The 44,118-nt window shown below is 44.3% G+C and carries 38 protein-coding genes and 4 pseudogenes; 38 read left to right on the top strand and 4 right to left on the bottom strand.

All coding sequences use genetic code 11. From position 1 onward, the window contains the following. The first annotated feature begins 133 nt into the window (after positions 1-133). The 3 genes from mobQ to AB5642_RS12635 all read left to right on the top strand — a co-directional run bounded on the left by mobQ (position 134) and on the right by AB5642_RS12635 (position 3,730). The gene (gene mobQ, locus AB5642_RS12645; protein ID WP_368371677.1) at positions 134-1,714 is read left to right on the top strand and encodes a MobQ family relaxase; all 1,581 of its coding nucleotides are present in this window, start codon (positions 134-136) and stop codon (positions 1,712-1,714) included. Between the two features lie 65 nt (positions 1,715-1,779). Further along, positions 1,780-2,424 (top strand): CHC2 zinc finger domain-containing protein, encoded by a 645-nt coding sequence (locus AB5642_RS12640; protein ID WP_368371676.1) that lies wholly within the window; start codon positions 1,780-1,782, stop codon positions 2,422-2,424. Next, the gene (locus tag AB5642_RS12635; RefSeq protein ID WP_368371679.1) at positions 2,393-3,730 is read left to right on the top strand and encodes a VapE domain-containing protein; all 1,338 of its coding nucleotides are present in this window, start codon (positions 2,393-2,395) and stop codon (positions 3,728-3,730) included. The genes AB5642_RS12640 and AB5642_RS12635 overlap by 32 nt, the downstream gene beginning before the upstream one ends. 28 nt (positions 3,731-3,758) lie before the next feature. On the opposite strand, the gene AB5642_RS12630 is transcribed toward AB5642_RS12635, so the two are convergent. Continuing rightward, a complete protein-coding gene (locus AB5642_RS12630) occupies positions 3,759-3,998 on the bottom strand; it encodes a hypothetical protein (RefSeq protein WP_021682886.1) in 240 nt (79 codons plus the stop codon). Between AB5642_RS12630 and AB5642_RS12625 the strand changes: the two genes are divergently transcribed. The 19 genes and pseudogenes from AB5642_RS12625 (at position 3,972) to AB5642_RS12535 (ending at position 27,742) form a co-directional block, all read left to right on the top strand. Continuing rightward, the gene (locus AB5642_RS12625) at positions 3,972-4,169 is read left to right on the top strand and encodes a hypothetical protein (protein ID WP_118683633.1); all 198 of its coding nucleotides are present in this window, start codon (positions 3,972-3,974) and stop codon (positions 4,167-4,169) included. The genes AB5642_RS12630 and AB5642_RS12625 overlap by 27 nt on opposite strands. Next, entirely contained in the window at positions 4,170-5,840 is a 1,671-nt protein-coding gene (locus AB5642_RS12620; protein WP_368371675.1) for a recombinase family protein, read from the top strand. 90 nt (positions 5,841-5,930) lie between these two features. After that, positions 5,931-6,011, top strand: a pseudogene (locus AB5642_RS12615) (Maff2 family mobile element protein); the annotation flags it as partial. 24 nt (positions 6,012-6,035) lie between these two features. Beyond that, on the top strand, positions 6,036-6,908 hold the full coding sequence (locus AB5642_RS12610; protein ID WP_158422717.1) for a VirB6/TrbL-like conjugal transfer protein, CD1112 family: 873 nt from the start codon (positions 6,036-6,038) through the stop codon (positions 6,906-6,908). 7 nt (positions 6,909-6,915) lie between these two features. After that, positions 6,916-7,533: an MT-A70 family methyltransferase gene (locus AB5642_RS12605; protein ID WP_158422716.1), complete on the top strand. Its 618-nt coding sequence runs from the start codon at positions 6,916-6,918 to the stop codon at positions 7,531-7,533. After that, positions 7,487-7,870 carry a PrgI family protein gene (locus AB5642_RS12600; protein WP_158422715.1) on the top strand — a complete coding sequence of 128 codons (384 nt, stop codon included), beginning with the start codon at positions 7,487-7,489 and terminating at the stop codon, positions 7,868-7,870. The genes AB5642_RS12605 and AB5642_RS12600 overlap by 47 nt, the downstream gene beginning before the upstream one ends. After that, the gene (locus AB5642_RS12595; protein WP_158422714.1) at positions 7,845-10,691 is read left to right on the top strand and encodes a VirB4-like conjugal transfer ATPase, CD1110 family; all 2,847 of its coding nucleotides are present in this window, start codon (positions 7,845-7,847) and stop codon (positions 10,689-10,691) included. Before AB5642_RS12600 ends, AB5642_RS12595 begins: the two co-directional genes overlap by 26 nt. After that, positions 10,685-11,592 (top strand): annotated as a pseudogene (locus AB5642_RS12590) (site-specific DNA-methyltransferase). Before AB5642_RS12595 ends, AB5642_RS12590 begins: the two are co-directional and overlap by 7 nt. Further along, positions 11,589-12,371 carry a class B sortase gene (gene srtB, locus AB5642_RS12585; RefSeq protein WP_158422713.1) on the top strand — a complete coding sequence of 261 codons (783 nt, stop codon included), beginning with the start codon at positions 11,589-11,591 and terminating at the stop codon, positions 12,369-12,371. The pseudogene AB5642_RS12590 and the gene srtB overlap by 4 nt, the downstream one beginning before the upstream one ends. After that, complete coding sequence (locus AB5642_RS12580; RefSeq protein WP_158422712.1) at positions 12,371-12,652, top strand: hypothetical protein; 282 nt, start codon at positions 12,371-12,373, stop codon at positions 12,650-12,652. Before srtB ends, AB5642_RS12580 begins: the two co-directional genes overlap by 1 nt. 14 nt (positions 12,653-12,666) lie before the next feature. Continuing rightward, complete coding sequence (locus AB5642_RS12575; protein ID WP_173770313.1) at positions 12,667-15,192, top strand: CD1108 family mobile element protein; 2,526 nt, start codon at positions 12,667-12,669, stop codon at positions 15,190-15,192. Between the two features lie 18 nt (positions 15,193-15,210). Continuing rightward, positions 15,211-15,546, top strand: a complete 336-nt coding sequence (locus tag AB5642_RS12570; RefSeq protein WP_180006317.1) for a DUF4315 family protein — start codon at positions 15,211-15,213, stop codon at positions 15,544-15,546. Continuing rightward, entirely contained in the window at positions 15,536-16,189 is a 654-nt protein-coding gene (locus tag AB5642_RS12565; protein ID WP_226855168.1) for a CD1107 family mobile element protein, read from the top strand. The genes AB5642_RS12570 and AB5642_RS12565 overlap by 11 nt, the downstream gene beginning before the upstream one ends. A 76-nt stretch (positions 16,190-16,265) precedes the next feature. Further along, a complete protein-coding gene (locus tag AB5642_RS12560; RefSeq protein WP_158422708.1) occupies positions 16,266-18,371 on the top strand; it encodes a type IA DNA topoisomerase in 2,106 nt (701 codons plus the stop codon). Positions 18,372-19,256: 885 nt separating this feature from the next. Beyond that, a complete protein-coding gene (locus AB5642_RS12555; protein ID WP_226855158.1) occupies positions 19,257-19,598 on the top strand; it encodes a TnpV protein in 342 nt (113 codons plus the stop codon). Then, the gene (locus AB5642_RS12550) at positions 19,526-24,469 is read left to right on the top strand and encodes a DEAD/DEAH box helicase family protein (protein ID WP_368371674.1); all 4,944 of its coding nucleotides are present in this window, start codon (positions 19,526-19,528) and stop codon (positions 24,467-24,469) included. Before AB5642_RS12555 ends, AB5642_RS12550 begins: the two co-directional genes overlap by 73 nt. A gap of 47 nt (positions 24,470-24,516) precedes the next feature. Further along, positions 24,517-26,637 (top strand): recombinase family protein, encoded by a 2,121-nt coding sequence (locus tag AB5642_RS12545; RefSeq protein WP_055173296.1) that lies wholly within the window; start codon positions 24,517-24,519, stop codon positions 26,635-26,637. After that, on the top strand, positions 26,562-26,933 hold the full coding sequence (locus AB5642_RS12540) for a TnpV protein (RefSeq protein ID WP_004612398.1): 372 nt from the start codon (positions 26,562-26,564) through the stop codon (positions 26,931-26,933). The genes AB5642_RS12545 and AB5642_RS12540 overlap by 76 nt, the downstream gene beginning before the upstream one ends. Before the next feature lie 176 nt (positions 26,934-27,109). Next, positions 27,110-27,742, top strand: a pseudogene (locus AB5642_RS12535) (GyrI-like domain-containing protein). A 139-nt stretch (positions 27,743-27,881) separates the two neighbouring features. On the opposite strand, the gene AB5642_RS12530 reads toward AB5642_RS12535, so the two are convergent. Together AB5642_RS12530 and AB5642_RS12525 are read right to left on the bottom strand one after the other, a co-directional pair. Next, positions 27,882-29,177 carry a tyrosine-type recombinase/integrase gene (locus tag AB5642_RS12530; RefSeq protein ID WP_368371673.1) on the bottom strand — a complete coding sequence of 432 codons (1,296 nt, stop codon included), beginning with the start codon at positions 29,175-29,177 and terminating at the stop codon, positions 27,882-27,884. A gap of 86 nt (positions 29,178-29,263) precedes the next feature. Next, complete coding sequence (locus AB5642_RS12525; protein WP_004841162.1) at positions 29,264-29,893, bottom strand: helix-turn-helix domain-containing protein; 630 nt, start codon at positions 29,891-29,893, stop codon at positions 29,264-29,266. A gap of 175 nt (positions 29,894-30,068) precedes the next feature. Between AB5642_RS12525 and AB5642_RS12520 the strand changes: the two genes are divergently transcribed. From AB5642_RS12520 to AB5642_RS12465, 12 genes and pseudogenes are all read left to right on the top strand, one after another. After that, positions 30,069-30,299: a helix-turn-helix domain-containing protein gene (locus AB5642_RS12520; protein WP_368371672.1), complete on the top strand. Its 231-nt coding sequence runs from the start codon at positions 30,069-30,071 to the stop codon at positions 30,297-30,299. 146 nt (positions 30,300-30,445) lie between these two features. Further along, complete coding sequence (locus tag AB5642_RS12515; protein WP_368371671.1) at positions 30,446-30,760, top strand: relaxasome subunit MobC; 315 nt, start codon at positions 30,446-30,448, stop codon at positions 30,758-30,760. A gap of 327 nt (positions 30,761-31,087) precedes the next feature. Beyond that, positions 31,088-32,809, top strand: a complete 1,722-nt coding sequence (locus AB5642_RS12510; protein WP_368371670.1) for a MobA/MobL family protein — start codon at positions 31,088-31,090, stop codon at positions 32,807-32,809. Continuing rightward, positions 32,793-33,497, top strand: a complete 705-nt coding sequence (locus AB5642_RS12505; RefSeq protein WP_368371669.1) for a DUF6040 family protein — start codon at positions 32,793-32,795, stop codon at positions 33,495-33,497. Before AB5642_RS12510 ends, AB5642_RS12505 begins: the two co-directional genes overlap by 17 nt. Positions 33,498-33,580: 83 nt before the next feature. Next, positions 33,581-34,174, top strand: coding sequence for an abortive phage infection protein (locus tag AB5642_RS12500; protein WP_368371668.1), 594 nt, complete (start codon positions 33,581-33,583; stop codon positions 34,172-34,174). After that, positions 34,175-35,011: pseudogene (locus tag AB5642_RS12495) on the top strand (nucleotidyl transferase AbiEii/AbiGii toxin family protein); the annotation flags it as partial. A 91-nt stretch (positions 35,012-35,102) separates the two neighbouring features. Further along, positions 35,103-35,795, top strand: a complete 693-nt coding sequence (locus AB5642_RS12490; RefSeq protein ID WP_368371667.1) for a response regulator transcription factor — start codon at positions 35,103-35,105, stop codon at positions 35,793-35,795. A gap of 5 nt (positions 35,796-35,800) precedes the next feature. After that, complete coding sequence (locus AB5642_RS12485; protein ID WP_368371666.1) at positions 35,801-36,718, top strand: sensor histidine kinase; 918 nt, start codon at positions 35,801-35,803, stop codon at positions 36,716-36,718. A gap of 224 nt (positions 36,719-36,942) precedes the next feature. Next, positions 36,943-37,869 carry an ABC transporter ATP-binding protein gene (locus AB5642_RS12480; protein ID WP_368371665.1) on the top strand — a complete coding sequence of 309 codons (927 nt, stop codon included), beginning with the start codon at positions 36,943-36,945 and terminating at the stop codon, positions 37,867-37,869. Then, the gene (locus tag AB5642_RS12475) at positions 37,862-38,647 is read left to right on the top strand and encodes an ABC transporter permease (protein ID WP_368371664.1); all 786 of its coding nucleotides are present in this window, start codon (positions 37,862-37,864) and stop codon (positions 38,645-38,647) included. Before AB5642_RS12480 ends, AB5642_RS12475 begins: the two co-directional genes overlap by 8 nt. Before the next feature lie 2 nt (positions 38,648-38,649). Then, the gene (locus AB5642_RS12470) at positions 38,650-39,429 is read left to right on the top strand and encodes an ABC transporter permease (protein ID WP_110102443.1); all 780 of its coding nucleotides are present in this window, start codon (positions 38,650-38,652) and stop codon (positions 39,427-39,429) included. A 7-nt stretch (positions 39,430-39,436) separates the two neighbouring features. Continuing rightward, on the top strand, positions 39,437-39,898 hold the full coding sequence (locus tag AB5642_RS12465; RefSeq protein ID WP_368371678.1) for a hypothetical protein: 462 nt from the start codon (positions 39,437-39,439) through the stop codon (positions 39,896-39,898). A gap of 176 nt (positions 39,899-40,074) precedes the next feature. Here AB5642_RS12465 and AB5642_RS12460 read toward each other — a convergent pair whose 3' ends face one another. Further along, positions 40,075-40,320, bottom strand: coding sequence for a DUF6061 family protein (locus AB5642_RS12460; protein ID WP_368371663.1), 246 nt, complete (start codon positions 40,318-40,320; stop codon positions 40,075-40,077). A 310-nt stretch (positions 40,321-40,630) separates the two neighbouring features. On the opposite strand from AB5642_RS12460, the gene AB5642_RS12455 reads away from it, so the two are divergent. The 4 genes from AB5642_RS12455 to AB5642_RS12440 all read left to right on the top strand — a co-directional run. After that, entirely contained in the window at positions 40,631-41,254 is a 624-nt protein-coding gene (locus AB5642_RS12455) for a DUF3267 domain-containing protein (RefSeq protein WP_055173302.1), read from the top strand. 498 nt (positions 41,255-41,752) lie between these two features. Continuing rightward, on the top strand, positions 41,753-42,067 hold the full coding sequence (locus AB5642_RS12450; protein WP_368371662.1) for an RNA-directed DNA polymerase: 315 nt from the start codon (positions 41,753-41,755) through the stop codon (positions 42,065-42,067). A 209-nt stretch (positions 42,068-42,276) separates the two neighbouring features. Further along, entirely contained in the window at positions 42,277-43,302 is a 1,026-nt protein-coding gene (locus AB5642_RS12445) for an AAA family ATPase (protein WP_055173304.1), read from the top strand. Positions 43,303-43,482: 180 nt separating this feature from the next. Further along, positions 43,483-44,118: plasmid recombination protein (locus tag AB5642_RS12440; protein ID WP_368371661.1), on the top strand; the 636-nt coding region annotated here is incomplete at its 3' end.

The following is a 44,118-nucleotide window of genomic DNA, read 5'->3' as shown; positions in this document are numbered from 1 at the left end:
GGAAAGCCGTGTGAGGGAGAACCTCATGCACGGTTTGATGAGGGGCGGATGAAAATTTCATCCGCCTACTCTACCCAAAATGAGGTGGCAAAACGCCACCCCATCCGCCAATCACAGAAAGGAGTGACACGAAATGCCCTGTCCGCACAACGAAATTTCTATTGTGCAGCGCAGCCAACAGCAGTCTGCGATTGCCGCCGCTGCTTACCAGAGTGGCGAAAAACTGTTCTGTGAATACGACCAGCAAGTGAAGCACTATCCGGAAAAGCGTGGTATCGTCCACAATGAAATCCTGCTCCCGGCAAATGCCCCACAGAAATATGCAGACCGCAATACCCTATGGAACGCCGCCGAAGCGGTGGAGAAGCAATGGAACTCCCAGCTTGCAAGGCGGTGGGTGCTTACCATCCCCAGAGAGATACCGCCTGACCAGTACGCTGTCCTTGTACGGGAGTTTTGTGAGCAGCAGTTTGTTTCCAAAGGCATGATTGCTGATTTTGCAATCCATGACCCCCATCCGCCGGGACACAATCCCCACGCCCATATCATGCTCACTATGAGGGCAATGGACGAACATGGAAAATGGCTTCCCAAGAGCCGCAAGGTTTATGACCTTGACGAAAACGGGGAACGGATAAAACTTCCGTCCGGCAGATGGAAAAGCCACAAGGAGGATACGGTGGATTGGAACGACCAGAAGTATTGCGAAATCTGGCGGCATGAATGGGAGGTCATCCAGAACCGCTATCTGGAAGCCAATGACCGTCCGGAGCGTGTGGACTTGCGTTCCTATGCCAGACAGGGGCTTGATATTGTCCCCACTGTCCATGAGGGGGCTGCTGTCCGGCAGATGGAAAAGCGTGGTATCCAGACGAATATCGGAAACCTGAACCGGGAAATCAGAGCCGCCAACAGTCTGATGAAGTCCATCCGGCAGCTTATCCAAAACCTCAAAGGCTGGATTACCGAGCTGGGAGAAAAACGGAAAGAGCTGCTTGCACAAAAAGCGGCGGAGGAAGCGACACTTCTTCCCAATCTGCTGATGAAGTACATGGAGATACGAAAGGAAGAACGGAAGGACTGGACGAGGGCTGGACAGAACCGGGGGACTTCACAGGACTTAAAGGCAGTCAGCGAAGCCCTGTCCTATCTCCGGCAAAAGGGGCTTTCCACTGTGGAGGACTTAGAAGCATTTCTGGAATCCTCCGGGAAATCAGCCGCCGATTACCGCAATCAGATGAAGCCAAAGGAAGCCCGCAGCAAAGTGATTGACGGGATTCTTGCCAGCCGGACAGACTGCAAGGAATGTAAGCCTGTCTATGAGAAGTACCAGAAGATATTTTTCAAGAAAACAAAGGAGAAATTCAAACAGGAACACCCGGAGGTTGCCCGGTATGAGAAAGCCGCCGCCTACCTTGCCAAGCACCCGGACGATAAGGACAGCACCCAAAAGGAGCTGCAACAGGAGCAGGAAAAACTTCTCAGCGAAATCGCAGAGCTGAAAGTACCGCTGACAGAGGTGCAGGAGGATTTGAAGAAGCTGCGGGACATCCGCTACTGGGTACGGAAAGCCACCCCCGGCACAGAGGAAAGCAAAGAGCCGCCCAAGAAACAGCCTATCAAAGAAGTCTTGCAGGATAAGACTGACGAGAAAAAAGCACAAAGAACCACCCCGGCACAGGAGAAACACAGACAACAGGATATGGAACTTTAACAGGCACTTGCCATTTTCAATCAGAGAATGTCAGGTGCTTTTCTTATTTTCAAGGAGGGATAGATTTGAATGTATTTGAAGCTGTGAAGCAGTCCGTCACAACCAGACAGGCTGCGGAGCATTATGGAATCCGTATAGGTCGGAACGGGATGGCTTGCTGCCCGTTCCATCATGATAAAACCCCAAGCATGAAGCTGGATCGGCGTTACCACTGCTTCGGCTGCGGTGCGGATGGGGATGTGATTGATTTTGCTGCCGCCCTGTATGGGCTGGGAAAGAAAGAAGCCGCCGTACAGCTGGCACAGGACTTCGGGCTTTCCTATGAGGAATGGAAACCGCCGGGAAAAGCAAAAAAGCCCAAGCCCCGGCAGAAATCCCCGGAGGAACAGTTTCAGGAAGCAAAGAACCGCTGCTTCCGTATCCTTGCCGATTATCTCCATCTGCTTCGGGCATGGAGAAAGGAATATGCCCCGCACTCCCCGGAGGAAGTCTTTCATCCCCGGTTTATAGAAGCCTTACAGAAGCAAGATCAAGTGGAATATCTGCTGGATGTGCTTCTGTTCGGGGAAACAGAGGAAAAAACGGCTTTGATTACGGACTACGGAAAGGATGTGATACAGCTTGAACAACGAATGGCAGAGCTTGCCGCCGCAAACGCAGCAAGAACTAAAAAACACCATGAACGCCATGCAGCCACCCCAGAACATTGAGGAAATCAAGGCGGGGCTGGAAACTACCGAGAAAGGCGGTGTCCGTCAGAGCATACGGAACTGCCTGACCGTATTCCAGCGTGACCCGCTGCTTTCCGGGGCTATCGCATACAACATCCTGACCGACCGCAAGGACATCATAAAGCCCATCGGCTTCCACAGGGAAAGCACCGCCCTGAACGATACGGACATGAAGTATCTGCTTCTCTATCTGGAAGAAACCTACGGGCTTACCAATGAGAAGAAGATTGATAACGCCATCGGGATTGTGGCGAATGAAAACAAGTACCATCCCATCCGGGACTATCTCAATACCCTTGTGTGGGACGGGACAGAGCGAATCCGTTTCTGCCTGCGGCACTTTCTGGGGGCTGACGCAGACGATTACACCTATGAAGCGTTGAAGCTGTTCCTGCTGGGTGCAATCTCACGAGCCTTTCAGCCGGGATGCAAATTTGAAATCATGCTCTGTCTGGTAGGCGGTCAGGGGGCTGGCAAGTCCACCTTCTTCCGTCTGCTGGCAGTCCGGGACGAGTGGTTCTCCGATGATTTGCGGAAGTTGGACGATGACAATGTGTACCGCAAGCTGCAAGGTCACTGGATTATCGAAATGTCGGAAATGATGGCAACCGCCAACGCCAAGAGCATTGAGGAAATCAAGTCATTTTTAAGCCGGCAGAAAGAGGTTTACAAGATACCCTATGAAACCCACCCGGCAGACCGCCCCCGTCAGTGCGTGTTTGGCGGCACTTCCAATGCCCTTGATTTTCTTCCCCTTGACCGTTCCGGCAACCGCCGCTTTATCCCCGTCATGGTGTACCCGGAGCAAGCCGAGGTTCACATTTTGGAGGACGAAGTTGCTTCCAGAGCCTATATCGAGCAGATGTGGGCGGAAGCGATGGAGATTTACCGAAGCGGCAGGTTCAAGCTGGCTTTCAGCCCCGACATGCAGCGGTATCTCAAAGAACACCAGCGGGATTTTATGCCGGAGGACACCAAAGCCGGAATGATACAGGCGTATCTTGATAGGTACACCGGGAGCATGGTCTGCTCCAAGCAGCTCTACAAGGAAGCCTTGAACCATGCCTTTGACGAGCCGAAGCAATGGGAAATCCGGGAAATCAACGAGATTATGAACCAGTGCATTACCGGCTGGCGGTACTTCCCGAACCCCAGAATGTTTTCCGAATATGGCAGACAAAAGGGCTGGGAGCGTGAAAACCCGGCAACGGACTCCGGCAACCCGTCTGAAAAAACGATGGACGGTTTTGTGGAGGTCACAGAACAGATGGAGCTTCCATTCTGAAAAGGACAGCCCGTTGCACCCCCTGTTGCTATCCCGTTGCCGAGCCGGTTGCCGGGGAAAATCCCTTATTTCCGGGCTTTTCTCCTTTATAACAACCAAAACAACAGAAAAATAAAAGAAAAGTATAAATAGTAACCATCGCCAGATTGAGATTGTTTGCAAGGTCTTTTGAAGCCCGTTGCCGGACTTCGTTGCCGACACCCTCTGTCTGGCTATTTTCATGTATGGAGGATAACTGCCTATGGCAAAAAACAAAACAGAGATTCATGTTACAACGGTGTTTGATGGGGAACTGGACGCAACCGATGTATTCGTCAGCCTGATTTCCCAGAAATATGGAAAGACAAATGCAAAAGAATATCTTGCTAAAAAGAAAGATATGAAGTATAATGAAGATGAGGTTCAAAAGAGCCAGATACCGTCTGGATTGTGTGGGTAAATGGCTATGATGAACGAAATGGAATACAGAACAATCGGTTCGGCACTTGCTGGGGGCTATCGTGCAGCGGTCTATTGCAGGCTGTCAAAGGACGATGACCTGCAAGGCGAAAGTGCCAGTATCGCAAACCAGCGTGATATGCTGGAAAAATACTGCGAAAAGCAGGGATGGGAGGTTGTGGAAGTCTATCAGGACGATGGCTTCACAGGTCTTAATATGGAGCGTCCTGATTTACAGAGAATGTTGAGAGCCATTGAGCGCAGGCAAATCAACCTTGTCATCACGAAAGACCTCAGCCGACTGGGGCGGAACTATCTGCAAACTGGGCATTTGATTGAGGACTTTTTCCCAAGAAACGGTGTCCGCTATATCGCCATGAATGACGGTATCGACACCCTGCGGGATAACAACGACATTGCCCCGTTCAAAAATATCCTGAACGAGATGTACAGCAAGGATATTTCCAAGAAAGTCCATTCCTCTTATCTTCTGAAAGCGCAGAAAGGACAGTTTACCGGGTGTCTTGCCCCGTTTGGGTATCGGAAAGACCCGGAGGACAAAAACCATCTGCTCATTGACGAGGAAACCGCCCCGATTGTGCGGCTGATTTTCGGATATGCCCTGAACGGTCATGGTCCGAACTATATCCGCAGACGGCTGGAGGAAGAAAAAATCCCCTGCCCTACATGGTGGAACCGGGAACGGGGGCTTCGCAATACTCGCACCAAATGGGAAAAGAAAGACCCGGAAAACGGACGGTATATGTGGGACTTCTCCGTTATCAAAGACCTTTTGATGAATCCCGTCTACACCGGGGCGATTGCTTCCCAGAAAAAAGACTACCGCTTCAAAATCGGCACGATTGGGGAAAAGAAGCCGGAGGACTGGATTGTGGTGGAGGGACAGCATGAACCGCTGATTGATCGCATGAGCTTTGACATTGTGCAGAACAAGCTGAAATCCCGCCATCGTCCGGGGCAGACCAATGAAATCAGCCTGTTTGCCGGATTGATAAAATGCGGCGAGTGTGGGAAGTCGCTGACGATACGCTACACAAACGCAAAACATCCCCAGCAGATTTATTCCTGCAAGACCTACAATGCCTTTGGAAAGAACCACTGCACCCAGCACCGGATTGACTATGACACCCTTTACAGCCATGTGCTGCGGAAAATCAGGGAATGTGCCAGAGCTGCCCTGATGAACGGGGAAGCGGTTGCCGACCGCCTAACCAATACCTGTGAAGCCGAGCAGCGGGAACAGCGGGAAGCAATGGAACGCTCTCTCACAAGGGACGAGGAACGGATTGAGGTTCTGGACAAAATGGTCATGCGGCTTTATGAGGATATGATTGCAGGGCGTATCAGTGAGCAGAACTTCAACACCATGCTGGAAAAGACACAGACCGAGCAGACTGAGCTTAAAGCAAAAGTGTCCGAGGGCAGAAAGCGGCTGTCCGATGAAGTTCAGCTTGCCAATGACGCAAAGCAGTGGGTGGAAGCCATTCAGGAATATGCCAACATCACAGAGCTGGACGCAGCCACCCTTAACCGCTTAATCAAAGAAATCGTTGTGCATGAACGCATTGACGAAGATAAACCAAGACACATTTCTATCGAAATTCATTTTAATCTCAAACCTATCCCAGAGGTGGAACAGGTCACTGCCTGACCTGTCCCGCCGGGACGGTTCTCTTAAAAACACCATATAGATTTTTTGTACGCCGCCGCCCGCCATCGAGCAGAGTTTTACACCTAATTGGGGATAAAACAGCTTATGGCCGGAGGAGGGGTTGTGTTAATCGGAACACAGCTTATCCCGCTTCTGGGAGGACTGTTTTAAGCATAGAGGAAAGGAGAACCACCCATGTTCGATGGCATTTTTGAAGCAATCGAGGAATGGATGAGGGAGCTTTTGACGGGGATGGTCACGTCCAACCTGACAACCATGTTTACCGATGTCAATGAAAAGACAGGAGAAATCGCTGCGCAGGTCGGACAAACCCCGCAAGGCTGGAATGGAAGTATTTTCAGTCTGATACAGAATCTTTCCAATTCGGTCATTGTGCCGATTGCAGGCGTGATTATTACATTTGTCCTGTGTTATGAACTGATTACCATGCTGACAGAGAAAAATAATATGCACGAGATAGATACTTGGATGTTTTTCAAGTATTTTTTCAAGATGTGGGTGGCAGTTTATCTTGTCAGCAATACCTTCACGATTGCGATGGCAGTCTTTGATGTGGGACAGCATGTAGTAAATGCCGCAGGCGGCTCTATCAATTCGCAAACAGCTATTAACGTAGATTCCATGATTGAAGCCATGAATACGGCAATGGAGTCTATGGAAATAGGGGAATTGGTCACACTGGCACTGGAGACGATGGTGGTCAGCCTGTGCATGAAGGTGATGTCTGTACTGATTACCGTCATCCTGTTTGGAAGGATGATAGAAATTTACCTCTATACTTCGATTGCACCGATTCCGTTTGCAACCATGTCCAACCGGGAATGGGGGCAGGTAGGAACAAATTATTTCCGGGGGCTTCTGGCACTCGGATTTCAGGGATTTTTTATGATGGTGTGTGTAGGCATTTATGCGGTGCTTGTATCCACTATCCAGATTTCAGACAATATGCATTCAGCATTGTTTGGAGTGGCGGCATATACGGTCATTCTCTGCTTTAGTCTGATGAAAACCGGAAACCTGTCACGCTCTATTTTCAATGCACACTAAGGAAACAATGGAGAAAAAATATAACATTATTTATGCTGATCCGCCCTGGAGATATGACATGAACCGGGGACAGGGGGCGGCAGAAAACCACTATCCAACTATGAGTATTCAGGAAATATGCAGACTTCCTGTTGCAGAACTTGCAGCAAAGGACTGTGCTTTGTTTTTATGGGTAACATTTCCGCAGCTTCAGGATGCAATGAAACTTTTTGAAGCATGGGGATTTACCTATAAGACACTTGGGTTTGCATGGGTAAAACAGAATAAATCCGGAAAAGGATTCTTTTTCGGGATGGGCTATTGGACACGTTCCAATGTGGAAATCTGTCTGCTTGGGATTAAGGGACATCCAAAGCGGATATCGAAAAGTATCTCTCAGCTTATCATAAGCCCATTGGAACAGCACAGTAAAAAGCCGGATGAAGTCCGGAAGAGGATTGTGGAATTATTTGGAGAACTGCCGAGAATTGAACTGTTTGCAAGGCAGAAAACATCCGGATGGGATGTGTGGGGAAATGAAGTTGAAGGTTCTGCATCGTCCCGGATTTTAGAAAATGCAGGGAAAGGAGATGGTAATCGTGGCATTTGTATCAGTACCCAAAGATTTGACAAAGGTAAAAAATAAGGTTGTTTTAAACCTCACGAAACGGCAGCTTATCTGTCTGGTGATTGCGGCGGCTGTGGGGCTTCCATTTTATTTTCTGACAAGGGAATGGATTGGAACAAGCAATGCGGCAACAGGTATGGTCATTCTTATGCTTCCGGCATTTATGTTTGCCATGTATGAAAAGGACGGCCTGCCTTTGGAAAAGATTCTCTTAAATGTCATTCATGTAAAACTGCGGTATCCTGCCATCCGCAGGTATGAGATTGAGAATCTGTACGAAATACAGGAAACAGTAACGACTGAGAAAAGAAAGAGAGGAGGAAGCGGACATGCAGAGAAAAAGAAAAGGAAATGATAGACAGGCGTACCAGTCTCATATCAAAAGGCAGGAAGCCTATGAAAGAGGCTGGCTGGATGATGCGGACGAGGAATATCCGGATTATGGAGAGGCAGAAGCCTATGATACAGAAAAAATGGCAGGCCTTGTAAGGGGACAGCCTGTGGTGTCCGGTTATGAAGCTCTGGAACGCAGAAGGGGCAGGAGAAAACCACCCAGAAAACTTACCAGGCGTGAAAAAAGGGCTATGAAAAAAGCAGAAAAAATGAATGAGAAGCTGCGCAGAGAGCAGGAAAAAGCAGAGAAAAAGGCAGCTAAAAAAGAAGCAAAGCTGGCAGCAAAAGAAGAAAGAGCCGCTTTAAAAAAGGAAAAAAAGAAAAAGCATAAAACGGTAAATTATTCTGCGGCATCCGAGAAACCGGGGAGAAAAAGAAAGGGACGAAATACAGTCGGATCACAGAAGATTGTGGAGAAGAAACCTTCAAAAGCAGAATTGAAAAAGGAAAAGGAGAAGCGTCTTTCGGCACAGAAATCCATACCATACCGGGAAATGGCAAAGGACGGTATCTGCCGGGTACAGGAGAAATATTATTCCAAAACCATCCGATTTTATGACATTAACTACCAGTTGGCACAGAACGAAGATAAGAATGCCATTTTTGAAAACTGGTGTGACTTCCTCAATTATTTTGACAGCAGTATCCATTTTCAGGTGTCCTTTATCAACCATCACAGCAGTATGAAAGAATTTGAATCCGCTATTCAGATCAGACCGCAGAATGACGCATTTGACGATGTGCGTATGGAGTATGCACAGATGTTAAAAAATCAGCTGGCAAAAGGAAATAATGGCCTGGTACGGACGAAATACATTACATTTGGAATTAAGGCGGAGAACATCCGGGAAGCAAAGCCGAAGCTGGAACGTATCGAAGCGGATATTTTAAATAACTTCAAGGTTCTCGGAGTGTCGGCTTATCCGCTGTCCGGGGAGGAACGGCTTCAGATTCTCTATGAAACCTTTAACCCGGAAGAAAAAGTGCCGTTCCAGTTCTCTTATGACAGGGTACTGCGAAGCGGAATGGGGACAAAAGACTTTATTGCACCTACCAGTTTTGTGTTCCGGGACGGAAAGACCTTTCAGATGGGAAATACCATCGGTGCAGCATCTTATTTACAGATACTTGCACCGGAGCTGACAGATAAGATGCTGGCAGAGTTTTTGGATATGGACAGAAATCTGATTGTAAATCTTCATATCCAGTCTCTGGATCAGATGAAAGCGATTAAGCTGGTAAAAAGTAAAGTGACGGATATTAACCGCATGAAGATAGAAGAACAGAAAAAAGCAGTACGTTCAGGGTACGATATGGACATCATTCCGTCAGATTTGAACACGTATGGCGGGGAAGCGAAGCGTCTTTTGGAAGATTTGCAGTCCAGAAATGAAAGGATGTTCCTTGTGACGGTATTGTTTTTAAATACGGCAAAGACAAAGCAGGAACTTGATAATGCGGTGTTCCAGACAGGAGGGATTGCACAGAAATATAATTGTTCATTAAGAAGATTGGACTATATGCAGGAGCAGGGATTGATGAGCAGTGTTCCGTTGGGATTGAATCTGATTCCGATTAAGAGAGCGCTGACAACTACATCCACTGCTATTTTTGTGCCATTTACCACACAGGAATTGTTCATGGCGGGAGAATCTTTGTATTACGGTTTGAACGCCCTTTCCAACAACATGATCATGGTGGACAGGAAGAAACTGAAAAATCCTAACGGACTGATTCTTGGTACGCCCGGTTCCGGAAAATCTTTTTCTGCCAAAAGGGAAATTACCAATGCTTTTTTTGTCACGCAGGATGACATTATTATCGGAGATCCGGAAGGAGAATACTATCCCCTTGTCAACGCACTTGGAGGGCAGGTTATCCATATCTCGCCTACCAGTCACGATTACATCAATCCAATGGACATCAACCTGGATTATTCTGATGATGATAACCCGCTGGGCTTTAAGAGTGATTTCATTCTGTCCTTGTGTGAGCTGATTATGGGTTCCAGAAATGGTATTGAAGCAGAAGAAAAGTCTGTCATTGACCGATGCTTGCCGATTGTATACCAGAAATATTTTGAAAACCCTGTGCCGGAGAATATGCCTGTATTGGGAGATTTGTACCAATGCCTGCGGGAACAGAAAGAGGTTCAGGCACAGAGGATTGCGACAGCATTGGAAATCTATGTCAACGGTTCCTTAAAGGTGTTCAACCACCGTACCAACGTGGAACTGAATAACCGGATTGTCTGTTTTGATATTAAGGATTTGGGAAAACAGCTTAAAAAGCTTGGGATGCTGATCGTGCAGGATCAGGTGTGGAACCGTGTGACGGTCAACCGGGCGCTGCATAAATCTACCAGATACTATATTGATGAGTTCCATCTGCTTCTGAAGGAGGAACAGACGGCGGCTTATTCCGTGGAGATTTGGAAGCGTTTCCGTAAATGGGGCGGTATCCCGACAGGAATCACGCAGAATATCAAGGATTTGCTTGCCAGCCGGGAAATCGAAAACATATTTGAAAACTCGGACTTCATCTATATGCTCAACCAGGCGGCAGGGGACAGGCAGATTTTGGCGAAGCAGTTGAACATTTCGCCCCACCAGCTTTCCTATGTGACCAACAGCGGCGAGGGAGAGGGATTGATTTTTTATGGCAGTACCATTATCCCGTTTAAGGATAAGTTTGATAAATCCCTGCGTCTGTATGCTTTGATGACAACCAAACCTTCGGATTTGGAAGGAACAGGAGAAAAGGCGGGAAAAGCAGAATGTTAAAAACGGATACGATTATCAATGGGGACTGTCTGGAGGTGCTAAAAGTCTGCCGGATGAAAGTATCCATTGTTGTGTGACTTCTCCGCCGTATTATGCTTTACGGGATTATGGAAAGGAAAACCAGATTGGCAGGGAAGGCGCACCGGAGGAATATATCGGACATTTGGTTTCTGTGTTTTGTGAATTAAAAAGAGTCCTGCGGTCAGATGGTACGTTCTGGCTTAATATAGCAGACTGCTACAGCCGGAAATCCTATCATGGGTTGTCCGGCTGCAAGCCAAAAGAATTGATGGGACTTCCGTGGCTGCTGGCACTTACCCTGAGAAAAGAGGGCTGGTTTCTTCGCAGTGATATTATCTGGCAGAAGGATAATCCCATGCCGGAGAGTGCAAAAGACCGACCGAGCCGATGTTATGAACATATCTTCCTGCTTACAAAGTCCGGGAAATATTTTTACGACAATCTTGCCGTTGCCGAGCCGATTGCTTTAAGTACCGCCATCCGTTACCGCTATGGGAGAAAGGAAAACACAAAATATGCGGACGGCATACCGGGGCAGATGTCCAGACAGCAGATCAACAATCCCTGCAGGTATGGAAAAACAGAAATCAACCCTTTAAGGAATAAGCGGGATGTGTGGAATATCAATACCGTTCCATATAAAGGGGCACATTTTGCAGCATTTCCGCCACGTTTGGCGGAAACCTGTATCCTTGCGGGATGCCCAAAACAGGGGATTGTCCTTGATCCGTTTATGGGAAGCGGGACAACCGGGGCTGTGGCAAAAGGGTTAAACCGACAGTATATCGGGATTGAATTGAACGAGGAATACTGCAGGCTGGCGGAAGAACGGATAAAAAAGGTGTCAGGAGACAAAAAAATCGGAGAAGGATGCGTATGAGAAAATGGGCAGCCTATCTGCTTTGTTTTCTGTCACTGGCATTATTGGGAATCAGCGGACACTTCCTCGCAGACTATGCAAAACAGGAAGAAAAAGCGGATATTTTACAGGAACAGTTAAAAGAAATTTATGAAAACCAAAAAGAAGAAACAAAAGAGAAGCCCCGACAGGATGAAGAAGAGCAGAACCTCATCCATGAGGGGCTTCTTGCCCTTCATGAAAAAAACAAGGATTGTATCGGCTGGCTGACGATACCGGATACGCTTATTGACTACCCCGTTATGTACCATCCGGAAGAAGTGAATTATTATCTGAAACGGGATTTTTTCAGAGAATACTCTGCAAATGGAAGCTTGTTTCTTTCAGAAAACTGTTCCCTGAAAGATTGCGACAATCTGATCATCTATGGACACCACATGAACAGCGGAAAGATGTTTGCCGCATTGGAAGGGTATCGTGAGAGGAAGTTCTTTAAAGAGCATCCTTTTATTTTTTTCAATACGCTGCAGGGGGAAGAAAAATATCAGGTGTTTGCAGTCTTTTCCACTCCGGTTTATACGGGAAGTGATTTTGCCTATTATACGTTCACGAAAGCGGAAAACAGAAAGTCATATGAAACATTTATAGAAGCTGTAAAGGAACGGTCATTTTATGATACCGGGATTACGGCAGATTATGGAGAGAAGCTGCTGACACTTTCCACTTGTGAATATTCGCAGGAAAACGGAAGGCTGGTTGTAGTGGCAAAGAAAATAGCAGAAAAGGAGATAACAAAATAATGGTTCACACCGTAAAAGTAAAAAGAGAAGATATACCAAAAGAATTGCAAATGCTTTTGGAGAATGGAAAAGACAGCAATGGAGAAGAGGTCTTTTCCCATATGCCGGAGGATTTGATTTATCTTGCGGCACTGGTGGACATGCAGAGTTCTATGCTGCATCTTCTGATGCTTCATGGAAATCCCCTGCCGCCGGAGGCATGGAAATTTGCTGCCTCCATTCCGAAAATGGCAGATGCGACACTGGAAAAATGGGAAGAGTATGCACAGCCATATATGTAAGGAGATGAGAAATCATGCAGGAGCATGAGTACAGGGCAAGAGACAAAACCGTAAAGAAAATGAGCCGGGATGGACTGAAGGAGGAAAATCTGCACAGCAGAAAATCCATCCGGGTAAGTAACCGGGAAACAGATGATTTTTTCTGCGCAACACAGGCAGAGGATATGGAAGATTTTTCAAAGCGGGGAGAAAGGGCGGAAGATACGAAGTCTGCGAAAAAGAAGCTGTATTCGGAAAAAGCAGGCAGAACAGAAGCTGCGGAAACAGTCGGGCAGGACATGGAGGAAAGTGGAAAAAAACGGGCGGCTTCCAGAAAAATGCGGATACCGGAATCGGAGAGTGCCAGATGGCAGGAAGAAATAGAGGAAGCAGACAGCAATACAGGGGAACGTTTGTCTGATTATTCTTCCCGTGTGGAAAGTATCAGGGGGCATCCGTCCGGGGCGAGGGAATATGCAGAAGCTGCTGCATGGACAAGCCATAGCCGAAAAAAACAGCAGGTGCAGTCCTATGTCCGAAGAGAAAGGGCAGAAAAAACGGCAGAAGAAAAACAGACGGCTCAGAAAGAAAAAGAATCTTCCCGTTTTCGTAAGAACCAGGAAACAGCGGAGCAGTCGATGGAAGGGTTCCGTGAGGAAATCAAGGGAAAGATAAAGCGGGAACAGCTCCATAAAGAACAGAAGAAACAGGCAGGAAGACTTTCTTTTGGGGATGAAAGCAGCGGGATGATACAGGGAGCCGGAATTGGGATGGCAAAGAAGGCTGTTTCAGCAGGTACTGTTGCTGCATCTGCTTATGTTCATGGGAAGAGTCACGAAGCAGAACAGGAAAATGCGGCAGTGGAAGGGGCACATAAAGCGGAACTGTTGGGAGAAAAGACTGTCCGATATGCCGTTTCCCGGTCAAGCCGCAGACTGCAGGAATCCCTGCACACGGAACGGCAGGCAGAAAAAACAGCGGAAGCGGGCCGCCTGCAGTTTGAGGCGATGAAAAAAAGCGGAAAAGAAGTGGGGAAACACGCTGCCGAGGTGGAACAGTCAAAGAAGAATGCTATTTTACGCTTCTGGCAGAAAAGGCGTTACAAACAGGCTTATGCTGCGGCGAAGGAAGGGAAAAAAGCAACGGAGGATACCATCCGGGTTACAGAAACCATTGCGGTCAAAGCAAAGAAGGTACTGCAGGAGATTCTTTGCAGGAACCGGGCAATTTTCGCAGGTATAGGTGTCTGCGTATTGTTGTTCGCAGTGATGGCAGCCTCACTCAGCAGCTGCAGCGCCAGCATTCAGGGCGGCAGTACCACAATTATTTCTACCACCTATGCCAGCGAGGATGAAGATATTTATGCGGCAGAAAATGCTTATGCACAGCTTGAAGCGGCATTGAATAATCAGATTAACAGCATGGAAGCCACACATCCAGAATATGAGGAATACCGCTATCAGGTAGACGAAATCAGCCATAATCCATACCACCTTATCTCCTACCTGACAGTTAAATACGGGGATTTTACATATGCACAGGTGGCTTCGGAGATTGAAGAAATCTTCCGGGAACAGTACAGCATACATACGGAGAGTGTGCGTGAAACAGTGACAGAAACACAGACGGTACGGGTTGGGGAATCACTGGGACAGGTAGTAACCAGTGGATATTGCAACTGTCCGATCTGCTGCGGCGTCTGGTCCGGCGGATCGACAGCCAGCGGAGCCATGCCGCAGGCAAACCACACGATTGCGGTAGACGCTTCCAATCCTTTTGTACCTCTGGGCACGAAGATTGTGATGAATGGTGTGGAGTATGTTGTAGAAGATACAGGCGCTTTTGACCAGTACGGGGTGCAGTTCGATGTTTATTATGGAGACCATGCAGCCGCTTCTGCACACGGACATCAGACATGGGAAGCATACATAGCAGATGACAATGGAAGTCAGGAAGTGGAAGTGACCAGTACCAGAGAGGTAAACAGGCTGGAAACAGTGCTGACAAACCATAATCTGGATACTGTGCTCAGAAACAGAATGAATGACGAGGAAGAACAGCGGTATGATTATTACAATCTGACATATGGGAACCGTGATTATCTGTTTGATGTAAATACGCTGCCCAGTGGCGGAGGTTCCGGTGGTTTTGGCTATGAAATTCCGGCAGAGGCATTGTCAGATGAAAAATTTGCAAACATGATCCATGAAGCAGAAAAATATCTGGGATACCCGTATGTGTGGGGCGGCGCTTCGCCCAGTACCAGTTTTGACTGTTCCGGATTTGTCAGTTGGGTAATCAATAACTGCGGAAACGGCTGGAATGTAGGAAGGCAGACGGCAGACGGGCTTCGTTCCTGCTGTGCATATGTATCGCCGTCCGAAGCAAAACCGGGAGATCTGATTTTCTTTCAGGGTACTTACAATACGCCGGGAGCCAGTCATGTGGGAATCTATGTAGGAGACAACATGATGATCCACTGCGGCAATCCCATCCAGTATGCGAATATCAGTTCTGCATATTGGCAGGAACATTTCATGGCGTTTGGAAGAATCCAGTAGGAGGTTAAGAAAGTGAATATGAAATTAAAAAAGGTTCTGGATGAAATCCAGAAAACAGAGGAAAGAATTACCGAGTGGCAGGAACATTTAAGGGAACTGAATATCCGAAAAAAGCAGTTGGAGGATGCGGAGATTATTAAAAGTATCCGTTCCATGAAATTAAACAGCCGGGAACTTCTGGTAGTATTGGACAAAATCCAGAATGGAACGGCTGTTTTTCCGTATCTGACGGAAGAAACTACTGTGCCGGATACAAAAAAAGAAGAGGATTGGAAGGATATTGCAGAAGAAAGAAAACTGCCGGGACATAGGGCAGAAGAAAAGGAGGATGAACATCGTGAGAATGAAAATTAAAAAGTGGCTGGCAGCGTTTACAGTGGCGGCAGGGATGGTCTTGCCTGCCACGACTGCCTTTGCCTTTACGGATGAAGCGGCTCAGCAGGCGGTGGAAGCACCTGCGCCAACAGAGACGCCAGTACAGGAGGAAGAACCGCCGAAGACAGAGGAAACACCTTTTTCTGTTCCGGGGAACGGAAGTCTGGCAGATGATAAATCAGGGGACAGCACAAAAGAGTTCCTTACGGTACAGACAAAGAACGGCAATACGTTTTTTCTTGTGTTGGACCGTTCCAGTAACAAAGAAAACGTATATATGCTTTCCATGATTGATGAGGATGATCTGGCAGAGTTTGTTACGGAAACAAAGAAACAGGAAACAGAACAGCCAACAGTCATTACACCACAGCCGGAGACAAAACCTGCAGTTGAGGAAACGGAAAAGGAGCCGGAAAAAGAAAGTAAAGAGACTAATACCGGGGCGTTGCTTGCCATTGCGCTGCTTGCCGTAGCAGGATGCGGTGGTGTTTATTATTTTAAGGTTGTAAAGCCTAAAAAAGAGGAAGAGGATGCCGGAGATGAGGATTTGGAATTTTATGAAGGAGATTACATCAACGAAGATTCTGAAAACCACATGGACGAGGATGACACAGAAGAATAAAAAACAAAGTTAAGGATGGATAGGAAAAGGGCAGCCGAAAAGAAAACGGCTGTCCTTTTTTGGAAAGGAGAATGGAATGTATTTAGTGATTGGAGAGAAACCCAGTGTATCTCAGACATTGGCGAAAGTATTGGGAGCAGGAAAAAGACAGGATGGTTATCTGTCAGGTGCAGACTGTATCGTTAGCTGGTGTCTCGGACATCTGGCGGAATACGTGTCCCCGGAGGTATATGACAGCCGCTATGAGAAATGGGAGTTTTCACAGCTTCCTATTTTACCGGAACATTGGCAGCTTGCGGTGGCAAGGGATAAGAAAAAACAATTTGAGGTATTGAAAAAACTGCTGAACCGTCCGGATTTAGAGTATGTGGTGAATGCCTGTGATGCCGGAAGGGAAGGGGAACTGATTTTTAAGCGTGTTTATGACTTGTCCGGAAGCAGGCTTCCCGTAAAAAGACTGTGGATCAGTTCGATGGAGGATGGTGCAGTTCGTGACGGATTTGCTCATTTAAAGGACGGCAGGGAGTATGGGAATCTCTGTGAAGCTGCTGTGTGCAGGGCAAAGGCGGACTGGCTTATCGGCATGAATGCAACCAGAGCCTTTACAACGAAATATTATAAACGTCTGGTGATCGGAAGAGTCCAGACGCCAACGCTTGCCATGCTGGTGGAACGGCAGGAAAAAATAGATACTTTTGTAAAAGAACCTTTTTACAAAGTTACGCTTACAGGAGATGGATTTACTGCGGTATCTGAAAATTTTAAGGAAGAGACAGAAGCAAGGAGACTGGCAGAGAGCTGTCAGGGAGAAAAGGCGGTAATTGTAAAGGTAGAAAAGAAGCAGAAGAAAACGATGCCGCCGAAACTCTATGACCTTACGACATTACAGAGGGAGGCAAACCGATTCTTTGGGTACACAGCACAGGAAACATTACAGGAGCTTCAGGAACTTTATGAGGACAAGCTGGTAACTTATCCCCGTACAGACAGCCAGTATATTACGGAAGATATGGAACAGTCAACGATGGAACTCTTGGAGGTGCTGCCGGAGATACTGCCCTTTTTAGAGGGGAATATGGGATACGATGTAGGCAGAATTATCAATAATGACAAGGTTTCTGACCACCATGCACTGCTTCCTACAAAGGAATCGGTCAAAAAAGGATTCTCACAGCTTACGGAAAAACAGAGGAACCTATATTGTATGATCGGACAGCGTCTTGCTCAGGCAGTTTCCAAAGAATGTACATATGAAGAAACACAGATTACGGTACAGTGTGCGGGACATGAATTTATGGCAAAAGGAAAGCGTATGACAGAACCTGGATTTTGGAAAATTGCCACCGGGTTTAGGGCATCCCTGAAAAAATCAGGAGAGGAAGAAACGGATACAAATAAAGAGGAATTATTGGAAGAGAATCTACAGGAGGGGATGGAGTTTTCCCGTATACAGGCGGAGGCAGACAGACATTTTACATCACCTCCGAAAGCATTTACGGAAGATACTCTGTTAATGGCAATGGAGACTGCAGGAAACAAAGAGTTTGATGCAGAAACAGAGAAAAAAGGGCTTGGCACACCTGCCACAAGAGCTGCTGTTATCGAAAAGCTGGTGTCTTCCGGTTATGCCCTCCGCAAAGGAAAACAGATACTTCCAACAGTGGATGGAAAAGCATTGACGGCAGTGATTCCAACGTATCTGAAATCTGCCGCCATGACAGCAGAATGGGAGAACCGCCTGCTTTTGATAGAAAGAGGGCAGCTTGATGGCAAAGAGTTTCTGGAAGGGGTTACAGAACTTGTAAAAACTGTCATGGAGGGATGTAAAGAAATACCGGAGGAAGAACTGCAGCGATTCCATCCGAGGGAACAGATTGGCATCTGCCCGCTTTGCGGCAGCCCGGTATATGAGGGAAAACAGAATTTTTACTGTTCCAGCCGGGAGTGTTCCTTTGCCTTGTGGAAAGAAAACCATTATCTTTCCGGTATGAGAAAACAGCTTGACAAAAAGATGGCAGTGGAGCTTTTGACAGGTGGGCGTACCCATGCAGATGATTTTTATTCCCGTAAAACAGGAAAATTATTTTCTGCGGATTTATTGTTGGATACCAGTGAGGGAAGGGTGGCTTTCCAGATGGAGTTTCCTAAAAAAAGAGGCAGAAAATACAAAGGAAAAGTGTAAGCATGGAAATGGAATAGAAAAGAAAGAGGTGGATTATCATGGCAAGATTGCAGGAGATAAGGGGACTGGCGGAATACACGGCAAAGGATGTGAGCAGTTCACCGAAGGATTGGATGAAGTATCTGGATACGGCGGCAAAGCTGTACCGCTATCCGTTCTCGGATACACTTCTGATCCATGCCCAGCGTCCGGATGCAACCGCCTGTGTGTCACTGGAAGCATGGAATCAGAGGATGGGTCGATGGGTAAATCGTGGGGCGAAAGGAATCGCCCTGATAGATGACACAGGACCGAGACGGCAGCTTCGTTATGTATTTGATGTTTCAGACACACACATGGTAAAAGGCGGAAGGACACCGAATTTGTGGCAGCTCCAGAAAGAACAGGAGGAGGCGGTGCTAGACCATCTGGCAGATGCCTATGGGCTTGAAGGGGGAGATACGGAAAGCCTTTCCAATGCACTGATGGCAGTAGCTTCTTATATGGCAGAGGAGAATCTGGAGGAAGCGATGGAGGGGCTGCAGTATGAGATTGAGGACAGTTTCCTGTATGGACTGGACGAGGACAGTATCCGTGTCATGTTCCGGGAACTGTATTCAAACAGTGCTTTTTATATTTTATCACGCCGATGTGGTATTGACCCAATGGAATATCTGGAGGAGGAACATTTTTTCGGGATTACGGATTTTAACCGACTTTCGGTTTTATCATTTCTTGGAAATGCAGTCAGTCAGCTTGTGGAGCCTATACTTATGGATATTGGGAAAACCATACGAAAAATCCAAATGGAAGAACAGGAAAAAACGGTTGCAGATCAAAACTACATCGGCTATAATGAATTTAACACGTTAATTCGCAAAAGTAAGAGCAAAGGAGAGATAGAACATGGAACTGACCTATCACAGAAAGGGAGATTATCTGTTTCCGAACCTGATAATCAAAGAGGAGACAGTGGCAATCGGGAAATACGGGATGCTTCGGAAGACATTTCTGAAGGAACATCGGAAGAACTGGTATCAGAGTATGATGCTGACCGGGAAACTGGAGAATCATCTGGCACAGACCGAGAAGGCAGCGCAGGAGAGAATGGAAGTACTGATGAAAGGGCTGCTGGAACGTTATCCGGCTCCGGAGAAGGAGAGCGATCCGATGGCATGGACAGCCCATATGAACAGCCTGACAGCGATGGCGGAGGAGAGCATCTTGACGGAATTGGTATACAGTTAAGTGAAGAAACAACAGAACAGGATTTGAGTGAAGCAGAGGAGATAGAAGCCTCTGCTTTTTCTTTGCCTGCACTTCCGACTGCAAAGGAACAGATACGGGAGATTGAGGAACGTATGGCTGCATTATATGCCGGGGAGATTTCCATATCCCCGGATGTGGTGGATGAAGTGCTGCGTGTGGGCGGCAACCGGGAAGGAAGCCAGCTTCGTATCATCTATAATTTTATGATTGAGCAGACACCGGAGGAATATACAGAATTTGTACGCCGGGAATATGGAACAGGCGGAAAGGGACTTGTCATTGACGGTACAGAGTATTCCGTCTGGTTTGATGAGCTGGGAATGCAGGTTGCAGTGGGGCATACGGTAACGGACAGGATTTTGGATAAGGTATTTCTTTCATGGGAAGAGGTAAGCGGGCGTATCCACCAGCTTTTGCGTCAGGGGGAATACGCTCCCCAGGTGGTGCTGGATGCGGCACGTTTGAATGCTTTGGAAGAACATGCGACAGTATTGGCATACATGAAACACGATATGGCGGAAGGCGTAGCAGAGATTGTGTTTGGTGACACAGAGATTTTTCATCATGGATTCCCGGATACGGTAAAAAACCTCAGTGAACTGCTGGCACAGCCGGAATATCTGTCGGAAATAAACGAGCGCCTGGAGGGCGCAGCATTGGCCTATGCGGAGGACAAAGACATCATGCGTTTTCATTTCTACCGTCCGGATAAGGTATCGGCACAGTTTAAAAAATTTGCAAAAGAGGCAGTGCCATTTGGCGCAAGAGACGGATTTGCATGGGAGGAACATCCGCTGTTTATTACACAGGATGAGATAGATTCGTTTCTTGCCCGTGGCGGTTCCTATTCAGATGGAAGGTTGAGTACCTATGCTTTTTATCTCCAGAATAAAACGGAAAAGGAAATGGCAGATTTTTTAAAGGAACGGTACGGGACAGGCGGATGCAGTCATGCACTTGACGGTGCGGATGATTCTCATGCGGACTATAACGGAAAAGGATTAAAGCTGGCGAGGGGAAGTTTTGGAAACCCGGATACGCAGGTACTATTGAAATGGCCGCAGGTAGCGAAGAGGGTAACGTATCTGATTGAAAATGATAAATTTCTAAAAGCTGCAGATTATTCCAGAATGCCGGGATACGAACGGGAACAGATGGTAAACCGTATCCTTAGTTTTTATGCCCGTCTGCCAAAAGAAACAGAACGTCCGTTTACAGATGATTTTTTCCATGATGACGCAAGAATTGAACTGGCTGCAGCACTGGAAGATACGGAAACAGCAGCAGAATTAGTGGAAAAGATGGATGCCGCCCTTGCATCCTTACCACTGGATTTTGAAGGCTATGAAGCAAAGGTACAGTTCCTTGTGGACTTACATGGATATGTGGAGGGGACGTATACCATCTTCCCGGAACGTGTGCAGGAAACAGCGGTGGAAAATGGAAAGCAGTTGTCTTTGTTTGATTGGATGGAATCTGATATACAGGATAAAGAAGAAAAAAAAGAGCCATTAGAGAAAGAAGCAGAGCAGGAGAAAGTTGTACCGGAGACAGTAGAAGGGACAGAAAAAGCAGAGGAAATCCCATTTCAGGAGCCGACAAAACAGCAAAAGGCGGAAGCAGTGGAACATGCGGACACAGCACAGGAAACCATCAGACCGGAACTGATTAATTTCCGTATTACGGATGAACACTTGGGGGAAGGCGGACCGAAGCAGAAATTTCGTGCCAATATGGAAGCGGTGAAGTTACTGCATGAACTGGAACTTGAAAACCGTCTGGCAACTCCGCAGGAACAGGAAATTTTATCCCGTTATGTAGGATGGGGCGGACTTTCACAGGCGTTTGAGGAAGGAAACAATCAGTGGGCAGGGGAATTTACGGAATTATATTCAGAACTGTCTCCAGAAGAATACCGGGCGGCGAGGGCTTCTACCTTAAATGCTTTTTATACATCTCCGGTTGTGATCCATGCCATGTATGAAGCACTTTCCAATATGGGGCTGGAATCAGGAAACGTACTGGAACCATCCTGTGGTGTTGGAAATTTCATGGGACTTGTACCAAAGAGCATGGAAGATTTGAAAATGTATGGGGTGGAACTGGACAGCATTTCAGGGAGGATAGCAAAACAGCTTTACCAGAAAAATAATATTTCTGTGCAGGGATTTGAAACGGCGCAGTACCCAGACAGCTTCTTTGACTGTGTGATTGGCAATGTGCCATTTGGAAGCTATAAAGTAGCTGACCGAAAGTACGACCGCCACAATTTTATGATACACGATTATTTCATTGCAAAATCCCTTGACCTTGTTCGTCCGGGCGGTGTTGTGGCAGTGGTCACTTCCAGCGGCACACTGGATAAGCAGAACCCGGCTGTCCGTCAGTATATTGCCAATCGTGCTGACTTACTTGGAGCCATCCGTCTGCCGGATAATGCTTTCCGAAAGAATGCAGGGACAGATGTGGTGTCAGATATTTTGTTTCTCCAGAAAAGAGATTGTGCATCTTTGGAACAGCCGGAATGGGTACAGCTTGATACAACACCGGAAGGATATAGGATGAATGCCTACTTTGTCCGTCATCCGGAAATGGTGTTAGGGGAACTTTCTGTAGAAAGTACACAGTACGGAAAACAGGAAGTGACAGTAAAACCCATTGAAGGGATGGAACTTGCGGTACAGTTAAAAGAGGCGATAAGCCATATACAGGGAGAGATTACGGAGAATACACTGGACGATTTTGAACTGACAGAAACAGACCGTTCCATTCCGGCAGACCCGGCGGTAAGGAATTTCAGTTTTACAAATGTAGACGGGAAAGTATATTACCGGGAAAACTCAAAGATGAATCCGGTGGAACTGCCAGCTTTGACAGCGGAACGTGTACTTGGGATGATTGAGCTGAGAAATGTGACACAGGAACTTATCCAGTGTCAGATGGAGGATGGCAGTGATGAAGAGATAGCTCTTCTGCAGAAAAAATTGAATCAGCAGTATGACCGTTTTTCTTCCCGGTATGGGTTGATCAGCAGTACGGCAAACCGCAGGGCATTTTCGCAGGACAGCAGCTATTGTCTGCTGGCATCTCTGGAATATCTGGATGAGGAAGGAAAGCTGAAGCGTAAAGCAGATATTTTCAGCAAGCGTACCATCCGCAGGGCAGAACCAGTGACCAGTGTGGATACCGCCAGTGAAGCCCTTGCCGTATCCATCGGGGAACGTGCAAAAGTGGATTTGCCGTTTATGGCAGAATTATCGGGAAAAACAGAGGAACAAATCACGGAAGAACTGGCAGGCGCAATTTTCCGGAATCCACTGACAGACAAGTGGGAAACCTCGGATGAATATTTGTCCGGAAATGTACGTGAAAAGCTGGGGATTGCAGAGAGATTTGCCGAAAACCATCCGGAGTATGAAGGCAATGTGCAGTATCTTAAAAAAGTACAGCCGAAAGACCTGGATGCTTCGGAGATTGAAGTCCGCCTGGGGGCAACCTGGGTTGATACAGAGTATATAACACAGTTTATGGGGGAAACCTTTCATACACCGGGCTATTATCTGGGAAGCAAGATTGATGTCCGGTATGCAGCCGTTAATGGGCAGTGGAACATTACCGGGAAAAATATGGACAACAGGGGTAATGCCCTTGTGCAGTCTACTTATGGAACCCAGAGAGCAAATGCGTACCGTCTCTTAGAGGATGCCTTAAACCTGCGTGATACGAAAATCTACGATACCATTGAGGATGCGGACGGGGAACACAGGGTTTTGAATAAAAAGGAAACCATGCTGGCACAACAGAAACAGGAGATGATAAAGGAAGCCTTTAAAGAGTGGATTTTCCGTGACATAGACCGAAGAGAGGCATTATGCAAAAAGTATAATGAATTATTCAATAGCAGCCGTCCACGTGAATACGATGGAAGCCATATTCAGTTTACGGGTATGACACCGGAAATCACGCTGATGCCGCATCAGAAAAATGCGGTTGCCCACATCTTATATGGAAATAATACACTGCTTGCCCATTGTGTCGGTGCAGGAAAAACTTTCCAGATGATTGCGGCAGGTATGGAAAGCAGAAGGCTTGGATTATCCCAGAAAAATTTATATGTGGTGCCGAACCATCTGACAGAACAGTGGGGCAGTGATTTTTTGCGGCTCTATCCGGGGGCAAACGTCCTTGTTGCCACAAAGAAGGATTTTGAACCTGCCAACCGAAAGAAATTCTGTTCCCGGATTGCTACCGGGGATTATGATGCCATTATCATCGGGCACAGCCAGTTTGAACGTATTCCTCTTTCTGTAGAACGTCAGGCGGCAGCGATTGAGAAACAGATTCGTGATATTACTATGGCGATTGAGGATGCAGAAGGGCAGGAGGGAACCCGTTATACAGTCAAGCAGATGGAAAAGACAAGAAAATCCCTGCAGACAAGACTGGATAAATTAAATGACCAGACGAGGAAAGACGATGTGGTGACCTTTGAACAGCTTGGCGTAGACAGGCTCTTTGTGGATGAGAGCCATAATTATAAAAATTTGTTCCTCTACACAAAAATGAGGAACATTGCCGGAATCGCCCAGACGGACGCACAGAAAAGCTCCGATATGTTTATGAAATGCCAGTATTTAGATGAACTGACCGGAGGAAAAGGAGTTACCTTTGCAACGGGGACCCCAGTGTCCAATAGTATGGTTGAACTCTACACCATCATGCGGTATTTACAATATGATACAATCCAGAAAATGGGCCTCGGACATTTTGATTCCTGGGCGGCGGCTTTTGGGGAGACGGTTACGGCGATTGAACTTTCGCCGGAGGGCTATACTTTAATAGGACGATAAAATTAACTGTCCTAAATTGAAAATACATAAGGAAGGAGGTTAAGAGAATGTCAAGGACTTCAAAGATTACAGCACTTTATGAGAGATTATCAAGAGATGATGACCTGAATGGCGAGAGTAATTCCATTACCAATCAGAAAAAATACCTCGAAGATTATGCCCGTAGAAATGGCTTTGAGAACATCCGCCATTTTACTGACGATGGTTTTTCGGGTGTAAATTTCAATCGCCCAGGCTTTCAGTCTTTGATAAAAGAAGTTGAAGCAGGCAATGTCGGAACATTGATTGTTAAGGATATGAGCCGATTAGGGCGAAACTATCTGCAAGTCGGATTTTATACGGAAATTCTGTTTCCGCAGAAAGATGTCCGTTTTCTTGCAATCAACAACAGCATTGACAGCAACAATGCTTCGGATAATGATTTTGCTCCGTTTTTGAATATTATGAACGAATTTTATGCCAAAGACACGAGCAATAAAATCAAGGCTGTATTTGATGCCCGAATGAAAGACGGAAAGCGTTGTAGCGGTTCAATCCCTTATGGATATAACCGATTGCCGAGCGATAAGCAGACGCTTGTTGTTGACCCTGTGGCTTCTGAGGTGGTAAAGCGTATCTTTCTGCTTGCCAATGAGGGCAAAAGTCCACGAGCCATAGCGGAAATACTGACCGAAGAAAAGGTTTTAATTCCTGCCGCATATGCAAAGGAATATCACCCCGAACAGTACAACGGGATTAAGTTTGCAGACCCTTATATTTGGGGCATATCTGCCATTAGAACGATTTTAAGCAGGCAGGAATATCTTGGACATACTGTTTTGAGAAAGTCGGTCAGCACCAATTTTAAATTGCATAAGAGAAAGACTACCGATGAAGATGAGCAGTATGTGTTTTATAACACCCACGAGCCTATCATATCGCAGGAACTTTGGGACAGCGTTCAGAAGCGAAAGAAACGAGTGAACAGAGCTGCGGCAAGAGGTACACATACCAACCGATTAAGCGGTTATCTGTACTGTGCCGACTGTGGCAGGAGAATGACTTTGCAAACGCATTATAGCAAGAAAGACGGTTCTGTTCAGTATTCTTACCGTTGCGGCGGGTATGCAAGCAGGGTTAATTCCTGTACTTCCCATACGATTAGTGCTGATAATGTTGAAGCCTTGATATTATCGGCAGTTAAACGCTTTTCAAGATTTGTTCTGAATGATGAAAAAGCCTTTGCTTTGGAACTGCAATCCCTTTGGAAAGATAAGCAAGAGGAAAAGCCGAAGCACAATCAATCGGAGTTGAAACGCTGTCAGAAACGCTATGACGAACTCTCTACGCTCATTCGTGGCTTGTATGAAAATCTTATATCGGGATTGCTACCCGAAAGACAATACAAGCAACTGATGAAGCAGTATGACGATGAACAGGCTGAATTGGAAGCGAAAATGGAAACGATGAAAAAGGAACTTTCTGAAGAAAAAGACAGCACTATGGATATTCAGCATTTTATATCGCTGATACGCAAGTACAAAAATCCTACGGAAGTTTCTGATTTGATGTTTACCGAACTCATTGACAAGATTGTGGTGTATGAAGCCGAGGGTGTGGGAAAAGCAAAGACACAAAAGGTTGATATTTACTTCAATTATGTCGGACAGGTCGATATTGCCTACACCGAGGAAGAACTTGCCGAGATAAAAGAGCAGGAAGAACAGGAAGAAAAGAAGCGATTGGAGAAACAGCGTCAGCGTGAAAAAGCCTATCGAGAGAAGCGAAAGGCAAAAAAACTTGCTGAAAACGGTGGCGAAATCGTCAAAACAAAGGTATGTCCTCATTGTGGGAAAGAGTTTACCCCTACAAGCAACCGACAGATTTTCTGTTCAAAGGATTGCTGCTATCAGGCAAGGCAGGATAAGACAAAAGCCGATAGAGAAGCGGAAAAAGGAAGTCATTATTATCGTCAGCGTGTATGTGCTGTGTGTGGCAGTACTTACTGGCCTACACACAGTCAGCAGAAATTCTGTTCCGAGGAATGTAAAAAGGTAAATCACAATAAGAAAACCTTGGAGTTTTACTACAAGAAGCAAAAGGAGAAAGAACTATGCAAAGATTTATTACAGACGAAAGAACAGGTATCCGATACGAACTCATCGGAGATTACTATTATCCCTGCCTGACAGTAGAGAAAAGTCCTCCCCTTTCAAAATATGGTCGATTGCGGCAACGATATTTGAGGGAACATAAGCGTGTGCTATATTTTAATCTGCTGACAAGCGGAAAGTTATATGAACACCTTGCCGAAATTGATACTTCGGCTCGTGATATGGCGGAATATCTGATAAAGGAAATGGCAAAGAAGCAGGGTGTAACGGAAGAACTGAAAGCAACGGATATGATGAGATGGATAGGATTGATGAATAACATTCGAACCTGTGCCGATGAGATTGTATTGAATGATATTGTGTATTCCTAACGGATACCAACCGAAGAAGAACTGCTGTCAAACCGATGGCAGTTTTTCTTTTTCGGCAAGTATTCAAGAAGTCATTAAGTCGGGAGTGTAGTCGAAGTGGGCAAGTTGAAAAATCACAATAAATATGGTATAATGCATTTAAATTAAGACAGCAAATCGGTATTTTGGAGGTTGTTATGGCTTTTGATTTTAAGAAAGAATTTAAAGAATTTTATATGCCTAAGAATAAACCAGAGATTGTAAATGTACCTAAGGCAAATTATATTGCAGTTAGAGGAAAAGGCAATCCAAATGAAGAAGGCGGGGCATATCAATAAGCAATCAGTATTCTATATGCTGTTGCATACACATTAAAAATGAGTTACAAGACCGATTATAAAATTAAAGGCTTTTTTGAATATGTTGTTCCGCCATTGGAAGGCTTTTGGTGGCAGGATGATTTTGTGGGTGTAGATTATACAAATAAATCTGCTTTTAACTGGATTTCTGTTATTCGTTTGCCTGATTTCATATCTAAAGCTGATTTTGACTGGGCGATAGAAACAGCAACGAAAAAGAAGAAAATTGATTGTTCGTCAGCAGAATATCTTACGATTGATGAAGGATTATGCGTTCAAATTATGCACATAGGTTCTTTTGATAATGAGCCAGCAACCGTTGCTCTTATGGATACTTATATAGAACAAAATGGGTATCTCAATGATATTAACAAAGATAGACTGCACCACGAGATTTATATGTCTGATGCAAGAAAGGTTGCTCCAGAGAAATGGAAAACTGTAATTAGACATCCGATTAAGAAAGCGTAAAATCGGTATTTGTGGAGAGATTTCTTGAACTTTCCTTATTTTACGGACTTTTCAGCCCCTTAGATAGTGAAATGATATGTATTTTCCCTTATTTTTGCCCTTGTGAGGAATCCGCAAGGGAAATAAGGGAAAATTTTATTTAGGCATTGCTTGCTACTTTATCAAGAAGTCTTGCGGAATCTCGCTTTGCCTTTCTTGTTGAGTGAGCGTAAATGTTCATTGTGGTACTGACATCGGAATGTCCTAACAGTTCCTGTACATCTTTTGGAGCCGCCCCATTCGAGAGCAGGTTGCTGGTGTAGGTGTGACGTAACTGGTGAAAGTGAAAATCTTCAAATCCTTCCAGCTTCTTTGACACTGACCTGCATACAATGCCGAGTGTACTCGGCAGTTCCAGACTGCCATCCGGTCTGAGGCAGACAAAAGAGATTTCTTTATAATCTGCCGGGACTTCCTGTGTTCCGTCAAGGTGATAGTATTCATAATACACCCTGTTTTTCACATGCACTTCTTTGTAGTAGTTGCGGTGGTAAAGTTCCCCGTACTGCATCCGGCTTTTCAGTTGTTCCCGTCTGGCTGTTTTCAATATTTCAGTCAGCGTATCTCCAAAATCAACAATCCTTACTTTCTTTCGCTTGGTTGTTCCAATCACATTTTTATGCTTTGCACCGTCATAACGGATACTGCGTTTTATAGTCAGGCATTGTTCTTCAAGGTTGATGTCCTGCCATGTAAGACCACAGGTTTCCCCGATACGAAGTCCTGCATAATATGCAATCTGGATTGGCAGGATAGCAGATGGATTTTTCTTTTCCAGATACTTGATAAGCCGTTCATAATCCTCATGTGAAATCGGCTGTGTGCCTTCTTCAACTTCATCATCAGAAAAGAGGTCAACTTCCTCTGCCTGCTTTTTCAGCTTAATATACTGCATCGGATTGAAACTGATTAACTGTTTTGGAAATACTGCAAAACGGAATGATTGCTGTAACACTGCGGAAAAAGAATGGATATAATCTTTACTGTATCCTTTTCTCACTTTTCCGTCTGGAAACTCGCCACCGAATATAAGCAGGTCGAGAAATGCCTGTAAATGTTCGGCAGTAACTGTTTTCAGTTTACGGTCTGCAATCGGGTGTTTCTTAGTGCAACGGATTGCACTGAGATAATTTTCCACTGTGCCATTACTGAGTGTTCCGGTTTTCAGTTCTTCTTCTGCCCACATGTCCAGAAGTTCACCTACGGTAAGGTTATCTGCTTTTGCAACAAATTTCTTATCTTCGTAATCTTCCAGTGCCTTGCGGAGAAGTTTTTCTGTCTCACTTTTGCTTTCGGTTCCGGCGTATTCTTTCTGAACCATTTTGCCGCTTGCGTCCTCTACATAGAAGCGGTAGTACCATTTCTTTCCTTTCTTTCTAACAGATCCTTTTGCCATAATCGTATGTCTCCTTTCGATATCAGACAATCAGAACTGCTGAAATGCTTCTTGCGTGTAAGTATATCACAACTCCGGTTGCCTTACTATACCGATTCAGAATCTTCGTACATAACTTCGGATAAAAGATTTGCAAGCCTTTGTTCTGCTGTTTCCGGTTTCTTGGAATAGAGCCTTACAATATCTGCCATATCATTCAATGCGTTGACAGTATGGGTGATCTCCCTGAGAAACATGATCTCGTTATATTCATCATTCGATTCAAACCCCATTACTTTTGCAATGTCCGCTTCTTTGGTATTGCCCTTGTAATTCTTGCAGGCGAACTGGAACGAATCCAGAAACAGTTCATATTGTTTCAACATTAACAGCAGTAAGTCTTTGGAAAAAGCATCTTCTGTTTTCGTAAGGTCAAGAGGTAACTGTTTGAGAATATCAGTCATCGCATCACGAATCTGCAATTCCCTTTTATCCGTAATGTCGGTTTCATATTCGTCTGTTTCCCCTCTGAGCCATTCCACAGATACATGGAGAGCTTCTGAAAGACCTTCCAGCACCATTTTCTTTGTATTGTCAATCGTTCCAGCTTCATATCTCTGAATGGTAGATGCAGTTACACCCATCTTCTCAGCGATATAAGGCTGTGTCAGATTCAATTCTGTACGGCGCTGTTTTGCCCTGCTACCGATCAGCTTGCGTAATTCTTTATCTTTCATGCTGATGTGCCTCCTTTTTCGGTATGTCATTACTATACCACATGACAAACGATATTGCAATATGCAATTAAATAACAATGAATATAATTTCGTAATGCTTGACAAGACGATGTAAACACGCTATACTGACAGCACAAAAGAAATTGCATAATGCAATTTGCAAGGAGGTGGTCATATGACGCAAAGAAAGATTGCCTTATCTATTGAGGAAGCTGCGGATTACACAGGAATCGGCAGGAACACCCTGAGAAAGCTGGTGGAATGGAAGAAACTTCCAGTATTAAAGGTCGGGAGGAAAGTCCTGATCAAAACGGATATGCTGGAACTCTTCATGGAAGCCAACGAGGGCAGGGACTTGAGGGATAAGGGAAATGTAAAAACCGTCACAAGAAACGGTGCAACTTAAAAAGGCGGTTCCCGAAGAAACCGCCAAAGGTTCTATCAGACCGAAGCCATGATATACCTACACGCAAGCAGATTATACCATGTACTTCGTCTGACAGACAACAGAAAACTTATGTTTGGTAGAAAAAAGAAAGGACGATGATATTTATGGCAAGATCAACAAAGAGTTATGAGGAGCGTATGCTCCAGTTGGAAAAGAGAGAACAGGAAAGCCTTGAGAAAGCGAAACAGTACGCAGCACAGAAACGAGAACTGGAAAAGCGAAAGAAAGCTGAGGAAAGTAAAAGACGAACCCACAGGCTCTGTCAGATTGGCGGTGCAGTGGAATCAGTGCTTGGTTCTGTGATTGAGGAAGAAGATATTCCAAAACTGGTCGGCTTCTTAAAAAGGCAGGAAGCAAATGGGAAATTCTTCTCAAAGGCAATGCAGAAAGAGCCAGTTACAAATACGGAGGAAGTGTAATGCCGGAGGGAGTGGAGTTTCCATTCCCTTCATTGCTTTATCATGAAGGGCGCACTTATGGACAACCAGAGGTCGTCCGTATAAGTTTGCCACAGGTGGCAACCGGTCTGCGCTTATGCATGCCGGGCTCGTTCCGTCGGCGGGCATTTCATGCAGACCTGCTCATGCCGCAGGAGACACTCTTCGTCAGAGGGGCGCATTCCATGCAGGCTGTTATGCACAGGGCACTCTTACGCAGAGGGCGTTCCGGCAGATACCATTTTCTTTTAGGAAAACGTTACCTGCCGGAAATCAAAGCCGGATACGGCAGAAAGGGGGAAACGGATCATGGCAATTTTTCATTATACAGTAAAGATTGTTGGACGCAGCAAAGGAAAATCTATCATATCGGCATCTGCTTATCTCAATGGCGATGTGATGAAAAATGAAGAAACAGGCAGAATCAGTTATTACACTTCCAAAAGAGAAGTTGTTTATACCAGCCTGTTGATGTGTGAAAATGCACCACAGGAATGGCTGAATGTACCTGCTGAAAATATCAGACGGTTCCAGAAATCTGTCCGGTATAAAAGAGCAGATAACAAAGATGCTGCACTGGAAAAATTTAAACTTACTTTTCAGAAACAGCGTTTGTGGAATGAAGTTTTGAAGATTGAAAAGACCTCGGATGCACAACTCGGCAGGTCATTTGAATTTTCACTTCCGAAAGAATGGAGCCGACAGGAACAGATTGAATATACAACGGATTATATTCAGAAAAACTTTATAGACAAAGGCATGTGTGCAGATTGGAGCATTCACGATAAGGGCGATGGAAACCCACATGTGCATTTACTTGTTACCATGCGTCCATTCAATCCAGACCATTCATGGGGAAACAAAGAAGTCAAAGACTGGGATTTTGTCAGAGATAATGATGGAAATATCGTGGTCGATGAGTTCCACCCGGACTGGTGGCAGGATAAAAAGGATCCTGACCGTCATGGAATCCGAATCCCGGTACTGGACGAAAATGGTAATCAGAAAGTTGGTGCAAGGAACCGCAAACAATGGAAACGGGTGCTGACCGATGCTACCGGGTGGAATGATCCAAAGAACTGTGAATTGTGGCGGAGCGAATGGGCGAAAGTCTGTAATGCACATTTATCAGTAGAGCAACGAGTTGACCACCGTTCCTATGCAAGACAGGGGAAATTAGAAATTCCTACAATTCATGAGGGTGCAGATGCAAGAAAAATTGATGAGAAATTCCAGAATGGACAAGTACAGACAGCTTCATGGAAAGTAGAGGAAAACCAGATCATAAAAAGACAAAATGCACTGTTGAAAAAGATACAGATCAGTTTCGGAAAAGTGTCTGGTGCATTATCACAATGGAAGGAGCGATTGAATGACCTTAGAAGAAAGCCGGGAAGTCATTCCCATGATGGAGTCAATGATAAACCAGATCGAGGAACAGCAGAAGCTTATGGCAGAGATGGTACAGGAATTGCAGGAACGGGACAGACAGCTTCTGTCCTTCCAGGAGCAGAACCAGAGTTTGCAGACCTTAAACAGCGAATTATCCGGGCTACTGAATCTTTTGCCAGATACAGAAGAACTGCTTTCCCAGATCGAGCAGCTGAAAAACAGAATCGAACAGTTGGAAAACGAGAATCAGCAATGGCAGGAATTAACGCAGAAGTTGAACAGCGAGAACAGCTTATTACTGAAACAGAACAGCGAATTGCTGGCCTTAAACAGCAGATAGAGAAAGCGAGGGATATAGATGAGAGAATGCGTAAACTCAGAGAACGTCGGGCAGGTGGAAGAACTTCTGCTGATGACGGAACAGATGCAGGACGAACTGGATCAGAAAGACGAGACGATTATGGAACTGAACAGGCAGCTAAGCAGATTGCTGAGCTTGAACGAGAAATTGAACAGCGAAAACAGAGCCGAGAATATCGAAGCATTGCGGACAAGATTAAGGCAAACAGAGCAACAATTAACCAGCGAGACAGACAGCAGGAAAAGAGCCGACGCAGAAGTCGTGACATGGAAATTTAAGTACGAAAAAGCAGAACAGGCAAAACGCTATGCACAGACGCACCAAAAGACGGTAGAGGTGCCTGTTGAGAAAAAAGTGCCTTATGAGAAATGCGATAACTGTGACCGCACTGCTTACCAGAAAGCAAAAGAGAAATGCGATAACCGAAAAATTCAGTTGGAGAAAAAATATAAAAATATGACGACAGGTTATGAAAGTATCCTATTCCTGCTGACATGGTACAGTATAGCCACTACACTGTTCGCGGCTATCCTTTCTACTGCTTTCATTAACGACAGCATCACTTTTTTCGTTACGATAGGAAAAGGAATTGTAAGCCTGCTTCAAGAGTTTGTTACAGGTGCAGATTCTTTCGGACAATTAAGCAATGGAATCTCAAATAGTATCATTTCTGAGATTCTGTACTGGTTGATCGCAGCCATTATTATGGGGATTTTATTCCTCATAACGGGATTCCTGATAATCGGGATTGGTTATCAGGTGGGGAAAATCTACCGGAAATATTGTTGGGATATACTCAGCATTATGGTGATAATGATTAGTACAGCTATCGTAGTCTACTTCGGAGAATGGATAAAATCTGTCATTTCGATAAACCTCATTGCACTGTTGCTTCTGGTGCATGTGATCTATATTGGAATCCGATGTTATGTGAAAGACTGGCGGGAAGAACGGGGATATTATTAAAATTTAATTTTTTAACTGCTATTACTTATATTTACTTTCATACTAATGTGTATTATCATATTAGCATGAAAGGAGAAAAATATATGACTCAGTTTGAAAAATTAGATTTGTTGTTGCGTGAATGTGGAGGGACAATTCAGACATTTCAAGTTCTAAATAATGGAATTAGTAAGTCTGTGTTTTATGCATATGTGAAGGAACGAGGATTAGAACAAGCTGCTCATGGTGTGTATGTATCGCCGGATACGTGGACAGATGCAATGTACCTTTTGCATTTACGTTGTGGTCAAGCTGTATTTTCTCATGAAACTGCATTGTTTTTTCATGATTTAACGGACAGAGAGCCTTTGAAATACACCATAACAGTAAGAACTGGATATAATCCAAGTCGTTTGCAGGAAGACGGTTTTCAAGTGTATACAGTAAAAAAGGATTTACATGAAATAGGAATCATAGCTATGCAGACATCATTCGGACATTCCGTTCCCGTTTATGACATGGAGAGAACAATTTGTGATCTGCTTCGTAGTAGAAAAAATGTTGAAGTGCAGATCTTTCAAGACGCATTGAAACAATATGCAAAACGTAAGGATAAAAACTTACGGATGCTTATGAAATACGCAGCTATGTTTCATGTTGAAAACATACTTAGACCATATTTGGAGGTGTTACTTTAGATGATAACAACAGCAAGACAATTAAAGGATTTGATTCGTAACCTGTCAAAGAAAAAATCCGCAGATGCACAGATTTTGATGCGGAATTATATGATGGAACGTTTTTTAGAACGAATTTCTCTATCAGAGTATAAAAACCAGTTTATATTAAAAGGTGGAATGCTTGTGGCGGCAATGGTTGGTCTGGATGCCAGAGCTACTATGGATCTGGATGCTACCATAAAAGGTACCAATGTTAGTGTGGAGGATGTAGAAATGATTATATCCCAAATTATATCAATTCCACTGGACGATGGTGTTTCATTTCGGGTCAAACGGATATCGGAAATCATGGAAGAAGCAGATTATCCTGGTGTTCGTGTAAGCATGGAAACGAAATTTGATGGTGTAATCACACCATTAAAGATTGATATTTCTACAGGGGATGTAATTACACCAAGAGAAATCAAGTACAAATTTAATCTTATGCTTGAAGACCGCACCATTGAGGTATGGGCATATAATCTGGAAACGGTATTGGCTGAAAAATTGGAAACTGTTGTTAGTCGAAACATTACAAATACACGAATGAGAGATTTTTATGATATTTATATTTTACAAAAGTTGTATGGAGAACAACTCCAAAAACAAGTTTTATGGACTGCACTTGTGGCTACAGCCAAAAAAAGGGGAACATTAGACCTGATAGAAGCTGAGGACATAAGAGAAATATTTGACGAAATTGAATCAAGTCCGGTTATGGAGACCTTATGGAAAGCTTATCAAAAAAATTATACTTACGCTGCTGACATTTCATGGCATAGCATTATGAAATCAATTCGCACATTATATGAAATCATATCAAAAAATACATATAATGTATTGCAGTTCCCCAAGAACACAGAAAAGCCGATTGACGGAAGGACAAAACAAGGGAAGGAGTTGCGCCATGAATAAAATCCTGATTATAGATGATGACAGAGAGCTGTGCGCTTTGATTAAACGTAGCGTACAAGCAGAAAACATAGAAGCTGATTTTTGTAATACCGGAAAAGAAGGCTTGCAAAAATTAAAAGAGCAGGAATACCAGCTTGTAGTGCTGGATGTGATGATGCCCGGTATGAATGGCTTTGAAACGCTGGAAGAAATCCGCAAAGAGAACAGTCTGCCGATTTTGATGTTTACATCCAAAAATGACAGCATTTCTAAAGTGCGGGGCTTACGGGCCGGGGCGGACGATTATCTGACAAAACCGTTTGATATGGACGAACTGATTGCCCGTATTGCGTCCCTCATTCGCCGCTACACCCGTTTTAATCATCAAGCCGGAGCTGTGCAAAAACTGGATTTTGATGGATTGCAAATTGACCTTGAAAATCGTTCTGTTACGACGGAAAATGGCACTTTTGAACTTCCACCAAAGGAATTTGATCTGCTCCTGTACTGTGCAAAGCATCAAGGAAAAATTTTGACAAAACAGCAGATTTATGAGGAAGTTTGGGGCGAAGAATATTTCTATGATGACAGTAACATTATGGCGATTATCAGTCGGCTTCGAAAAAAATTAGAAGTCAATCCTTCCAGTCCAAAGTATATACAAACGGTCAAAGGGATTGGCTACCGGTTTAATAAGGAGGTGTAGTCAGTATGGAAATCATTGTATTCTTGTCCATTGTGATTGCTGTTGTGGTTGTATTGACTTCCATCGTTCTCATTCGGCGTGTAAAAAAACAAATAGCAGAAATGACCGATGTGCTGGTTGATGTGAAAAACGGAAATGGCAACCGGCGTATTCTATCTGCAACAAATGAACTGACAGCACCTCTTGCCTATGAAATCAACGAGATCGTTGTGGCTTATGAAAGCAGACTTTCAACTGTACGGCAGACAGAAGAAACCAACCGCCAGCTTATGACGAGCCTTTCCCATGATGTGCGAACGCCCCTTACTACTCTGATTGGGTATCTTGACGCTGCACACAAAGGACTGGTCACAGGAAAAGACCGGGATGATTATATTGAAACCGCCCGCCGGAAAGCCCATGATCTGAAAGAATATATTGATGTACTCTTTGACTGGTTCAAGTTAAATTCTAACGAGTTTGCTTTGGAGATCCAGAGCGTTGAAGCCGCAGAGCTGACAAGAAATATCCTAATCGACTGGATACCGATTTTTGAAGATAAGCAGGTCGATTATGACATTGATATTCTCGAACAGCCTGTCCGGGTAAGATTGGATACGGACAGCTATATGAGGATCGTCAACAATCTCATTCAAAATGTGATCGCTCACAGCCATGCAGACAAAATCAAAATTGTCCTGTCAAAGAAGGAAAATAACATGGAGCTGCTGCTGGCGGATAATGGAGTAGGAATTGAGAAAGACGATTTGAAACACATATTTGAACGGCTTTATAAGTGTGATAAAGGACGCTCCGAAAAGGGCAGCGGACTTGGTCTTTCTATTGTCCATCAACTTGTAGAAAAGATGGGTGGAAGCATAACAGTTGAAAGTTTTCCGGGAGAAGGAACTGAATTTATGTTGATTTTTCCTTTAGAGATTTAAGCGGGTTCCCGTCTTTATGTCGGGAACCTTACTTATTTTCAGAAGTCTTTTAGAAAATGGCATGGGAACCTTCTCAATCCCCAAACGGATTGAGAAGTAGCGGAATAGGATTTGCATTGCAATTCCTATTCCTATTCCTTAATTGCAAGGTTAATGCAAGGTTGCGGCAAGGTTAATGCAAGGTTGGCGTGATAGAATACCTTACAGAACAGGAGGTTTTGAATATGGATACAAATTACATCATTGAAACAAAAAATCTGACGAAGCAATACGGCTTACAAAAGAGTGTGGCTGACTTAAATATCCATGTGAAGCGTGGGAGAATTTATGGTCTGCTGGGCAGAAATGGAGCCGGAAAAACCACGACCATGAAAATGTTGTTGGGCTTAACGAAGCCGACTTCCGGTGAGGTTAAAATCTGGGGAAAATCTTTGCAGGGGAATGAAAAGAAATTGTTGCCCCGTATCGGCAGCCTAATTGAGTCCCCCGGCTTTTATCCCAATCTGACCGGCACAGAGAACCTGCGTATCTTTGCTACCCTACGGGGCGTACCGAACAATCATGCCATCAAAGACGCTCTTGATCTGGTTGGACTGCCCTACAAAGATAAAAAGCTCTTTTCTCAGTATTCTCTTGGTATGAAGCAGCGGCTTGCCATCGCTCTTGCCGTTATGCACGATCCGGAGCTTTTGATTTTGGATGAGCCGATCAACGGTCTCGATCCCATCGGCATTGCAGAAGTGCGATCCTTTATTCGAGAGCTTTGCGATGCAAGAGGAAAAACCATTTTGATTTCCAGTCACATTCTTTCGGAGATTTCCTTGCTGGCTGACGATATTGGAATTATCGACCACGGAGCATTACTGGAAGAAGAAAGCCTTGCAGAGCTGGAGCAAAAAAGCAGTAAGCATATCAGGTTTACGCTCTCTGATACTGCACAGGCAGCAAGAATTTTGGAACGCAATTTCCATGAAAACCATTTTTCCATACAGGACGACCACAATCTGCGCCTGCACAACCTTGATCTGCCTGTGGGAAAAATTGTAACTGCCTTTGTAGAAAACGGATTGGAGGTATCGGAGGCGCATACCTGTGAAGAAAGTCTTGAAGATTACTTCAAGCGTGTGACAGGGGGCGAAGGAATTGCTTAAACTGATCAAATGTGAATTTTTGAAATTGAAACGGAAGAAATTTATTCCGCTGATTATTTTGGCTGCTTTCCTGTTTCCAATCCCGCTGACCTATCTGATGACAACACCCTCTATGATGGAGCGATATACGGATCGGGCAGATGCTTTCGACGGACTATTTAACATGGTGTTGGGATATGGTATCCAGTTTTTACTGCCCTGCATTATCGGTGTGATTGCCGCTATCCTGTTTTTTATGGAACGCGACAACGACACATTCAAAAATCTGCGTACAATTCCCGTAACCAGCACACAAATGGTGCTTGCAAAAATTATTGTCCTGTTTCTCTTTGGAATTGTTTTTTGTGTGGCTTCTACCATTGCAACAATTCTTTGCGGATTTGGAACATTAGAAGTTTATGGAATAGGCTATAAATTGTTTTTAGCGGTTGAAACAGGAATTTTCATTACGGCAGGAACACTCCCGTTGATTGTCCTTGTTGTCTTTTTCAGTAAAACCTATGTTTTTTCCATTTTACTGTGTGTCTTTTACAGTGTTCTGAACATGAGTACTACGGCATTGTTTGATACGTTGCCTAAAACCATGTTATGGCTTCTGCCCACGCCACTGACTACATTTTGGAGTGCAGGAGATATGGCGGCTCATGGAATAAAAATGGACTTAGAGCAAATGACAGGGCTAATTCCTTCAACATTTCAAGTTGTATTCATTCTTGGGATCATGGCATTGGTTTCGTTCTTACTAATTGACAGATTATATAAGCAGAGGGGGGAATAAACATGGTTCGCATTGTAAAAACAGAATTTTATAAATTGAAAAGGTATCATATCCTTTGGGCGGGCGTTGCACTCATGCTCCTATCCGTCCTGCTGACCTTGTTTACCTCTATGGCGAATGATGGTTCCGTTTGGGATTTCGCCTATCTTACAGAACAGGTCATCAAAAACAATATGTCCATGATTTTTCCGATGTGTATCAGCCTAATTGCTGGATATATGATTTCTCGTGAGCAGACGGATGACACACTGAAAAATATTCTGACTGTGCCGATTTCTTTTAAGAAGCTGCTGACCGGAAAATTGATTGTGTGCGGCGTATTGTCTATTATTTTCGGGCTGATATGCAGCTTGTTTACAATCATAGCGGAAATGATTGTGGGATTTCCAGGCTTTGAGATTTCCTTAGCTCTAAAAGCAGCCTTGCAGATTACTGCGGTTAATTTCTTTTTATATCTTGCGGTTCTGCCGATTATCGCTCTTACTTGTCGGAGGACAGGTAGCTTTTTAGTCGGTGTAATCATTGCTTTTGTCTATGGATATGGAGGGATGTTTGCCGCAGGAAATATGACATTAGCAAACCTTTATCCGATTACCGCAAGTCTTGGAATGGTAGGCTACCGCAGCTATGATACCGCAGTCAACTGGAATATCGGAAGCTGTTCTTGCAGTCTTGTGCTTGCTGTCGTTATTTCTGCCATCTTGATTTTGTGCATGAAAGAGCGAGAAGCAACCCAAACAAAGAAAAAGGCCAAAAAGGTAGCACCAAAGAAAGGCTGGTGATGATTTTATTAAGAAAATAGTTTTAGCATTGGCATTTGTCCTTTTGGGAAGTTTTATGATTTCTGGCTGTTCAAAAGATGAAATTCTCAATCATTATAATAATATCGTTCAGTCGGCTGGAGTCATAGAGCTTACAGGAAAGTTATCTTTGGAAGGAACAAAAGAAAAAGGGATTGATGATTATACGGGAACTTATACGGCTGATTATAAGAATTTTTCAGATACAGAGTATTTGTTCGGAGGAACTTCCATAAAGAGAGAAGCCGGTAAGGAGCTGTCTATTGATTGCACTTTGGAGATTACGGAAGGTACTGCAAAAGTATTTTGGATTTCTGGATCTGATGAAGCAGTCACTTTGATTGAAGCAACTGGAACTTATAGTGACACAATTACACTTCCTGATGGTGGAAATTATATCGGCATTGAATGTGAGAATTTCACTGGAAACATTGAATTAAATATTGAATAATACTCTGCCGGACGACGGCAAAAGAAAAAAAGCCGTCATAAAGCATACAATGTGACACGCCCATTTGGAACGGCGGCTTTGATTTTCAGAGCCGCCCTTTCTTTGCGTTTACACAAACCTATGAGGAATTTTCCGGAAATATTGTAGCTAATAGTGATTTAAACTGTTGTATTTGTTTAAAAATTAAAAATTTCTAATGAATCTTCCGCATCTACCCACATCTGCAAATTTCCATCAAAATATAATCTTGCATATTCAAGAGGTTCGTCAATGGCGAGTGCGTTTAATGCACAGTCTGATCCTGGTGTGGTTTTTAAGTCCTTTTCAGCTTCCCAACAGTCAATGCGGAGCATATAGCCAACAGAGGTGTAAACATCAATACTGTTGCGCTTGGGATTGTATTCTGCAAATATTGTTCTCATCGTATCAAATCTCCTTATCGTTAAATCAATCATTTGTTGCAAAAATCAGAAGCATTTCAATCAGTTCACCATGTCACTTTCATTTTGTGTTATACTGTTTTATATGTTTTTTTGCCCTTGTATTTGCCCTTATCAGAGTTCGTAAACACTGATGGGACGATATAACACAAGGGAAACAATAAGGGAAAGTTCACCTGCGATAAATCCAGTGTTTTCAATGGTTTGCGGAGAATTTAATAACAAAATATAACAGTTATTAAATTTCTTAAAATAGGTGAAATCTCAATCGGAATTTGTGGAGGATATTAAAATGGCGCAGATAATATGGGATGGCAATAAAAACTGGGAAAACGTTTGGGACGGTAAGCAGCCGTGGGACAGAGAGATTGAAGAAAAAAGCATTCCTGAAAATGCAGTTCTAATTGACAGACCAGATGACATAATTAAAGCATCAATTCCATACATGATTATCCCTTGTATTGTATGCTTTGTTGCAATTTTTACAAAAAAGGCGCAATCAGATGAATTTATATTTAATTTATGGTTTATGCCGCTGTCATTTATTATTGGCTTTTTTGTTGCGATGCCGTTACATGAATTTCTTCATGCTATAAGTTATCCAAAGGGGGCAAAAGTTTATATAGGAGTATCTCTAAAACAGTTGAGAGCATATGCTGCATCCTCAGCAGCACTTAGCAGAGGACGATATATAATGATGTCATTGGCACCTTTGATTCCGGGGATAATCTTTCTTGCTGTTTTCGTGGTCTGCCCGATTTCAATGAAGTGGTTGATGACAATATGTGTAGTTCCTTCGTTTATGGGACTAATTTCTCCAGCACCCGATTATATGGATGTTTTAATCATATTGCGAAAGGTACCGAAGGGGGCAATGATTCAGGCAACAGAAAATGGATTGGTTTGGTATCTCTAATACGACAGATTCCAGTTGTGCGCCCAGCTAAGGGTGTGTAGTCAAGCCGGTGGGAATCCGGTTTATCCAAGGTTTAGCCAACCAGATAATAGCGAGTCTTGGGATGATGTCGGTAACGGCATTTGACAAGCGTAGACAGCAAGAAAGCAGGGTTGAATAGTGATTGAGCTTCGAAACGTTAACTTCAGTCGGTCGACGTCTTAACTGGTGCGGAAGACAATATCATGTAATACGATATGGCGAGTATTATGTGGCACTGCGGAGTCAGAGAACCAATCATGTTTTACATCGTGAATACACATCAACTGGGGAGAACCTGCCGTTTCTCGAAAAAGAGTATGAAGTCACAACTGAAAACGGAGGATTTCAAATGAATGGCAGGTAGTCGGACAATCTCATAGTACTGTAGAAATCGGGTAATGCCGATGGAGGGAAGGGGATTGCATAGTAAAGGTCTTACTGAGGACACATTATCCGTACTCAGGGACGGAGGAAATAATGGAAACGAAATTAGTAAGAATAGCTGAAATATCAGCAACAACAAAACATCCTATATTTACATCAGTGTACCATTTGATAAATGAAGATATGTTAAAGCAATGTCATAAGGAATTAGATGGGAGCAAAGCAGTCGGAATCGACAAGGTAACCAAAGATGAGTATGGGAAGAACCTTGACAGAAATATCAAGGATTTAGTACAAAGGCTGAAAAACAAATCCTTTAAGCCACTTCCATCGCTGAGGGTATACATTCCTAAAGCAAATGGAAAGAAAAGACCATTAGGGATAGCTTCTTATGAAGATAAGTGTTGAATCGAAAAACATCGTAGAAATACGGTGTTTTTTGTTACCCTAAAATCTACAATTTTATACATAACCACAGGTTAGTACAAACGCCTTGTGTCCCTTTTTGAAAGGCTTAAAACGAGGTTTTTTCCTTGATTTTCGCCCCGAAAAGCAACACAAACAAGGTTTAGGTATCAATCTGTGGTTTTTATATTTTCAGAAAAGGAGAACAAGAAATGATGAAACAGAATGAAAACGAAATGAATTTCAGCGTACCTCTTGAAATCATCAAGGCAAGTGAAATCGAGCCGAAAGAAGTAAAGTGGCTGTGGTATCCGTATATTCCCTTTGGTAAGGTTACGCTGTTGCAAGGAGATCCGGGCGATGGGAAAAGCAAGTTAATGCTTTCCATTGCCGCCCTGCTCTCAAAGGGAGAACCACTCCCCTTTACAGAAACGGAAGAAAACGAGCCTATGACTATCATCTATCAGACAACGGAAGATGACGCAGACGATACCGTAGTACCCCGCTTCAATTCTGCCGGCGGAGACGGAGAAAACCTTATCTTCATCAAGGAAGATGAAAAGACTTTATCTTTCGGAGATAACCGCATTCGTGAAGCGATTAAAAAGTACAATGCAAAGCTCCTAATTCTTGATCCGTTGAGTTCGTATATCGGAGAGAACTGCTCTATGAACAATGCCAACGAAACACGAGCAGAGTTTAACCATCTGATAGCAGTTGCAAAAGATATGGGTTGTGCGATTGTCATTATCGCTCATATGAACAAGATGAAAGATAATAATCCACTCTACCGCACCAACGGCTCGATTGACATTGCGGGTGCTGCAAGAAGCATTCTTGCAATCACACACACACCGAACAAGGAAGCACCTGCGGAAAGATATTTGGTGCAAGTGAAATCAAATCTCGCACCAACAGGTTCGGCAATTCTTTTTGAGGTTGCCGAAAAAGGCGTGGACTTCATTTCCGAAATGGAGATGACAGCCGAAGAAGCGTTTTTATCTCTTGCTCCACAAATGGGCAGACCAAATGAAAAAGAGATGAAAGCAAAATCATTTCTCGTTGAAATGTTGCAGGGAGGAGAAATGCTTTCTTCGGATTGTGAAGAAAAACTTGAAGCCGCAGGGTTCAAGAAATCGACCATCAAAAAGGCAAAGAAAAACGCAGGAGTTATCTCCCGAAAGAAAGGTTTTCTGTGGTACTGGTCTTTGCCGATGGGCGATATACCGAGAGAATAAATGCAGGCTGTCTGCTGATGGGACAGTCTGTTTTTATGATTGAGGTATCTAAGGAGGTCAAGGGGGAACACCCTTGCCCACGACATCTTTGCAGACGAAGTCTGAAAGTGTCATAGTGGGTTACACACATTCAAAGAATGTCGTGTAATGGATTCGCCCTGCCGAGAAAGGAGAGCAAAAATGGCAAAAAACAACAAGGCGGATATGAGTTGTGCAAGGGTAAAAAAGTACACCGCTTTTGATGTGAGCAAGGCGGAAAGGCACAACGAACGCAAGAATGAAAGCTATGAAAATATGAATGTGATTGAGGAACGCATACCCTATAATGTGCATTTCAAAAAGCCTTTTGCCCCGACCTATATGGAGCAATTAAAGCAGATGGAAGCTGATGGTTTAGCGTCGCTTCGTGGTTTGAGAAAAGACGCAACGCTGTTCAATGAGATTGTGATTGATGTGAACACAATGTACTTCGAGCGTAACGGTGGCTACGAATATGCAAAGCAGTTTTATGAAGAAGCGTTCCATTTTATCGAGGAAAAATTCGGTGCAGAAAATGTTATATCGGCTGTAATGCACGCTGATGAAATCAATGTAGCGGCAACCGAGGAACTTGGGAAAGAGGTGTACCACTATCATCTTCACGCTATGGTTCTGCCTGTGGTGGAGAAAGAAATCCTATGGAGCAAGCGTTGCAAAGATGAAAAACTGCGAGGAACAGTTAAGGAAGTTGTTCATCAAATCAGCCATTCAAAGAAATGGAAATCGGATATTCCGCTGACCGACGAAAAAGGCAATCCGCTTCTCAGAAAGAACGGA

This window comes from Ruminococcus sp. 1001136sp1_2201st1_G3_2201SCRN_220225, from assembly GCF_040924365.1.
GTDB classification, from domain to species: Bacteria; Bacillota; Clostridia; order Lachnospirales; family Lachnospiraceae; genus Blautia_A; species Blautia_A faecis.
This window is presented reverse-complemented; position numbering and strand designations above follow the sequence as displayed.

Coding starts and splice junctions, on each gene's coding strand:
- AB5642_RS12565 (WP_226855168.1), top strand. CDS start 15,536: ATGAAAATTAAAAAGTGGCTGGCAGCGTTTACAGTGGCGGCAGGGATG.
- AB5642_RS12485 (WP_368371666.1), top strand. CDS start 35,801: ATGGAAATCATTGTATTCTTGTCCATTGTGATTGCTGTTGTGGTTGTA.
- AB5642_RS12480 (WP_368371665.1), top strand. CDS start 36,943: ATGGATACAAATTACATCATTGAAACAAAAAATCTGACGAAGCAATAC.
- AB5642_RS12575 (WP_173770313.1), top strand. CDS start 12,667: ATGCAGGAGCATGAGTACAGGGCAAGAGACAAAACCGTAAAGAAAATG.
- AB5642_RS12555 (WP_226855158.1), top strand. CDS start 19,257: ATGGAACTGACCTATCACAGAAAGGGAGATTATCTGTTTCCGAACCTG.
- AB5642_RS12450 (WP_368371662.1), top strand. CDS start 41,753: ATGGAAACGAAATTAGTAAGAATAGCTGAAATATCAGCAACAACAAAA.
- AB5642_RS12460 (WP_368371663.1), bottom strand. CDS start 40,320: ATGAGAACAATATTTGCAGAATACAATCCCAAGCGCAACAGTATTGAT.
- AB5642_RS12630 (WP_021682886.1), bottom strand. CDS start 3,998: ATGAATCTCTGTTTTGTTTTTTGCCATAGGCAGTTATCCTCCATACAT.
- AB5642_RS12545 (WP_055173296.1), top strand. CDS start 24,517: ATGTCAAGGACTTCAAAGATTACAGCACTTTATGAGAGATTATCAAGA.
- AB5642_RS12510 (WP_368371670.1), top strand. CDS start 31,088: ATGGCAATTTTTCATTATACAGTAAAGATTGTTGGACGCAGCAAAGGA.
- AB5642_RS12525 (WP_004841162.1), bottom strand. CDS start 29,893: ATGAAAGATAAAGAATTACGCAAGCTGATCGGTAGCAGGGCAAAACAG.
- AB5642_RS12540 (WP_004612398.1), top strand. CDS start 26,562: ATGCAAAGATTTATTACAGACGAAAGAACAGGTATCCGATACGAACTC.
- AB5642_RS12620 (WP_368371675.1), top strand. CDS start 4,170: ATGGCTATGATGAACGAAATGGAATACAGAACAATCGGTTCGGCACTT.
- AB5642_RS12515 (WP_368371671.1), top strand. CDS start 30,446: ATGGCAAGATCAACAAAGAGTTATGAGGAGCGTATGCTCCAGTTGGAA.
- AB5642_RS12520 (WP_368371672.1), top strand. CDS start 30,069: ATGACGCAAAGAAAGATTGCCTTATCTATTGAGGAAGCTGCGGATTAC.
- AB5642_RS12470 (WP_110102443.1), top strand. CDS start 38,650: ATGGTTCGCATTGTAAAAACAGAATTTTATAAATTGAAAAGGTATCAT.
- AB5642_RS12490 (WP_368371667.1), top strand. CDS start 35,103: ATGAATAAAATCCTGATTATAGATGATGACAGAGAGCTGTGCGCTTTG.
- AB5642_RS12580 (WP_158422712.1), top strand. CDS start 12,371: ATGGTTCACACCGTAAAAGTAAAAAGAGAAGATATACCAAAAGAATTG.
- AB5642_RS12605 (WP_158422716.1), top strand. CDS start 6,916: ATGGAGAAAAAATATAACATTATTTATGCTGATCCGCCCTGGAGATAT.
- AB5642_RS12635 (WP_368371679.1), top strand. CDS start 2,393: ATGAACGCCATGCAGCCACCCCAGAACATTGAGGAAATCAAGGCGGGG.
- AB5642_RS12625 (WP_118683633.1), top strand. CDS start 3,972: ATGGCAAAAAACAAAACAGAGATTCATGTTACAACGGTGTTTGATGGG.
- srtB (WP_158422713.1), top strand. CDS start 11,589: ATGAGAAAATGGGCAGCCTATCTGCTTTGTTTTCTGTCACTGGCATTA.
- AB5642_RS12560 (WP_158422708.1), top strand. CDS start 16,266: ATGTATTTAGTGATTGGAGAGAAACCCAGTGTATCTCAGACATTGGCG.
- AB5642_RS12500 (WP_368371668.1), top strand. CDS start 33,581: ATGACTCAGTTTGAAAAATTAGATTTGTTGTTGCGTGAATGTGGAGGG.
- AB5642_RS12530 (WP_368371673.1), bottom strand. CDS start 29,177: ATGGCAAAAGGATCTGTTAGAAAGAAAGGAAAGAAATGGTACTACCGC.
- mobQ (WP_368371677.1), top strand. CDS start 134: ATGCCCTGTCCGCACAACGAAATTTCTATTGTGCAGCGCAGCCAACAG.
- AB5642_RS12570 (WP_180006317.1), top strand. CDS start 15,211: ATGAAATTAAAAAAGGTTCTGGATGAAATCCAGAAAACAGAGGAAAGA.
- AB5642_RS12595 (WP_158422714.1), top strand. CDS start 7,845: ATGCAGAGAAAAAGAAAAGGAAATGATAGACAGGCGTACCAGTCTCAT.
- AB5642_RS12445 (WP_055173304.1), top strand. CDS start 42,277: ATGATGAAACAGAATGAAAACGAAATGAATTTCAGCGTACCTCTTGAA.
- AB5642_RS12610 (WP_158422717.1), top strand. CDS start 6,036: ATGTTCGATGGCATTTTTGAAGCAATCGAGGAATGGATGAGGGAGCTT.
- AB5642_RS12455 (WP_055173302.1), top strand. CDS start 40,631: ATGGCGCAGATAATATGGGATGGCAATAAAAACTGGGAAAACGTTTGG.
- AB5642_RS12550 (WP_368371674.1), top strand. CDS start 19,526: ATGGACAGCCCATATGAACAGCCTGACAGCGATGGCGGAGGAGAGCAT.